Genomic DNA, 55,596 nt, shown 5'->3' with positions numbered 1-55,596 from the left:
GAGACCGCCCATCGACATGTCGATCACGACGCGGCCGCTGCTGGCGGCCGGGAACGTGTACCGGTGCACGGCGACCTTGGCCCCGACCGTGACCTCGCAGCGGATGCCGGTGTCCAGGGTGGCCGCGTAATAACCGGGCGAAGCCTCCTCGTCGGACAGCCCCCACGACTGGCCGAGCTCGTCGAGCGGCTGCACCATCGGGGTGACCCGGACGTAGTTGTAGTACTTGCGGATGGCCCCGGTGCCGGACTGCTGGAAGTGGGTGAACCCGGAGGCCTGCAAACGGTCGAACATCTCCTCCGGCACCCCCTCGGTGTTCTTGCTGTAGAGGCCGTACCCGGTCGGGTACGCGCCGGAGTAGGCGCACGCGGACACCATGCCCAGCGGCGAGGTGGCACCCGGATGGGTGTTGCCCACCTGAGGTTTGGGCCACCACCAGGTGGCGGCCAGGCCGTGCGGCTGCGCGAGGTCGGTCGCCGCGGTTCCGATGAAGGGGTCGACGTTGTCAAGAATGGCGGGACTCTACCCATCGCTAGGTTCGGGGGAGGTTTCCATCATGTGAACTCCGCCCGAGAAGTTGATCAAGAGATTTCCTGAGATCATTCTGTCGTAAATCCGCCTACTCGAATCGTGCCGTTACCCATTCGGGCAAGGGTGCGGATGGCGCGATTCTGGAAACATCGGGGCGTGGCTTCGGAGTACTCCCTCGGCGTTGACCTGGGCACGACACAGACCGCGGCGGCGGTGCGCGAGAGCGATGGGCGCATTGATGTCGTACGCCTCGGGACGCGCCGGGCCGAGATCCCCTCCCTGGTCTTCGTCACCGCCTCCGGTGAGCTGCTGATCGGCGAGGCGGCCGAGCGGCGGGGACAGGCCGAACCGGACCGGCTGGCCCGCGAGTTCAAGCGGCGCGTCGGCGACCCGGTGCCGATCCTGGCCGGCGGGGTGCCGTTCTCGGCCCACGCGCTCACCGGCAAGCTGCTGCGGCACGTGCTCGACACGGTGGTGCGGTTGCGCGGCGGGCCACCCACCACGATCACCCTGACCCATCCGGCGAACTGGGGACCGTACAAGAGGGACCAGTTCGACCAGGCGGTCCGGCTGGCCGACGTGGGGCCGGTTCTGTTCCGCACGGAGCCGGAGGCCGCGGCCCTGCGGCACGCGACGGCGCGCCGGGTCGGGCCGGGCGAGACGGTGGCCGTCTACGACCTGGGCGGCGGCACGTTCGACGTGGCGGTGCTGCGGCGCGAGGGCGACGATTTCGTGCTGCTGGGCGAGGCCGAGGGCATCGAGCAACTGGGCGGGGCCGACTTCGACGAGGCGGTGTTCGGGCACGTCCTGGAGGTGCTGGGCGACGCGGCCGGCGACCTCGACGGCGACGACCCCGAGGTGGTGACGGCCCTGGCCCGGCTGCGGCGCGACTGCGTCGAGGCCAAGGAGGCCCTGTCGTTCGACACCGAGACGATGATCCCGGTCGCCCTGCCCGGCCTGCACCGGCAGGTGCGCCTCAACCGCTCCGAGCTGGAGTCGATGATCGCCCCGGCCCTGGCCGACACGATCGACGCGACCCGCCGGGCCCTGCGCGGCGCCGGCGTGACCCCGGACGATCTGAGCGCCATCCTGCTGGCCGGCGGCTCGTCCCGGATCCCCTTGGTGGCCCAGATCCTGACCGACGAGCTGTCCCGCCCGGTCGCCGCCGACCCCCACCCGGAGCACAGCGTCGCCCTGGGCGCCGCCCTGGCCGGCGCCACCACCCCGATCCCCGCCCGATTCAGCGGCCGAGGCGGCGCTGCCCCGATTCCCACGCCCTCCACCGGCCGAGGCGGCGCTGCCCCGATTCCCACGCCCTCCACCGGCCGAGGCGGCGCTGCCCCGATTTCCGCCCCCTCAGCGCGTCGGGGCTCCGCGACGCCGGCCTCCGCGCGACCGGCCTCCGAACCATCAACCCTCGCGTCGCCGGCCCCCACGTCGTCGCCCGCCTCCTCTTCGTCGGCCGCACCCCGGCAGGCCGCCACGGCCGCAGCCGGCGTGCAGTACGCGCGGGGCGCCGCCTCTGTTCCCGGCAGCTCCGATTTACCGGACACTTCGGAAATGTCGGTAACGTCAGGACGGTCGGAGACCGCAACGTCGCCGAGCGTCGCACCCGCGCCCCCGGCTCGCACACAGATCTTCAGCCCACCCACGCCGAGCCCGCAAACCGGATATTCGCCCGGGCCGGAGTCACCGGGCACCTACCCCGCCGGCTCGCCAGTCGGGTACTCGGCCGTGGCGGACCCGCACGCCGCCTATCCGGCGCCGCCGGTTCAGACTCCGGCCGGTCCCCGCGCGCCGGGCGAACCTGAGCCCGGGCGGCGGCGGAACGGCCGGATTCTCGCGATCACCGGGGCTTTCGTGGCCGTGCTCGTCGCGGCGGGGACCGCCGCCTACATCGCGCTCAACCGGGACGACGAACCCGAGAAGCCCGACGACGCTCTTCCCGCCAACTCGGCGGCCGCCGTGCCGTACCCGACCGACAAGAAGATCCTGGTTCGTGTCGACACCGGGGCCGACTCCGGGCCGGAGCGGATCTCCAAGATCTACGCGTTCCAGCCGGGCACCGACACACCCCGTACACCTCTGGCCGGCACCGAGCCCGGCGATGTTCTTCCCAAGTGGTCGCACGACCGCAAGCAGATCGCCCTCACCCACAACACCGGCACCGCCAGCGAGATCTACGTGATGAACGCCGACGGCTCCGAGCGCCGGAAGATCATCGACGATGCGCCGGGGCGGGTCGCCTGGTCGTCCGACGACAGCAAGCTCGCCTTCGTCAAGAAGGTCGACGGCGTCACCCAGCTCTTCACCATGCCGGTCGCCGGCGGCCCGCACAAACAGCTGACCTTCTCCAAGGACCCGAAGGACGACCCGTTCTGGTCGGCCGACGGCAAGGCCATCGCGTACTGGGTGCAGCGCGGCGGCATCAAGCAGATCTACGAGCTCGACATGGCCGACATCAAGGAGCCCGGCCGCCAGATCACCACCGCCGCCATGGGCCAGGCCAACGATCCCGCGCTCTCCCCCGACGGCTCGCAGGTGCTGTTCACCCGCGAGGGCGACAACGGCGACTCCGACATCTGGATCGTCGGCCGCGACGGCGAGAACCCGCGGCAGTTGACCGACGACCCGTCCCGCGAGCAGGATCCGAGCTGGTCACCGGACGGCACGTGGTTCGCCTTCGCCCGCGGCCCCTACGAGCGCCCCCGCATCGTCCTGCTCAAGCCGGACGGCACCGGCGAGGCCGTCGTCACCAAGTCGGGTCAGCGCGAGGCCCATCCCTGCTGGTTCTGAGGGCCAACAAGCCTTCGCATGTACGGGTCACCGCCCGCGCCGCCGTTTTCAGGTCGCGGGCGGAGAGCGGGTGCTCGGCGATCCGCTGCCACTTCGACAGGGCCGCCCGCGCCTGCTCGGCCACCTCGCCGTCGGCCGCGGTGGGGTCCAGACCCAATCGGCTGTACGTGTCGATGCCGCTCCCGCCGATCAACCGGTCCATCTCGGCCAGTTGATCGTCCTTTCCCGGTACGCGCCCGGCCCGCACCAGGCGCAGCAGCCGCAGCTCCGTGAGCTCGTGCGCCCCGGCCCGGATCCGCTCCGCCTCCACGGCCGCCCCCGACCCCGGCGCCACACATTCGTCGAGCACGGCCAGGGCCGAGCGCGCCTTGAGCACTTCCGCGCGTCCCGCGAACTGCGCGGTCAGCACCTCCCGCAGCCGCCCGATGCCGCTCTCCTCGGTCAGGGCCGCGGCCAGCCCCGGCGCGTCGCCGATCGCCCCGTCCTTGATGAGGCGCACGGACACCCGTACCCCAAAAAGCCCCAATCGCCCCAGTAGCCGCCGCCGGGCCTCGCCGGAATCGGCGAACCGGTCGGCCGTGAGCAGCAGCTCGATGACGTCGTCCATGGGCAGCGCGGCGACCTGGCCCAGCACCCGGAACTCGTCCTCGCGCAGCGTCGCCCCGGCCGCACCGAGCAGCCCCGCCACCGGAACGATCACCGGGCAGAGCCGCCGCAGCCGCTCGTCGGCCGCATAGCGGTCGGCGATCCGGCCCGCCGCCGTCATCGCGTCGAGCCGGCACCCGCCGATCTCGTCGGCCCGCGACAGCACCCCGACCGCGTTGACGGGCGTGCCCTCACTGACCCCGTCCGCGTGGAACGACTCCAGGAAGCGCACATCACTCCCGTGCATGTGCCGCAGCAGATAGAGCACGGCATCGGTCTGCGCCGCCCGCTCCCCTTCGGCATCGAGAAACGCCATGGTCCGCAACGACACGTCAGCCGACAGCGAGGCGATCCCGGGCGTGTCGATCAGCGTGTGCCGGCGCAGCCGCCCACTGGGAAGCCGCACTTCCAGCTTCTCGACCTCTTCCGCGGGCCGCCCCAGCGAGATCTCGATGGCCCCATGACGCCGCGTGAAGGGCCGAGACTCAACAGACCCGTCACTCCCGTACGCGGTCACGGCATACCCGGGCCCATCGGCGTACCAGGTAACGATCTTCGTGCACTCCCCCGCGTCGGTGGGAGCCAGTTCCTCCCCCACGAGCGCGTTCAGAAGCGTCGACTTCCCGGCCTTGACCCGCCCCGCGATAGCCACCCGAAGCGGCTCATCCACACGAGCCCGAGCCGCCACCAGCCGCGGATTCCCGGTCTCGTTCACGGCCCGCTCGAGAAGCCCCCGCACCTGATCGAGCAGGGTTCCCTGGTGGCCGCTCATCCGCTCACTCCCACGCCGTCCCACCCAAGCCCGCCCCCGCCACCCGCGCGCCCACACCCAGCCCCGCCGCGCCCGCCGCCCGCACCCCTCACCCCGCGCCCGCCGTCCGCCCGCCACAACCGGCGCCCGCCGTCCGCGCGCCACAACCCGCGGCCGCCGTCCGCCCGCCACAACCCGCGGCCGCCGTCCGCCCGCCACAACCCGCGGCCGCCGTCCGCCCGCCACAACCCGCGGCCGCCGTCCGCCCGCCACAACCCGCGGCCGCCGTCCGCCCGCCACAACCCGCGCCCGCCGTCCGCCCGCCACAACCCGCGCCCGCCGCGCGTGCGCCCGGGGCTCGTGTCCTTCACGCGGCCAGCCCGTCCAATTTGCGGCGCTGTTCGGCCAGCGCTTCCATCCGCGCCTTCTTGTCCGAGTCCGACATTTCGGATGCGCGATGGGCGGCGGCCCGCGAGGCGGTCGCCGAGCGCTCGATCGAACGTGCCCGGCCGGTGAACTCGTCGCGGAGCAGGCGCTGGGTCCGGCGTACGGCCTCGCGGCAATCGCGACCCAGATGGAAGCCGACGTCGTCGATGTATTTGCGCAGCTCCGACAGCGCCAGCTGGCGGCGCTGGCGCACCTGGCGCTCCTTCTCCATCTTCATCATCCGCCGGCCCAGGGTCAGGCCCGCGATCAGCCCGAGCGGCGCCGCCCAGGCCACACTGAACAGGGCGCCCACCGCCCCGAGCAGGTAGAAACCGCCGTACGAGACGCGGGCGGCGGTGAACGCCCCGAGGAACTGCTGCATGCGCGTCTGCTGGAAGCTCACGTCGAGCACGGCCGCCTTCGACAAGGCCAGCTCCGGCGCCGGCAGGTCGATCTCCAGCTGGTCGCACTCCAGCCCGAACCGCTGCGCTACCTCGGCCGCCAGCTGTTCGGTCCGGCTGACCAGCATCATCAGGTTGTCGGCGGCCGCCGCCGCGGCCTCCCGCGCCGCCCAGGCCTGGAAGTCCTGCCACGTGTCGCGCGGATCCGAGCCTTCCAGCACCTCCGCGCCGTCGCGGATGATCCGCCGCAGCCGCTCGCGCAGGTCGTGGTCGACGTCCGCCGCCAGGTCCTGGATGCCGTCGCCGAGCACCGTCTGCCACGAGCCGTTGGCCAGGCCGGCGCTGCGGCGCGCCCGTTCCTCGTACCGCTGAACCGCCTGCGGCACGCCCCGGATCGCCGCCCCTTCGGCGTCGACCCGCTCGCGCAGCCGCTCGACCACGAAGGACAGCTCGGCCCGGGCCGCCGCGACCTTGTCCTGCATCGCCGCCTCGAGCACGTCACGGCGCAGCAGGTCGACCAGCCGGGGGTAACCGGACTCCTGGTTGAGGGCGGTGTCGTCGCGGGCCTGAGCCCGGGCCCGCAGGAACGACGACACCGGCACGATCGGCACGTCGAGCCCGGCCCGTTTCAGGTGCCCCTCGTTGATCTGGGCGATCCGCCGCCACTCCACGTGGAGGTCGGTCTTGGTGAGCACGCAGAAGGTGCGGGGGCAGCGTTCGACCGTACGCCGGAGGAAGTCGACCTCCGGCGCCGTGAGCTCCTGGGCCGCGTCGGTGACGAACAGGGCGGCACCGGCCGACGGCAGCAGCGCCAGCGTGACGTTCCCCTGGGCCGAGTCGAGCCCGCCCACCCCCGGCGTGTCGACGATGGCGAGCCCGGCCCCGAGCAGCCGCCGGTCGAGCCGGACCTCGATCGGCTCGTCCAGATGGTCCTTGATCGCGGCCATCTCAATCGGCGTGTCACCGGCCCACGCCGCGGGCTCCGGCCCGAAGCGCAGGGTCATCGGCGCCGCGGTCACGATGTCGGCGTCGACCGGGCAGACGTCGGTGCGCAGAAGGGCATTGACCAGCGTGCTCTTGCCCTGCTTGAACTCACCGACCACGGCCACCGTCACATCGGCCGCACGAAGCTGCGCGGTGGCCCGGTCGATCCGCTCGACCAGATCGACTTCCCCGCTCCCGGCCGCGAGCGCCCGCGCGCCGGCCAGCTCGCCGAGCACGGTCAACGGCTCTCCCCTGCCTCACTCACAGCGACCGACCGCACGACCCTACACAGTGAAGCCCCATGGTCGACCCCTCCACTCGGACGGATTTCCGACATGCGCCCACCCCACCCCATGTGCGATGTTGTGCGCCGTACCACCTCGATCCCTCCGCACGCGCCGCCGGAACGGCACCCCGAGCGGCGCGTGCGGAGCCCGCCTTCCCGCTTCGCCCCCTGTCCGCTTTCAGGACCACGAGGCAGCCCACGATGTCGCCGGTTCAGCCGGTGTCGACAGGCCCTGTCAGCGCCTCATTCTGATTGGCGGTCGCCACCGGCACCACGCCGCGGTCGGCCACCCAGCTGTCCGTCCGCGGCGAACGGCACGCAAGGCCTACCACAGTTGACGAAGTATGCATGCATATCCCGCCGGCCGGGAATCGCGTTGCCCTGTCCGCCCTTCCGAGGTTGGTAATTTCGATTGGCATGATCGTTCGTTTGATCTCGATCTTCGATGTGCGGGACAATTACTCATGGCACAGATGGGTTTCTTTTCCAGGTCCGAAATTGCTGCGATGAGAGATTGGACGGGCGTCCCGCGCCATTCGCCGGACATGGTGGAAATTCGCCGCGATCATGCGGAACGGCGACGATGGGGCCTCAAGCGGCGCCACGCTGCGAAGTTATGCCAGTTGCACGGCTGTTCGCGGGCGTGCGGCGAAGTGGGCCTGCACGATTCGTTCGAGCGGATACCCCCGCTCATCTGGGATGACGACGTCACGCGTGCGCGGCCGGACCCGGAAGTCGCCCGGCAGGCCGCTCCGGCCTGCCGGGCGGAACAGCCAGTTGAGGCTGTGGCTGCACCGCAGCCCGAGCCGCCGTTCCAGGCCGAGCCGGCGATCCAAGCCCAGCCGGCGTTCCAGGCCGAGCCAGCAGTCCGGACTGAGCCAGCAGTCCAAGCCCAGCCGGCGTTCCAGGCCGAACAGGCAGTCCAGACCGGACCAGCGGCCCAAGCCCGACCGGCAATCCAGGTCGAACAGGCAGTCCAGGCCGAACCAGCAGCCCAAGCCCAGCCCACAGTCCAGGCCGAACCAGCAGCCCAAGCCCAGCCGACAGTCCCGACCGAGCCAGCGGCCCAAGCCCAGCCCACAGTCCAGGCCGAACCAGCGGCCCAAGCCCAGCCCACAGTCCAGGCCGAACCAGCAGCCCAAGCCCAGCCGGCGTTCCAGACCGAGCCGGCAGTTCGGGCCGAGCCGGCGGCTTTTGCTGGGCCGGCGGCTCCGGCGAAGGGCGCCGCGCGGGCCGGGCGCACCGAGCGGTGTGGATTTCCGGGCGCTGCGGTGAATGACGGCCGCGGGTCGCGGCCGCCCCATTCGGTATCGAACAGACAGGGTGCGCGGCGCGAGCTTTCACGCGCAACGGTCACATTACGCCATCATTGCCCGCGCCGGAGGTGCGATCCGGCAATTTTGTGGCCATCCGGAACGTCATTGGTGCGTGCGCTGCGGAAAGCTTGCCGGATCAGGGCTATTCAATTTACCCGGGGGACGTCATCCGCGCTATTGGGTGACGAATTGCGTGTAGTAGATGTCGAGCACGGCGCCCTGATAAGCCGTTCTCACCTGGTCGATCAGTTGCTGCTTGAGCGTTTCGCGACTGTTCTCGGTGGAGAGTTCGCCGGTGGTGCGGCCGGTGCACTGGTCAGACCTGTCGCCTTGCTCAGGTCCAGCTGCTCCGGGGCTCCGGCCGCCGGCTGGAGCGACATCGCCAGCTTCAAGTAGTGGTCGTCGGCGAGGTTGATGGTCAGCGGGTCGCCCACGGCGACCACCTCGCCCTTGCCCTGTGGTGCCGAAGTCGCGGAGGTGTCGTCGGACAAGCGGGATGACACGGACGACACCGGTGCCAGGAGGGCACCGATGCCGCCCAGGATCAGGATCAGGGCGATGACCGCGGTGGGGATCAGGCCCAGTACGAGGCCGGCTATCGCCATGCCGCGGCCGCTTCGGGCGCCGCCGCGGGTCTGGCCCAGGCCCACGTAGCCGAAGACGATGGCCAGGATGCACGGAACGGCGAAGGTGCACCAGCCGCCCAGCACACCGACGATGCCCAGCAAGAGTGACGCCACCGCCATGCCGGGCGTCGGCGGGCCCGGATGTGGCGGGCCGGGAAAGTAGGCCGGCTGAGGAGCCAGGGCCGGCCGCCGGGGGTCACCTTCGTACTTCACGCTGCGCGCCGCTGAAGGTCAGACGGCCGCTCGAAGGGAGGACAGCGCTGTGCTCCAGGCGACCACCTGGTCCAGGGTTCGGTCGAGGGTCGTGGCTGCTCTGTCGGTGGGGTTGAAGGTGGTCAGGTTCTCCCACTCGGTGAAGAGGGAGAGCGTCACCTGATGGGCCACGTCGGCCATTTGCAGGGCGCCTGCGGCCAGGCGGAGCTGTTCGGCGGCTCGGGCGCCGCCGTCCACGCCGTACGAGACCAGGGCCACCGCCTTGTTCGACCACTCGTGGTAGAGGAAGTCCAAGGCGTTCTTCAACGGTGACGGGACGCCGTGGTTGTACTCGGCGGTCACCAGGACGTAGCCGTCGTAGGCGGCGATCGTCGAGGACCAGGCCCGCGTGTGGGCGTGCTCGTAAGAACTGGAGAACAAGGCCGGGTTCGGCTCGTCCAAGTGCGGCAGCGGATGGTCGCGGAGGTCGATGAGGTCGAATTCGGCGTCGGTACGGGGTGCAGCCCGGCCCAAGACCCAGTGGGCGACCGCCTCGCCGCGTCGTTGGGGGCGGGTGCTGCCGAGGATGATGCCGATGCGGGTCATCGTGGGGTGCCTTTCAGCGGGGTGGTGTCCTGGTAGCGGACCTCGTAGACACGTTCGGTGAACTTCCAGCCGTCCCCCGTGCGGCGGTAACGGTCGTGGTAGATGGCCCAGTTCAGTTCGGACCGGCCGTCGGAGGACCGGCCTATCTCCTGCATGTACGTGCGGCCCACCGCCGTGTCGCCGTCCAGGCTCAGGTGGCCGGGGTGGCTGTTCTGCACCAGGAAGTCGACGAGCGTGGGGACCCGGCGGCCGAAGGCGCGCATCTGCTCGCGGCCGATCAGCTCGGCCGGGATGTTCGGCATGCGCAGCGCACCGTCCTCGGTGAACAGGGAGGCCAGGCGGTCGTAGTCGCGGGTCATGGCACAGTCGGTGAACTCGCCGCGCAAGGCCTCGATCTCGACGCGATCGGCGATCAACTGAAAATCGGTCATGGCCGTACGACGAAACGCGCCCCCGGATTGTCAGGACCTCACAACTCGGGTGGCTGCCTCGTCGTACTGGCCGAGGGGGAAAAGATGATCGAGAACGAGCGGCGCCGGTTGACGAATCTGGCCTACCGGATGCTGGGGTCGGTGGCCGAGGCCGAGGACGCCGTGCAGGAGACGTACGTCCGCTGGTATGCCATGTCCGAGAAGCAGCGCGGGCTGATCGAGTCGCCGGGCGCGTGGCTGACCCGGGTCGCCGGGCGGATCTGCCTCGACCAGCTCGGCTCGGCCCGGGTGCGGCGCGAACGCTACGTGGGCGAGTGGATCCCGGAGCCGCTGCCCGAGCCGGGCGACGGGATGCCGGCCGACCCGGCCGAGCGGATCACCCTGGACGAGTCGGTGAGCATGGCGTTCCTGGTCGTGCTGGAGTCGATGACACCGGCCGAGCGGGTGGCGTTCATCCTGCACGACGTCTTCCGCTACCCGTTCGCGGAGGTCGCCGACATCGTCGGGCGCACACCGGCCGCCTGCCGGCAGCTGGCCTCCTCGGCCCGGCGGCGGATGGAGACCTCACGGGCCCCGGTCGCCCCGGCCGCGCGGCAGGCCGCCGTCGTCCGCGACTTCAAACGGGCCTGGGAGGCCAGGGACATCGGCGCCCTGATCGGGCTGCTCGACCCGGGCGCCACCGCGGTCACCGACGGCGGCGGCCGCGCACCCGCGCTGCTCGAGCCCCTCGCCGGGGGCGAGCGCATCGCACACACGTGGGTCGAGCTGGCGTCCAAGGCCGGGGATTTCACCATTGTGGAGCGTTCCGTCAGCGGACGCCCCGGCCTGGTCGTCGAGATCGGCGGCGAGGTGGTCACGGTGTACTCGTTCGAGGTCGCCGCCGATCGGATCACACACATCTGGGCCGTGCGAAATCCCGAAAAGCTCAGCCCGTGGAACCGCTAAGGTGCGCCCATGGCCGAGACCCAGCGCAAGCCCGTACCCCGCAATGACGACGGCGACCTCGACACCGCGCTCGCCTTCCTCGACTTCGCGCGGGAGTCCGTGCTGAAGAAGGCCGACGGGCTGAGCGACGAGCAGCTCCGCACGGTGCTGGTGCCCACCGGCACCAACCTGCTCGGGCTGATCGCGCATCTCACCGACGGCGAGCGCTACTGGTTCGCACACACGATGGCCGGCGAGAAGATCGACGAGCCCGACTTCAGCATGGCTGTGCCGGCCGATGCGAGCACGGCCGAGGTGATCGCCGCCTACCGGGCCGCGATCGAGCACAGCAACGCCGTCATCCGGGCCGCCGACGGTCTCACCGCGCCGGTGCACCACCCGGTGGACGGGCAGTTCCTCAGCCTGCGGTGGGTGCTGGCCCACATGACCAGTGAGACGGCGCGGCACGCCGGTCACGCCGACATCCTGCGCGAGCTGATCGACGGGACCACCGGGCGATAGCGCCGCAAGTTACCAGCGAGTTACATTGCCGGGGTGACGCACGAGGTCTTCAACCAGGCGCCGCCGCTCGTCGACTACGACGTGTCGGCCGACGCGGCCCTGCTCGCGGCCGTCGCCCGGGAGGGCGCGCCATGGGCGGTCGGCGATCTGCACCGGCTCGGCAAGCTGGCCGGTACGGCCGAGCCGCAGCGCTGGGCCGACGAGGCCAACCGGTACGAGCCGCGGCTGCTCACCCACGACCGCTACGGGCACCGGGTCGACGAGGTCGAATTCCACCCGTCGTGGCACCGGCTCATGGAGGTCGCGGTGGCCGAGGGCCTGGCCGGCGCGCCGTGGGCCGACACCCGGCCCGGCGCCCACGTCGCCCGCGCCGCCGGCGTCTTCGTCTGGTCGCAGGTGGAGGCCGGGCACATCTGCCCGATCTCCATGACGTACGCCGTGGTCCCCGCCCTACGTCATAATTCCGATTTGTCCGGAGTATATGAGCCGCTCCTCACGGCGAAGACGTACGACTTCGGCCTCCGCACCCCCACAGCGAAGCGTGGCCTGATCGCCGGCATGGGCATGACCGAGAAGCAGGGTGGATCCGACGTCCGAGCTAACACCACAAAGGCCGAAAAATCGGGCGACGGGACCTACCGCTTGACCGGCCACAAATGGTTCACAAGTGCGCCTATGTCGGATTTGTTCCTGGTGCTGGCCCAAGCGGAAAGCGGGCTGTCCTGCTTCCTCGTCCCACGGGTCCTCCCCGACGGGACCAGGAACGTCTTCAGAATTCAACGGCTCAAGGACAAATTAGGCAACCGCAGCAACGCCTCCTCGGAACCCGAGTTCGACGGCACCACGGCCTGGCTCGTCGGCCCCGAGGGCCAGGGCGTGCGCACGATCATCGAGATGGTCGCGATGACCCGCCTCGACTGCGTGATCGGCTCCGCCTCCGGCATGCGGGCCGCCCTCAGCCAGGCGATCCACCACACCCGGCACCGCAGCGCGTTCGGTGGCCTGCTCGCCGACAAGCCGGTCATGCGCAACGTCCTGGCCGACATGGCCGTCGAGTCCGAGGCCGCCACCCTGCTGGCGATGCGCCTGGCCGGCGCCGTCGACCGCGGGGAGCAGGCGTTCCAGCGGCTCGCCGTCGCCGTCGGCAAGTTCTGGGTGTGCAAGCGCCAGCCCGTGCTCGTCGGCGAGGCCCTCGAATGCCTCGGCGGCAACGGCTACGTCGAAGACTCTCAGATGCCCCGCCTCTACCGCGACGCCCCGCTCAACTCGATCTGGGAGGGCTCCGGCAACGTCCAGGCCCTCGACGTGCTGCGCACCCTGCGCAAGGAGCCCGACGCCCTCGCCGCATTCCTGGCCGAGGCCGAGACCGCCGCCGGCGCCGACCGCCGGCTCGACGCCGCCGTCACCGCCCTGAAGAACGAACGGCCGGACGAGGTGGACGCGCGCCGGGTCGCCGAGCGGCTCGCCCTCGTACTCCAAGGGTCTCTGCTCGTGCGGCACTCCCCGCCGGAGGTCGCCGACGCCTTCTGCGCCACCCGCCTCGGCGGCGACTGGGGCCACACCTTCGGCACCCTCCCCCGCGGCGCCGACACGACCGCCATCGTCGACCGCGCCGCGCCCGCCTGATGATCGCCGGCCGGTAGGGTGCCCCGGTGGCGCTCGGCTCGGACTTTCGCAGACTCTGGACGGCGTACGGGATCAGCGAGCTCGGCACGGGCATCGGCTTCGGCGCCCTCCCCCTGGTGGCGGTGCTGGTCCTCGAGGTCAGCGAGTTGCAGGTGTCGCTGCTGGCCGCCCTGGCCGGGGTGGCCGCGGCCGCGCTCGCGCTGCCGGCCGGTCCGTGGATCGAGTTCCGCCACAAGCGGCCCGTGATGATCGGCGCCGACCTGGCCCGCTTCGCCGCGCTGATCACCGTCCCGCTGGCCATCGCGGCCGGCATGCTCACGTACGCGCAGCTCTGCGCCGTGGCGATCGTCCAGTCGGTGGCCGCGATCGTCTTCGCCTCGGCCAGCGGCTCCCATCTGAAGGCCCTCGTGGGGCCGGCCGACCGGGCCACGGCCAACAGCCGTTTCGAGGCCACCTTCTGGACCGCCTACAGCGCCGGCCCGGCCCTGGGCGGCGCGCTCACCTCGTGGTTCGGCGCCGCCGTCACCATCGCGGTGGACGCGGTGAGCTTTCTGCTCTCGGCTTTGGGTGTACGGTCTCTGCGCAGCCCCGAGCCCGACCCTCCCCAGCGCGTGGCCGCCACGGGCCGGTGGCGGGAGATCGCCGACGGCTGGCGCTACATCGCCGGCCACCGCGGCCTGCGCGCCCTGTTCCTCAACCAGCAGATCTTCGCCGGCGCCATGATGGCCGCCTCACCCCTGCTGGCCGTCCTGATGCTGCGCGATCTCGGCTTCCCGCCCTGGCAGTACGGGATCGGCTGGGGCGCGTCGTGCCTCGGCGGCATCCTGGGCGCGCTCGCCATGCGCCCGCTGACCGACCGCTTCGGCGCCCACCGGGTGCTGGTGTGGTCGGGCCTGTTCCGCGCCCTGTGGCTGGCCCCGCTGGCCTTCATCCCGGCCGGCACCCCGGGACTCGTACTCATGATCGCTCTCGAGGTCTTCGCCTTGTTCGGTTCCGGGGTGTCGAACCCGTCGGTCGCCACCTATCGGATGACCGAGACCGACGACCGCCACCTGTCGCGGGTGATCGCCTGCTGGCAGATCAGCTCTCGTACCACCCAACCGGTCTTCATCGCCCTCGGCGGCGCGCTGGCCGCCGCCACGAGCGTGCGGACGGCGCTGCTCGTCTGCGGTCTCGGCGTGCTGGCCAGCTCGGCCCTACTCCCCTGGCGTGAATCCGTCACGGCCTCGCGGATCTGATTCCCGACATGGTGTTTCCCCAGCTCGGCCCGCGGCTCATCCTGATCGGACGAGACGTACGGACCCGGGAGGTCACCGTGGACACCACCAGCGCTAAGGCGGTCTTCTCGGCCGCCACCAGTGGCATCATCGCATTCCTGTCGTCCCTGCTCACCGCCTTGCAGGGCGAGAACACCGGCTTCGACACGATCACCGACGGGCAGTGGGTCACCGCCGTGCTCGCGGCCGTCGTGGCGATCGCCGGCACCGGCGCCGTCACCTATCAGGTCCGCAACAAGGAGAAGACGCCCGTCTAACGCCCGGCCAGGTCGCGGACGCTCGCGAGCAGCTCCTCCTGGGAGATCGGGTCGACGCGGCCGCCGGACCGGGCGTCCTGCATCGCCTTGGCCAGCTGCACCCGGCGCAGCACCTCCTTGATGTCGGCGCCGGTCATCCCGTGGCTGGCCGCGGCCAGCGCGGTCAGGTCGAGGTCGTCGGCGAACATCTGGAAGCCGGGCGCCTCGTGCGCGGCGATCAACTGCCGGATCATCTTGCGGAAGATCTCGGCCCGGCTCGCCTCGTCCGGTTTCGGGATGCTCAGCTTGACGTCGAATCGGCCCGAGCGGATCAGCGAGTCGTCCACCCGGTGCGGGAAGTTCGTGGTGGCCACGACGATGACGTTCGGGTTGGCCTCGATGAGGTCGTTCATCTCCTGCTTGAAGATGCCGGCCACGGCGTTGATGGCCTGGCTGGCCGCGTCGCCGCCCGACCCGGCGTAGCTGATGATCGAGTCGAACTCGTCGAACAGCATCAGGGTCGGCACCCGGTAGCGCCGGGCGTCGCGGAAGATCTGCTTGATGTTGCGCTCGGAGCCGCCGAGCCACTTGTCGAGGATCTCCGGCGTACGGATCTCGCGGAAGTCGGCGCCGATCTCGTTGGCCAGGGCCCGGGACAGCATCGTCTTGCCGGTGCCGGGAGGCCCGTACATCAAAATGCCCTGCGGCCTTTGCGCACCCCACCGCGCCATGGAGTCGGGGTGCCGGAAGGACACGGCGATCTCGCGCAGCTCGTTGACCTCTTTGGTGAGGCCGCCGACCATGTCGAGGGTGACCGTCTTGGTGGTGGCCGGCGTGGTGGAGATGTTCTCGCGGCTCACCACGTACCGCCGGCCGGTCAGCGCGTCCGGGCCGGTCAGCTCGAGCACCGCCTGCAAGGTCAGCCCGACGAAGGCCTGCAGGTGGGCCGGGGTGACCTCGTCCCGCGCCACCTCGGCGCTCAGGCGGACGACGGTGCCGCTCTCGTCGTACGTCACCGTCGCCTGAAGACCCACGACGGCGTCGGCGATGGTCCCGGCCTGGCGGCTCGCCGCCGGCTTGTCCGGGCGGTCGAGACCCAATCGGCGGTACGCGGCCGCAGCCGCGGCACCCACACCGTCGACGATCCGCGTCGCGATCGGGTCACCCGCCTCGATCCGCTTGGCCAGCAGCAGCCCCACGGGATCGTTGCCCAGCACCAGCTTGCGGATGCGCTCCTTGGACAGCGGCTCGTCGGCCGTGCTGATCGAGGCCGCGAACGTGTGCACCGGCCCGCCGTCGCGGTCCGCGCTCGACACGGTCAGATCGACCCGCTGCACCGGCGACGGCCAGCTCGCCCGCCGCAGGAGCTCGACCGGATTGACCCGCGCCGCGGCCAGCACCGTGGTGGCGTCGACGAGCTCCACGGTGGCACCCGCGTACTCGAAAGTCTCTCCCCGCGCCCGTGCGTCGGACATGCTCAGCTCCCTTGGGGTGGACGGCAGTCTGCCTCCAAGAGTGACACGCCTGTACGACAAACCGCTTGGCGCTCGCCCGGACGCTGTAGGTTGCAGGGATGATGCTCCGCACGCTCATCGGACAGGTGCTCCGGCGCACGCGCATGGCTCAGGGCAAGACCCTGCGCGAGGTCTCCGAGCTGGCCGGGGTGTCCATCGGGCACCTGTCCGAGGTCGAGCGGGGGCGCAAGGAGCCCTCGTCGGAGCTGCTCGACGCGATCTGCCGTGCGCTCGGGCTGACCCTGTTCGACCTGCTGCTGGCCGTCCTGCGCGAGGCTCAGCAGCAGCCGCAGCGCATCGACCTGCGCCAGGGCCGCTTCGAGCTCGCCGACCGCACGCTGCGCGCCCAACTCCCCACCCGCCGCGGCGACTTCCGGCTGGCCGCCTGACCCGGCCGTCCTCCAGGCGGCGCCGCCGGCCGCGCGTCGGGCGCGCCGCCGGGCTCATTCGTCCAGGCGAGCGACGGCCTCGGCGGCCGGCTCAGTCGTCCAGGCGGGCGGCGGCTCGGCTGCCGGCCACTCCGCCGGCGACGACCAGGACGACCATCGCCGCGACGCCGGCGAGCACCCAGCCCAGGCTGTCCAGGACGAGGGCGAGCACGCCGCCGGCCACGGCGGCGAGGCCGCCCGCGACGACCGCCGGGCCGGCCACCCGGTTGCCGACGGTGAAAGCACGCTCGCTGCGCATGGTGGACGCCGTGCGGACTCCGGCCACGCTGTTGCGCGGCAGTTTCCCGAGCCATCCCAGCAGCCCGGCCGCCGCCACCAGCACGCCCGCCACCATGACGATGATCGGCCCGGCCATCGGCGACTCCTCTCGATGCCGGCAGCGTACCGCCGTCAGGGCAGCGTGAAGACGTCAGCGCCGCCGAGCTGGTCGTGCCGGCGCGGGACGATCTCGTCGGCGGTGGCGGCGCGACCGCGTCCAGATAGGCCCGGAAAACAGCCCAGCCGTTGCCGGTGTCGACCGGGGCCGCTGATCAGGCGCCTATCCAGTCGAACAGGCGCAGGGCCGCGTCGCGGGCCAGCAGGAAACCGACGATGCCGACGATCCAGGCCAGGGCGTTGCTGCGGGCCAGCCGGTCACCGGCGCGGGTCAGCAGTGGGGTGAGGCGATCCCCGGCGGCCAGGCGCGCGCCGAGCAGCACCAGGGCGGGCAAAATCATGATCAGGCAGTACGCGGCCATGACCACCGCGATGGCACCGGCGCCCAGGCCGGCCCCGGTGAGCAGGCCGATCGCGGCCAGGTAGGGCAGCATCGTGGTGACCTCGGCGGCGGCCGCGGCCAGGGCGAGCCCGGCCAGCCCGGCGGCGCCGCCGTCGGTCATGGCGCGTTCCCGCCAGCGGGCCAGCCGCCCGCCGGTGGCGCCGGCCCCGCGCCGGCGGTCGAGCCGGAAGCTCCAGAAGAACAGCCCGACCCCCAGGATCAGCTGGATCCACGACACCGGCCGGGTGTCGAGCAGCCGGCTGATCTGCGGCAGGAACGCGTCGGCGCCGAGCGCCACGGCCAGGCCGACCGCGAAGTAGAAGACCGCCACCGTGCCGAGGAAGACCAGGATGCGCCCGGCCCGGACCGGCCCCGGGTGCATGAGCAGCCAGATGGGGATCAGCAGCGTGCCGAAGCTGGTGGAATCGATCAGGGCGAGAACGGCCAGCGAGCCGGCGAGCGCGAGGTCCATGAGGGGAACCCTCGCGCGGCCCGCCCGTACGCGCGTCGGCCGAAGGATGTCCCCCCGCCTACAACTTTGGTCGGACGCGACGGTTCGCCGGGACATGATGGGATGGCCCGGTGAGGGCGGCGATCGTGCGACGGTGGCGGAGCAGCCCGTCGTTCCAGGACAGGGTGACCGCGGCGTCGACGTTCGCCGGCGGCTTGGGGCTCAACCTGGTCGGCCTGACCGACGTGTGGATCGATCCGGGCATCGACCGCCTGGACGGCACCCCGGCCTGGTGGCACACGGTCCCGCTGGTCGTCGGCTGCGCGGCCATGCTGGTCAAGCGCCGTCACCCGCTGCCGGCGCTGGCCGTCGGCGTGGTCGCCACCCTGGCCGACCTGGCCCTGGGCGGCAGCATCGCGATGGTCCTGGTCCTGTTCGATCTGATCTTCTCGGTGGGCCAGTTCGCCTCCGCAAGCGCCCGCCGCGCCGTGACCACGGGCGTCTTCGTCGTGATCGGCACCGCCGGCGTGGTGGGCGGCCTGGCCGCCGGCGAGTTCCGCATGGCGGTCTTCATCGCCCTGCAACTGACGACGCTGCTGTTCGTCCCGTTGTGGTGGTCGGCCAACGTCCGCCAGCAGCGCCGCCTGGGCGAGCTGGCCGCCCAGGAGGCCGTTCTGGCCGAACGGGCCGCCATGGCCCGCGACCTGCACGACGTCATCGCCGCCCACTTGTCGACCACGGCCCTGCACTCCGGCGCCGCCCTGGCCGCGCCGCCGGACACCGCCCGCGACCGTGCGGCCCTGCAGGCCGTGCGCACCAGCAGCCTGGCCGCCCTGGAGGAGATGCGCTCCATGATCATGCTGCTGCGCGACACCCACCCCACCGACGCCACGGTCCCCGGCGGCTTCGACCGCCTGCCCGCCCTGGTCGAGGCGGCCGAAGCCGACGGCTTGCGCGTGACGGCCACCCTGCCCGAGATCACCGGCGTTCCGGTGATCGTCGCCCACACGGTCTACCGCATAGTCCACGAGGCGTTGACAAATGCCAAAAAACACGCCCCTTCTTCCGAGGTACGCCTGGACGTCCACCGCACTCACACCGAGGTCACCGTGACGGTCACGAACACCCTGACCCAGCCACCCCCGTTGACTCACGAGGCCCTCAGCGCCGGCACCGGCCTCCCGTCCATGCGCGAGCGCGCGGCCTTGCTGGGCGGTTCGGTCGAGGCGGGGCCACAGGCAGCCTCCTGGCGAGTCCACGCCAGCATTCCCGTGACGGCCGGCGGATGATCCGCGTGCTGCTCGCCGACGACCATGCGGCGATCCGGGCCGGGCTGCGGCTCATGCTGGAACAGGCGCCTGACATCGCGGTGGTCGGCGAGGCCGCCGACGGCGCGGTCGCCCTGCGCCAGGCGAGCGCGCTGCGCCCCGACGTGGTGCTGATGGACATCCGCATGCCCGGCACCGACGGCATCAGCGCCACCCGCTCCATCACCGCGGCCGGCCTGGCCGACGTGCTGATCCTGACCACGTTCGACCTCGACGAGTACGTCTTCGGCGCCCTGCGCGCCGGCGCCGCCGGCTTCCTGCTGAAGTCGGTCGAGCCGGCCGACCTGATCGCCGCCGTCCGCCACGTGGCCGCCGGCGACGGCGTGATCGCCCCGTCCCTGACCCGCCGCCTGCTGGCCACGTTCGCCACCGGCGACCCTTCCCCGCCACCGGCCGCCGCCGCGCTCGACACCCTCACCGCCCGCGAACGCGAGATCCTGGCCGCCCTCGGCCGGGGCCTGTCCAACGCCGACCTGGCCGCCGAGCTGTCCATCACCGAGGCCACCGCCAAGACCCACGTCTCCCGCGTCCTGACCAAGCTCGGCTGCACCTCCCGCGTCCAGGCCGCCATCCTGGCCAAGGAGACCGGATTGGCCTAGTGGCATCCGCACGGCCACACCGATTACCTTCCTGGCGCCGGCAGGACAGCCAGATCAGGAACGTAGGCGTCGCCGCGCATGTCCAAAACGGTCATCACCAATGAGGCCAACGTCTCAGGCTGGACGCATTGCTCAGGGTCGAAGGGGCGGCCGAATGCGGTACGGACTTCGCGAAGCAGCTCCGTCGCGGTCCCGCCCGGGTAGATGGTCGTGACGCGTACCCCGTTGCCGGCCTCTTCCAGCCGGAGCGCATCAGCCAGCTCTCGCAGGGCCGACTTGCTTGCCGTGTAGGCAGACCATCGGGGCACGGCATGCGATCCGGGTGCCGCGTTGACGAAGACGACATGGCCTGCCGCCGCACGCAGCGGTGGCAGGAGTGCTCGGGTTACCTCCGCAGCAGCTGCCACATTGATGGTCAATGTCTCCAACCACAGCGCGTACGGGGTCGCCTCCACGGTGGCGACCTCGGCGATTCCGGCGCAGTGAATGACGGCGTCCAGGCGGTGGAGCGCGCGTAGCGGAGCCGGTAAACCGGTGGGATCTCGGAGGTCGAGCACGAGAGGTCTGGTCCCGGGGACACGGTCGCATAGTGCGCTGAGCCGCACAGCATCCCGGGCGGCGGCGATGACGTTGTAGCCGCGTTCGGCGGCCACCTGTACCAATGCGGCGCCGATGCCACCGGTCGAGCCAGTGATGACGATCGTCCTTTTCATCGATCGATCCTGGCATGATGACGGGACCGGCTGGATCGGGGCGAGGAGCTTCCACTCGGCGTCGGTGGTCGGACGGGTACCGCCGGGGCCGGGGCCACCGTGATCGTGGCGCTCATTCGGCACGTGCCTGATACGCGCTGAACTCGGTCGCGGTGACCAGCTGCCGCAAACGCGCCCTTCGCACCGCTCATCCCACGAGCGTGGAACCGGAGTAGCGAGACAGGCACTTCAGCTCAGCTCGCGGACGCCGACGGTCTGGTCCCCGCTGCGCTCGCCGGTCGGGCGGAAGCCCAGCTTCAGGTAGAAGTCCTCGGGTCCTCCCTCTCGCGGTTCCCAGGTGACGTACGCCTGGGTGCCGCCGCGGGCGCGGATCTCACGGCAGACCTCCTCGACCCCGTACGTGCCGAAGCCTTTGCCCTGCTCGCCGGCGGCGATGTTCAGGCGCCAGAGCCCCGAGCGCCGGTCGGCCGGATCGCGCTCGGGATCCCACGGGATGTCGAGGAAAGCCATGAGGAAACCGACGACCCGATCGCCGTCGTACATCAGCCGCGGCCACGCGAACTCCCGGAACACGTACGCCTCGGCGAGCGACGTGACAACCGGCTCGACCAGGTCGTCCTGATCGGCCCGAACCCGTACGGCCAGCGCGGCCTCGTAGTTCTCCGGGGTGATCGCCTCCAAACGCATGCCGCGCACCTTAACCCCGGAAAATGGGATGCCGCGAGACCCGCGCGGGGGCACACTTCCGGCGTGCACTCGGCGATCACGGTCACCCCCGGTCAGCTGCCCGGCCTGCTGCTTCACGTGGCGGTCGTGCGGCCCGTCTTCGTGTGGGGCGCGCCCGGGATCGGGAAGAGCTCGCTGGTCCGCGACTTCGCGGCCTCGCTCGGGCTCGACTGCGTGACGCTGGTCGGCACCCAGCTCGCCGCCGAGGACCTCATCGGGGTGCCGGAGCTGCGCGAGGGGCGCAGCCGGTTCGCGCCGCCCGAGATGATCGCCCGCGACGAGCCGTACTGCCTGTTCCTCGACGAGCTCAACGCGTCCGGCCCCGATGTGCAGAAGGCGTTCTACTCGCTGATCCTCGACCGGCGCATCGGCGACTACGAGCTGCCGCCCGGGTCGATCGTGATCGGGGCCGGCAACCGGTCGAGCGACAACGCGCTCGCCCGGCCGATGGCCTCGGCCCTGGTCAACCGGCTCGTCCACGTGCACCTGCGGGCCTCGCACGCGGATTGGAGCGCCTGGGCCCAGGAGGCCGGCATCCACCCGTGGGTGATCGCCTATCTGGCCGAGCGCCCCGACCACCTGTGGTCGGCGCCGCCCAAGACCGAGGAGACGTTCTCGACGCCGCGCAGCTGGCACATGCTCTCCGACGCCCTGCGGTCCTACGGCGACGACGTCGGCGAGGAGGTCGTACGGCTGCTGGCCGCCGGCACGCTGAGCCCGGTGCACGCGAGCGCGTTCGGTGGGTACGTGAAGATTGTGCGGCACCGGTACGGGCTGGACGCGATCCTGCGCGGCGACGCCGGCTGGCCGGCCCACCCCAACGACCGCGACCTGCTGTACTTCCTGGCCGAGACGTTCCGGGCGCGCCTGGTCAAGGAGCTGCCGGCCGACAAGGACCGGGCACCGGCGAGCGTGCGGCAGTTCGCGCACCGGGCCAAGGCGATGCTGGTCGAGCTGGCCGAGCTGTCGCTCGAGTGCGGGCGCCTGGTCATCGCGGCCGGCGAGGACGGCGCGCCCGTGCTGCCGGCCTGGTTCCTGGTCGAGGTGAGCCGCGACCTGCCGCGCCTGGTCGCCGCGCGGGCATGAGCCGCAAGAAGGCCGTCGAGCCCGATCCGAACACCGTCGCGTTCCTCGCGGCGTGGAAGAAACTGGCCGCACATCCGATGTTCGCGCCCCTCGTGGACTGGCGACCGCTGGCCGGCGCCTCGGCCCGGCTGGTCGACGAGCCCGGCATCGGCTACGCCGTAGTCGGCCCGGGCGGCCTGATCCGCGCCAACCGCGGCCGCCGGCTCGGCGAGGACGAGTGGACCTGGGTGCTCGCCCACTGCCTGCTGCATCTGGGCTTCGGCCATCACGCCCGGGCCGAGTGGGACGACGTCGCCTGCCTGGTGGTGACCCGCTTCCAGCGGTCGGTCAAGCTCGGCCGCGAGCCCTTCGCCCTGCCCGACGCCCTGCCGTCGGCCGACGAGGATCAGCTGCGCCGCAACGGGCTGGCGCCCGAGTTCACCGGCTGCGGCGCCGGGTCGCCCGACCTGTCGTACGAGCCGCTGGGCCGTCACCAGGCCGACCCGCAGTGGACCGCGCGGTTCGCGGCCGGCCTGTCCGCCGCCGCCACCGCCGCCGTCGACGAAGCCGGCGGCGCCCCGCCCGGATCCCGTCGCACGCCGTGGCAGCGGGCGCTGAGCTGGTTCGTCGGCTCCTACCCGCTGCTCGGCGCCATCGCGGCCCGGTACAAGCTGGTCGCCGACGCGTCACTGGCCCGCGACTGGGACATCTCGGTGGCCGCTGTGTCGCCCGCCGCCGGCGAGATCTATGTGAACCCGCTGCGGCAGCTCGGCGAGGACGAGTGGCGTTTCGTGCTCGCCCACGAGATGCTGCACGCCGCCCTGCGCCACGGCGACCGCGCGGGCTGGCGCGACGCGTACCTCTGGAACGTCGCCTGCGACTACGTGATCAACGGCTGGCTGGTCGAGATGGCCGTCGGGACACTTCCGGACGGCACTTTGTACGATCCCCGGTTCGCCGGCCTGTCCGCCGAAGACGTCTACGACCGGATCGCCGGCGACCTGCGCCGCATGCGCAAACTCGCCACCCTGCGCGGCACCGGCCGGGGCGACATCCTCGGCGACGCCGGCCCGCGCCCGCGGGCGGTCGACCTCGACGAGTACTGCCGGCGGGCCCTGCTCAGCGGATACGCCTATCACCTGAGCAGCGGCCGGGGTGTGCTCCCGTCCGGCCTGGTCGCCGAGATCCGCGTCCTGGAGCAGCCGCCCCTGCCGTGGGACGTGCGCCTGGCCCGGTGGTTCGACGAGCACGTTCCGGTCCCCGAGTGGCAGCGCACCTACAGCCGGCCCTCGCGCCGCCAGGCCTCCACACCGGACATTCCCCGGCCCGGCCGCCACCTGCCCGACGAGGTCGTCCGCAAGTGCACGTTCGGCGTCGTCGTCGACACGTCGGGCTCGATGAACCATGAGCTGATGGGCAAGGCGCTGGGCGCGATCGCCTCGTACGCCACCGCCCGTGACGTGCCCGCCGCGCGGGTGGTGTTCTGCGACGCCGCCGCGTACGACGCCGGCTATCTGCCGGTCGAGGAGATCGCCGGGCGCGTACGGGTGCGCGGGCGTGGCGGCACCGCACTGCAGCCCGCCATCGACCTGCTGGAGCGGGCCGAGGACTTCCCGGCGGCCGGGCCGATCCTCGTCATCACCGACGGCTGGTGCGACGTGCTGCGCGTGCGCCGCCCGCACGCGTACCTCATGCCGGTCGGCGCCCGCCTGCCCTTCACCCCGAAGGGCGAGGTGTTCCGTCTTACTCCCTGAGGTTGGTCGGGTCGATCGTGGTCTCCTCGTGGCGCACGTTGCGGTTGTAGAGGTACGTCGCCAGCCACAGCACGACGCCGATGATCAGCAGGATGCCGGCCACCCGGTAGTCGGCGCCGGCCCGGCCCGACAGCGGGCTGGCCAGATAGGCGCAGGTGATGGCGCCGATCACCGGGATGACCGTGGGCGCCTTGAAGTGCTCGTGGTCGACCCGGTCGCGGCGCAGCACCAGCACGGCGATGTTGACGACGGTGAACACGCAGAGCAGCAGCAGCGACGTCGTGCCGCCCAGGGCGGCCAGGTCGGCGAACCAGATCAGGCCGAAGGCGATCGCGGTGGTGAAGACGATCCCGACCCAGGGGGTACGCCTCGTGCGGTGCACCCGGCCGAGGACCCGGGGAAGCACGCGCTCGTTGGCCATCCCGTACAGAAGCCGGCTTGCCATCAGCATGTTGATCAGCGCCGAGTTGGCCACCGCGAACATCGTGATGAACGCGAAGATCCACAGCGGGAAGCCGGCCGCGCCCGCCTGCACGACCTTCAGCAGCGGCGCGTCGCCCTCGCCGAGCTCCTCCGGCGCGACCAGGGCCACCGACGAGATGGAGACCAGGATGTAGATGACGCCGGTGATGCACAGGCCGGTGAGCATGACCTTGGGGAAGATGCGGACGGGATCCTTGGTCTCCTCGGCCATGTTGACCGAGTCCTCGAAGCCCACCATCGCGAAGAACGCGAGCGCCGTGGCCGCGGTGACCGAGAAGAAGGCGCTCTCCCCCTCGGCCGCGGTGAAGTCGGTCAGCCGGGACAGGTCACCCTCGCCACCGCCCAGGGCCCACGCGCCGATCCCGATGACGATCAGCAGGCCGGAGAGCTCGACGCAGGTCAGCAGCACGTTGAGCTTGACGCTCTCGCCGACGCCGCGGAAGTTGATGAGGCCGACCAGCACGATGAAGCCGAGCGCGATCGCGGTCAGCGCCGCGCCCTCGGACCACGACAGGTCGAACGCCTCGACGAAGTTCGACGCGAACGCCTTGGAGGCGCTGGACGCGCTGGTGAGCCCCGAGCACATCACGGTGAAGGTGACGATGAACGTCAGGAAGTGGATGCCGAACGCCTTGTGCGTGTACAGCGCGGCGCCGGCCGCCCGCGGATATTTCGTCACCAGCTCGAGATAGCTGAACGCGGTGAGCACCGCGACGATGAAGGCGATGAGGAACGGCAGCCACACCGCCCCGCCGACCTCGGACGCGACACGCCCGGTGAGCGCGTAGACCCCCGTGCCGAGAATGTCGCCGACCACGAAGAGCAGGAGAAGGCCGGGCCCCATGACCCGCTTGAGGGAGGGCTGTTCCGTCGTTACCGCATCCGCCATGCACCGAGCGTCATACATCTCGAACGTTCTGTCGAGTCATGACTATCGACGCGTCGCGATCGCCGGGTAGCGTCGCCCTCATGCGCATCGTGGTAGCCGCGAAACCCGAAGCCGACACCCCCTGGGTCGCCGACGCCGTGATCGGCCTGGCCAAGCAGACCGGCGCGACGGTGGCCGTCGTGGCCGCCGACGAGGTCGAGCTGGAACGCCTGGCCGCCGTGCCCCGAAGCGTCTTCGCCGACAAGGCCTACCAGTCCGCCTCCGCGATGGCCGCCCGCCTGGCCGAGGCCGGCATCGAGGCCAGCGTGACAGTGGTGCCGGGCCGCCCGGTGCCGGCCCTCATCGAGTTCGCCGACCAGCAACAGGCCGACCTGATCGTCGCCGGCTCCAGCAGCCGCCCCACGGTCGCCGAGCGCCTGATGGGCAGCGTCCCCCTCGACCTGATCAAACGCTCCTCCCGCCCGGTCCTGCTGGTCACTCACCCGCAGCACCACCCCTGACGGCTTCATCCCGCCCGTAGGATCCGTTGATGATCGAACCGTCGCCGGTCACCCGCTCGTCGTTGCGGCAGGTGTCCCCGATCGTGGCCCCGATGCCGATGACCGAGCTGCCGTCCCGCACCTGGTCCGGCGAGCAGTGGAATCGGATCAAGCTCGGTCACGAGGCTCGCGACATGGACGAGAAGTGGAACGTGTTCGTCGAGGACCAGGTCGCGTTCCTGCATCGCAGCTGGACCGGCCACGGGGTCTTCGAAGCGTCGTTCTCCCCCGTCGACGTCGGTGGTTGGCGCATCTCAGCGGCGACGGTGGAGTCCGACCCGTCGCGATACCGTCGCGGCTCCGAACGATACGACCGAGTGATGGCCGAGCTGGTGATCAGCGCGATCGTGCTGGGTGAGCCTGCTCCGGATCTGCGCGCCGAGCTCATCGCCCTGACAACGCAGGAGTCCGGACGCACCGACCTGCCCGCGGACCTCATCGAACACAGTGTGCTCGGGTTGAGGTCAGCCTCGTAGCGTAGGCAAAATAGTCGGGTCGCGCACGAAGGCGAGGCTGCCGAGCCTGACCCAGGATAGTGGTCTGGTGGTTGGCCGTGGTGCGGTTCAGATCGGTGGCGCTGCGGCAAGGAGCATGCCGACGCTGATCGCCGGCCGCGCTTGCGGCGATCTTTTAAGGGCGTCGGCCGCGCGACGGGTATTTCGAACGATCTCGCGGAGACATTCAGTTGGATCTGTCGGCACCGAAGCCTCAGCCCGCCGCGGAGTAATACCGGTGGATCGCTTCGGCAGCACGGTCCCAGAGATCACATCATTGGCCGACGCCGGCGCCACCTTCGAAGGTCGCTGCGGGGCGGGCTGCACCGCAGACCGCTGCGGGGCAGTCCTGGGCCGGCCCTGCGACAAGCCGGGGAAATTGAGCAGGCCGGACAGATCGTCGTCGGCGATCATGCTTCTTCCTCAGTCAGAGCCTCGGATGAATCGAGGCATGTCGAACAGCGTTCGGCACCGCGCTCACTCCGGAGAGGGACGAGGTACCCGAGCGATTCACAGCTCAGCGATCTTGAGTGAGGACCGTCCTGGCAACGTAGGAGTCGTAACCGCAGACGTAACGGCCATCTTCGTCCCGCCGCGCTGGCTGGACTCGACTACGGTCTCATGGGTGGCGACGGTGCGGGTGGAGGCGGTCATCGACCTGCCGGCGGACGAGGTGTGGGACGCCGTGGCGGATGTGGGGGCGGTCCACCGGCGACTGTTGCCGGGGCGGGTGCTTGATGCCCGGGTCGAAGGGGACTCGCGGATTCTGACCATGCCGGACGGGTGGCAGGTGCGGGAGGTCATCGTCGCGGTCGAGGACGATCAAAGGCGTTTGGCGTACGCCGTGGTCGAAGGCCAGCGGATGCCGCTGACCTATCACCACGCGTCGTTTCAGGTGTTCGGCGAGGGCGGGTCCGCGCGGCTCGTCTGGGTGACTGATGTGCTGCCGCACGCCATGGCCGGGGTCGTGCGCGGGGTCGCCGAGCGGGGCATCGCCGAGATCAAACAGACCCTGGAGTCGGGAACCCGACAGGCCTGACGAGGGCCTCCGGAGGGCCCGGAAGTGGGGCGGGGCAGTCTTCCGGGATAGATGCTTGAAGGCAATAGTAAGTGGCGGAATTACCCGTCTGGACGGTGTGGTTGCGACCGATCGCGGTCGATGCGGGTGGATCAGTCCGGTGACCTATCCATAACAGACGATATGCAGAACGTCACCGGCGCGATTGAGTGATCTCGCTCGACGGGTGTGGGGGACACGAAGGGGTCGGTCAGTGGTGAACGCGGTGATTTACATGCGGCCGGAGAACTACGGCGTGAGCGCGAGCCGTTGTCTCGAGCACTGTGCGGCCCGCCGGTACAACGTGGTCGGCCTGATCCAGGGTGACTGGGAGGCCGCGGCCCGCATGCTCGCCGAAGGGCTGGCCGGCGTGGTCGTTGTGTCGTCGGCCGACCAGCTCGACCCGCATCTGGAGCCGCGCATCGAGGTGGTGCCCAAGCCGCGCCGCCACCGCCGCTCCTCGTCGTCGGCGGCTCAGCCGGGCCGGCGGTGGACTTCGGACAATCCGGGCTCGTCCCTGCACGGGAGCAGCCGCACGCCGGACAGCGCTCCCCGCAGCGGGGTGCCGGCCCGCCCGGTACCCCGCAATCTTTTCCGCTCCTGAGGGTTCGAGATCGTTCGGGCGGCCCGCAGGCGACAGCCGGTAGCAATATGATCTCCGTCCATGTCCAGGATCTCCCGGGCGCTTGTCGCGCCGATCGGTCTTCTGCTGCTGCTCGCCGGGGCCGCGTGCGGCGCGGATGACGAAGACCTGGGAACGGGCAAGTGCCGGTTCGTCAGCGCGACGGAGATGGCCGAGGCCACCGGCCTGCCGGAGGTGAAGCCGGTGGAGACCCACGGCGGCTGCTCGTACCTGTACGACCCGGACGCCGTCGTGCCGGCCATGTACACCGATCTGAAGGCCATCGGTAAGGACTACGAGCCGATGCCGCCCGCGATCAGCTTCCAGTTCGACGGCCCGGGTGCGGCCGACTGGCCGGCCGGCGGCGGGACCCCGGTCGAGAACGTCGGCGACAGCGCGTTCTGGACGGAGAGCGAACACGCGCTGGTCGTGCGGTCGGCCGAGGGCACCGCCCGGATCAGCGTGGAGCAGGCCGGCCTGCCGCGCACGGACGACCTGACCCGCATCGCCGTCAAGGCGTACGGCTTCGGGGCCGGCCGCCTCAAAGACGCTGCGGGTGGGTGACCGACCACCAGCGGGGCGGGTCGAGGACGGGCAGGTCTGGGCTGGCGAAGAAGAATGGCACGCTGAAGTGGGCGGCGATGGCCTGCCCCTGGGCGGTCGCGGACTGTTCATCGGACCAAGGTGGGGCCTGGTCGTTGAAGAGGCGGATGTCGCCGCCGCCGTCCACGATCGTCAGCCGCACCTCGTCGAAGGTGGGGTGGCGGGAGCTGGGCCGGCGGACGACGGCCACCAGGACGACGTGCCAGCCCTGCGTGTCTCCGTCCCAGTAGGCCTCGATGGCGGCGATCGGGGCGGGGATGGCGGCGGCCTCCGCGATCAGCTGCTCGGTGGTCGGCGGGGGCGGCTCCGGCTGTACGCGGCCCAGGCGGTCCAGTTCCCGCTGCCTCGCGTGCAGGAAGTCCTGGGTCTCGTGGATGCTGGGTGGCGGCTGGAGGCCGGCGTCGCGGCAGAGCAGGACGAGGGCGCCTAAGACGTTGCGCTCGCACAGCAGCTCGTCGACTCGGGCCTGCAACTCCGGCGTCAGGGTCGTGGGCAGAGGCATCAGGTGAAGGTGTAGCGGGTCTGGGTGTAGGGCTCGCCCTTGCCGAAAGCGAGAATCTTGGCGGGGGTCACGGCGAAGACCAGTGCCTCGTTGCCCTCGTCGCCGACGAACAGGCCGTTGGCGGGGTGGAAGTCCCAGCCGTGGCGAGACTTCCACAGGGCGGCCAGGGCCGCGAGGCGGTCGGGGTCGGTCACCCGGGTGGCGGCGCCCTCGACGACCACGTCGAGGCCCTCGTCGGCCTGCGGGGTGCCTGTCGTGATGGCGCACTGAGGGTTGCGGGACAGATTCCGGGCCTTCTGCTCGGTGGCTCCGGTGCAGAAGTGCAGGGCGCCGAAGGACCAGACCGTGGGCAGGGGTGTCACGTGTGGACGGCCGTCGGGGCGTACGGACGAAAGCCAGGAGATCTTCGCCTTTGTCAGCGCCTCGTCGACGTCGGGCCATGGGCGGGGTGTGGCGCCGGGAGAGCTGAACTGGGGGTGGAGCTCGGCGATCGGCTGCTGGCTCATCCACCGGATGGTAGTCGCCGGTGCTGCGGGAGGGCGGGGGCCTCGGCAACGACCCGCCCGTCCACCCGCAGCACGCTCAGGGGTCCGGCGGAGGGATGGGTCAAATCTACGCGCCCCGTGTTACAAACAGCGCCATGACCTTCTCGATCGTTGCCCGCTCGGCCGACGGCACCGCCCTCGGTGTGGCGGTGGCCAGCAAGTTCCTCGGAGTCGGGGCCGCTGTCCCGGCCGCGCTGGCCGATGTCGGGGCGGTGGCCACACAGTCGTACGCCAACCTCGCCTATCGGCCGCAGGCCCTCGCTCTGCTGGGCACGGGTGTGGCCGCCACCGACACCGTCAAAGCCCTGATCGCGGGCGACGCCGGGCCGGTCGCGCACCGGCAGGTCGGTGTGGTCGGGCCGGACGGGCCGGGCGCGACCTTCACCGGTGACCAGTGCCATCCGTGGGCGGGCGGTGCGGCCGGGGACGGCTACGCGATCCAGGGCAACATGCTCGCCGGGCCGGAGGTCGTCGCGGCCATGGAAGAGAAGTGGATCAAGGGCGAGGCCAAGTTCCAGTACCGGCTCCTCGATGCTCTGCAGGCGGGCGACGACGCCGGCGGCGACCGGCGTGGGCGGCAGAGCGCCGCCCTCTACGTGGTGGCCAAGGGCATGGGCTACGGCGGTACCAGCGACGTCCTGGTCGATCTGCGCGTCGACGACCACCCGGATCCGGTCGGCGAGCTGGCCCGGCTGCTCGACCTGCACACGCTCTACTTCGAGCGGCCCGACCCGGCGACGCTGATCCCGCTGACCGGGGAGATCGCGGTGGAGGTGCGGGCGCTTCTCGAGGAGAAGGGCTACGACGACCTCGACAGCTGGGCCGGCGTCGAGAACCTCGAGGAGCGCCTCGTCGAGGGCACCATCGACCCGCTCGTTCTCGAGATTCTACGAAAAGGATAGGGCGGGCACGGTACAGAGCGCCGCCAGCGACGACACGAGAACGCCCGGGTCGGCGTTGGCGGCCAGACCTCGTACGGCCGAAGGGTCCAGCGGCGGCACCGAGACGTGGGAGATCAGCGGGTGGTAGGGCCGCCGGTCCTCCTCCCCCGCGCCGAAGAGCACCTCGCCCATCTTCTCCCCCGGCCGCAGCCCGGTGTAGACGATGTCGACCGGTGCCGGGGCCAGCTCGACCATCTGCCGGGCCACGTCGGCGATGCGCACCGGATCGCCCATCTGCAGCACCAGGGCCTCGCCGCCGTGCCCGATCGCGGCGGCCTGGATGACCAGGTGGACCGCCTCCTGGATGGTCATGAAGTAGCGGGTCACGTCGGGGTGGGTGACGGTGATCGGGCCGCCGTCGGCGATCTGCGCGGTGAAGCGGTCGAACACCGAGCCGCGGCTGCCGAGCACGTTGCCGAACCGTACGCTCAGGAAGGTCCCTGACCTCCGCGCCGCGGCGTGCGCGGTGAGCCGTTCGGTGATCCTCTTGCAGTAGCCGAGGACGCTGGCCGGGTCGGCCGCCTTGTCGGTGGAGATGTTGACGAACCGCTCGACCGACGCGGACGCCTCCAGCACGGCCAGAGTGCCCCAGATGTTGGTCTTGACCGCCTCGCCCGGGTAGCGCTCCAGCAGCGGCAGATGCTTGAGCGCGGCCGCGTGGAAGACCACCTCCGGCTTGCGCTCGGCGAAGATGGCCCGGATCCGGTCGACGTCACGCAGCGAGGCCAGGATGACCGACGGGTCGCTGAGCGTGGCCCGCGGGTCGAGGGAGAGCTGCACCGCCTGCAGGGCGCTCTCGTCGCGGTCGAGCATCATCAGCTCGGCCGGGGAGAACCGGTTGATCTGCCGGCACAGCTCGGAGCCGATCGACCCGCCGGCGCCGGTCACCAGCACCCGCTTGCCGGTCAGATAGCCGGCGATGGCGTCCAGGTCGGTCTCGATCTGCACCCGGCCGAGCAGGTCGGTCACCCGCACCTCGCGCAGGTCGCGCACGCCGATCTCGTGGTCGAGCAGCTCGCTCATGGCCGGCACGACCAGGAAGCGGACGCCGGCCGCGTCGGCGAGCGCGCGGATCTCCCGTACGAGCTGGGCATCGGCATTGGAGACCGCGAAGACGACCGTCGTGGCCCCGGTACGCGCGACCGTGGAGGCCAGCGCGGTGCGGTCGCCCAGCACGGGCACGCCCGCCACCCGGGTCTTGCGCTTACGGGGGTCGTCGTCGAGGACGCCGACCGGCACGTAGCGGCTGCGCGGGTCGAAGTGCATGCTGTGCAGCAGGTCGCGGGCCGCGGCGCCGCCGCCGAAGAGCAGGGCACGCGTCTTGAGGCCGGCCGACGGCCGGGAACGCCACCGCTCGTACCGCGTGGCGAGCATGTAGAGCAAATTCTCCCCGCCGGTCACAGAAGCACCCTAAGGCGGCATGAGGGGACGCCGCGCAAGTTCCGAATAATGCTTCGCGTTAACGAACGGCGACTTAGATTCACAAGAGTGGAACTGCGTGACTACCTCCGGGTAGCGAGACGGCAGTGGTGGGTGGTCGCCCTCACCGTCGTCGCCGCGATGGGTGTCGCCACCGCGTACAGCAAGAGCACCACGCCCCTGTACGCGTCGACCGTGCAGTTCTTCATCGCGACCGGAAATGTCGAGGGGTCGAGCGCGCTGGAAGGGTCGATGTTCGCGACGAACCGGCTGAAGACGTACGAGGCGGTTCTCACCGGGGAACGGCTCGCGAAGCTGATCGCGGTGAACGACGACACCGATCTGACTCCGGCCGAGATCCAGGAGCGCATAAAAGTTGTCACCGACTCGGCCACGGTATTGATCGACGTCACGGTCGAGGATGTCGTTCCGGAGCGGGCGCAGCTGATCGCGGAGGAATTGACGGTGCAGTTCCCGGCACTGGTGAAGAAGCTCGAGATGCCCGACACCGGCGCCACGAAAACCCCGGCCGCGATGATCGAGATCATGGTGCCGCCGAAGCTCGGCGACAACCCGGTGGTGCCCCGCCCGATGCACAATCTCGCCTTGAGCGTGGCCATGGGCCTGCTGCTCGGCACCGCCCTCGGCGTCGTCCGCGAGATCGCCGACACCTCCGTCCGCACCCCCGCGAAGCTGCGCCAGGTCGCCGCGGCCCCGGTGCTCGCCTGCATCCCGGTCGACCGCAAGGCGGCCCGGCGGCGCGGCGGCGGCCCGTTCCTCTCCGACCGCGACTCGAAACGGGCCGAGGCGCTGCGCCAGCTGCGGACGAATGTTCAATACGCGAATCCCGACCGGCCGGTGAAGACGCTGGCCGTCACCAGCGCGGTGCACGGTGAGGGCCGCTCGGCCACCGCGTGCGGGCTGGCCATCCTGTTCGCCGAGGCCGGCCAGCAGGTGCTGATCGTCGACGCCGAGCTGCGCCGGCCGCGGCTGGCCGCCTTCCTGGGCCGCGAGGGCTCGGCCGGGCTGACCACCGTGCTGGTCGGTGCCGCCTCGCTCGACCAGGTGCTCCAGCCGTGGGGCGCCGGTCTGTGGCTGCTCTCCAGCGGCCATCCCCCGCCCAACCCGAGCGAGCTGCTCGGCTCGCAGCGCATGGGTGACCTGCTGGACGAGCTGCGCGCCCGCTTCGACCTGGTCATCCTGGACTCGCCGCCGCTGCTGCCGGTGGCCGACGGGGCGGTGGTCGCGGCCCGGGTCGACGGAGCCCTTCTCCTCGTACGCTCCCGCAAGACCACGAGCGCACAGGTCACCGGCGCCGTGCGCGCGCTGAAGCAGGTCGACGCCCGTCTGCTCGGCTGCGTCTTCACCATGGTCAAGTCACGGCAGGCCTGCTATGCAGCCTAGGCCGACGGAGCAACCCGGCAGTCTGCAGACCGAGGCCGAGAGGCAGGTCCCGCAGAGGATCGCCGACGTCTTCGCCACCAGCCCGGACGACCTGCCGACCCGGCTCGCCACCATGGCCCGCTACGCGCGCCGGTCTCAGGTGACCCGTTTCGCGGCGCTCTACGAGCTGTTCAAGCTGACCCTGCCGGTCAAGGGCTCGATCGTCGAGTGCGGCGTCTTCCGCGGCGCCAGCTTCATGACGTTCGCCCAGCTCAGCGCGGCCCTGGAACCCACCAATCTGACCAGGCGGCTGTACGGGTTCGACTCGTTCGGCGGTTTCCCGTCGGTCTCGGCCGGCGACCGCCCCGACCGGACCGGCGCCCGCACCGGCGACCTGGCCGCCGACAGCTACGAGGAACTGTCGAAGCTGCTGGAGATCTACGACACCGACCGCTTCCTCGGCCATCTGCCCAAGGCGCGGCTGATCCGCGGCGACGTCACCGAGACGATCCCCGCCTTCGTCGCCGACAACCAGCATCTCGTGGTCAGCCTGCTCTTCCTCGACCTCGACCTGTACGAGCCCACCCGCGTCGCCCTGCAGCACTTCCTGCCGCGGATGCCCAAGGGCGCGGTCCTCGCCTTCGACGAGCTGGACAACCCGATCTGGCCCGGCGAGACGAAGGCCGCCCTGGACGAGGTCGGCCTCAACCGCCTGGAGCTGCGGCGGTTCGACTTCGACCCGTACATCGGATACGCGGTCCTATGACGAGCGACGACCTCGCGCGCGCCGTCCGCCGGCACGTGCTGCGGATGACCAACTCGGGCCGCAGCTCGCATGTCGGCTCGGCGCTGTCCTGCGCCGACCTGCTGGCCGTGCTCTACGCGGAGATCCTCGACATCGACCCGGCGCACCCGGACAAGCCCGACCGCGACCGCTTCATCATGAGCAAGGGTCACGCCGGCGCCGCCCTCTACGCGGTCCTCGCCGAGACCGGCTTCTTCGACACGCGGCTGCTGGCCCAGCACTACCGCAACGGCTCGTTCCTGTCCGGGCACGTCAGCCACGTCGGCATCCCCGGCGTCGAGTTCTCCACCGGTTCGCTCGGTCACGGCCTCCCGGTCGGCGCCGGCCTCGCCTGGCAGGCCCGGCGCATGCGGAAGACCTGGTTGACGTACGTCCTGTTGGGCGACGGCGAGTGCGACGAGGGCAGTGTCTGGGAGTCGGCCATGTTCGCCGCCCACCATCGCCTCACCAACCTGGTCGCCCTCGTCGACTGGAACGGCCTGCAGTCGATGGCCACCACTGAGGAGACCCTGGCCCTGGAGCCGTTCGCCGACAAGTGGCGCTCGTTCGGCTGGGAGGTCGACGAGATCGACGGCCACGACCACGCTCAGATCCGCAAGGCCGTCCAGCCCGGGCAGGAGCGGCCCAAGGTGGTGCTGGCCCGCACCGTCAAGGGCAAGGGCGTCTCCTTCATGGAGAACCAGGTGCTCTGGCACTACCGGCCCCCGGACGATCTGGAGCTGGCCGGGGCGATGAGCGAGGTGGCGCCGTGAGGAGCCGCTTCTTCGACGACCTGCTGGGCGCGGCCGAGGCCGACCCGAACATCGTCTTCGTCACCGGCGACATCGGCTTCGGGGTGGTCGACGAGCTTCAGCGCAAGTGCCCGGGCCAGTTCGTCAACGCCGGGGTGGCCGAGCAGAACATGACCGGTCTGGCCGCCGGCATCGCGCTGGCCGGTGCGCGCGTGTTCACGTACTCGATCGCGAATTTCCCGACCCTGAGATGCCTGGAGCAGATCCGCAACGACGTGGCGTACCACCACGCGGACGTCATCGTGGTGGCCGTCGGCGGCGGGCTGTCCTACGGGGCGCTCGGCATGTCGCACCACGCCACCGAGGATCTGGCCATCATGCGGGCGATCCCGGGGCTGGCGGTGGCCGCGCCGGGCGACGCGGCCGAGACCAGCGCGGTGATGGCCGACCTGGTCGCGAACGGCGGCCCGGCGTATCTGCGGCTGGGAAAGGCGGGCGAGCCGATCGTGCACCGCGCGCCGATCCAGCTCTGCCGGGGCGAGTCGATCGCGCTGCGTACCGGCGGTGACATCGTCCTGTTCAGCACGGGCGCGATCCTCGAATCGGCCCTGCGGGCCGCGGACCTTCTGGCCCAGGCGGGCGTACGGGCCGACGTGCGCTCGTTCCCGTGGCTCGACCCGCTCGACCTGGTGGCGATCAACGACGCCGCCCACCGCTACCCGACGATCGTCACGGTCGAGGAGCACTCGGTCATCGGCGGGCTGGGCAGCGCGGTCGCCGAGATCCTGGCCGAGATGCCGCACTCGGCCTCGCTGATCCGGGTGGCGCTGCCGCCGCGGTTCTCCTCCCTCGTCGGCGACCAGGAATATCTGCGCGGGGCGCACGGCCTCGACCCCGCCTCGATCACCCACCGGGTGCTGGAACAGATGGAGGTCAACCGTGGACTGGCGAGTCAGGTTCGTTGACTATCCCGAGCAGTGGCGACGGCAGCGCGAAGGACTGCTGCCGGTCATCGAGGGCACGATCGCCCACGGCGACCTCATGCTGCGGCAGCAGTTGCACGACTTCGAGGAGCACCTGGCGTCGTTCAACGGCTCGGCGCGGGCGGTCGGGGTCAGCAACTGCACCGACGGGCTGCGGCTGCTGGCGCACGCGCTCGACATCGGGCCGGGCGACGAGATCGTCACCGTGGCGCACACGTTCGTGGCCACGATGTCGCCGTTCGTGCTGCGCGGGGCGAAGCCGGTGCTGGTCGACATCGGCGACGACCATCTGATGGACACGTCGCAGCTCGCTTCGGCGGTCACGGGGCGCACCCGCGTGATCATCCCGGTGCACCTCAACGGCCGTACGGCCGACATGGCCGAAGTGCGGCAGGCCGCGGACAGGGTCGGCGCGGTGGTGATCGAGGACGCGGCGCAGGCGCTCGGCGCGAAACTGGACGGGCGCACGTCGGGCACGTTCGGGTGGGCCAGCACGTATTCGTTCTATCCGGCCAAGATGCTGGGGGCGATGGGCGACGCGGGCGCGGTGCTGACCGGCGACGCGGCCCTGGCCGACCGGCTGCTCGCGCTGCGCGACCACGGGCGGGTGGCCAAGGCGGAGCTCGACGGGTGGGGCTACAACTGCCGCCTCGACAACCTCCAGGCGGCGATCCTGGACTGGCGACTGGCCCGCCTGCCGGGCTGGATCGAGCGGCGGCGGGAGCTCGCGCGTCTCTACACGGCCGCCCTCGAAGACGTCGCGGAGATCCAGATCCCGGTGGGGCCGGACGACGACCCGCGCCGCTACGACGTCTACCAGAACTACCCGATCACCTGCGTGCCGAGGGACCGGCTCGTGGAGCATCTGCGCGGCGACGGGATCGAGACGCTGATCTCGTGGCCGATCCCGCTGCACAGGCAGAAAGGGCTCGGCCTCGACCACTGGAGCCTTCCCCGCACCGAGAGACTGTGCGACGAGGTGCTGTCCCTGCCGATGCAGGTCGAGCTCACCGACGATCAGGTCTCGTACGTCGCGGAGAGCGTTCGAAGGTTCTTCGGCCGATGAGCGCGCCCCTGGTCAGCGTCGTCGTCCCGTGCTGGAATGAGCGGGATTTCATCGAGCGTTTCCTCTCCTCCGTCGCCGAGTTCGACTACCCCGCCTTCGAGGTACTGGTGGTCGACGGCATGAGCAGCGACGGCACCCGCGATATCCTAAAAGATACGGACATAGTGACCCTGGTTGACAATCCAGGGCACAGCAAACCGGTGGCGCTCAATCTCGGCATCCGGCAAGCGCGCGGTGACATCATCGTCCGCCTCGACGTCCACGCCGACTACCCACCGGACTACCTGTCGAAATGCGTCCAGGGGCTGCTGGACCATCCGGACGCCGACAACGTGGGCGGCGTACGGCGCTCCGAGGCCCGCGACGACAGCCTGATCGGCCGGGCCATCGCCCTGTCCACGACGAACGCGTTCGGCGCCGGCAACACGAAATACCGCATCGGCGCCGCCGAGCCGCAATGGGTCGACACTGTCTTCGGCGGCTGCTACCGCCGCGAGGTCTTCGACCACATCGGCTACTTCGACGAGGCCCTCACCCGCGCCCAGGACCGCGAGTTCAACCAGCGCCTGCGCGCCTCCGGCGGCAAGATCCTGCTGCTGCCCGACATCACCTGCACGTACTACGCCCGCAGCGACTACCGCGAGTTCTGCTCGTGGATGTTCGAGGGCGGCTACTGGCCCTTCCGCGCCAGCCGCGCCGTCGGCCGCTGGATCGGCGCCTGGCGCAACGTGGTCCCGCTCGGTTTCGTGCTCGCCGCCTCCGGCGGCCTCGCCCTCTCCCCCGTCTCCCGCACGGTCCGCCGTCTCACTGCCGCCTTGTTGAGTACGTACGGGGCGGCCGCCCTCTACTCGGCGGCTCGCGTGGCGCGCCGGCACCAGGACCCGCGCCTGCTGGTCGTCATGCCGATCGTCTTCGCCACGACCCACGTCGCCTACGGCGCCGGCTCCGTGTGGGGCATTCTCGACCCGGCCGGCCGCCGATGACCGAGCTGCTCTACTACCGCGGGCGGGTGGCGCTGCACGCGATCCTGCGCGGCCTCGGCGTCTCGGCCGGCGACGAGGTGATCGTGCAGGCCTACACCTGCGCCGCCGTCATCGAGCCGCTGCAAAGGCTTCAGGCGGTTCCGGTGTACGTCGACATCGACCGCGCCACGTACACGATGGACCTCGGCCGGCTGGCCGCCGCCATCACCGGCCGTACCCGGGCCATCGTCGTGCAGCACACCTTCGGCACCCCGGTCGACCTGGACCGGGTCCTGGCGATCGCCGGGGACGTGCCGGTGGTCGAGGACTGCGCGCACATCACCGAGCCGGCCGAGCGCGGCCCGGTCGGCACGAGCGGGGTGGCCGCCTTCTACTCCTACGAGTGGGGCAAGCCCGTCATCGCCGGGGTCGGCGGCAAGGCGGTGGTGAACGACGAACGGCTGGCCGCCACGATGCGCGAGCAGTACGCCGCGTACACCTCGCCGCCCGCACGCCGCGAAGCGGTGATGACCGCGCAGTTCCTGGCCCATCAGGTGGCGAGCGAACTGGGCGTGACGTGGCGTCTGCGGGCCCTGTACCGGCGGTTGTCGAAGCTCGGCCTGGTCGTCGGCTCCTACGCCGCCGACGTGGCGGCCAGCCCCGAGTACCAGTGGCGGATGACCCGTTCGGTCCGGCGGCGCCTGCCCCGGCGTACGGCGAAAGCGCGCAACGGAATCACCCGCCGGACCACCGTCGCCGCCCGGTACCGGGCGGGCGTGACCCGGCTCGGCTTCGGCGTGCCCACGCCGCTGATGCCACCACTGCGAGTGCCCGTGGCCGTGGCCGACAAACAGGGCCTGCTGCAAGCCGCGGCCGGGCTGCGCCTCGAGGTGGGCGACTGGTTCGCCACGCCGGTCCACCCGCTGACCGGCGAGGCCCTGGAGGCCGCCGGCTACCGGCCCGGATCCTGCCCGAACGCCGAATGGGCGGCCAAGCACGTGGTGAGTTTCCCGGTGCGCGCCGACGTCGACCCGCACGACGTCGAGCGCGGCATCGACCTGCTCGGCTTGCCCGACTCCGGTGACGGCCTGCGCATCCTGTCCGGCCCGTTCAGCGACGCCCAGATACGCGCCGTGGCCGAGATGCACGCCACGGAAGTGGCCCACGGCTTCCTGTCGTCACTGGGTGTTCCGGCCCTCGAGGTGCTCTATCGTCACGTCGCCGCCAGCCGTCATTGCGCACTGTTGCTGGCCGTCGACGGCGGCCGCCCGGTCGGCTACATCTGCGGCAGCCTCGACACCTCAGCCCTGGTGCGCGAGTTCATCCGCCGCCGCTGGTGGGTCGCCGCGCCCGCGCTGCTGCCCCGGCTGCTCAGCCCCGGCCGCGTCTTCCGGGCCATCGAGACCCTGCGCTACGCCCAGTCCGACAACGACTTCCCCAAAGCCGAAGTGATCAACTTCGTGGTCCTCCCGCCCGCGCGCGGCGCCGGCCTGGCCACGCAGCTGTTCGACCGCCTGATGGACTGGTTCTCCGAGCGCGGCGAGACGGCCGTCAAGATGGTCACCGGCGAGCAGCAGCGCCGCGCGCACGGCTTCTACCGCAAGGTCGGCGCCGAGCTGCGCGGCCACACCTCGATCCACAGCGGCACGGCCTCGCGCGTCTACCTGTACCGCACGGCCCTACGGGAACAAAAACCGCAAACTACTCCTTAGGGGTACGCCTCGCCGCTACGCTGACGTCGAGGGGGAGCCACATGGAGCTGGCCAAACGCGCCATCGACATCGCCGGGGCCACCGGGATCCTGCTGGCCACCGCGCCGCTGACCGCCTACGCCGCCTGGCGCATCAAGCGCGAGGACGGCGGCCCGCTGCTCTACCGCGGCGAGCGGATCGGCCGGCACGGCAAGCCGTTCGCCATGCTCAAGTTCCGCAGCATGGTGCTGGACGCCGAACGGCTGGGCGGCCCGTCGACCGCCGACGACGACCCGCGGCTGACCGCGACCGGCCGCATGCTGCGCCGCTACAAGCTCGACGAGCTGCCGCAGTTCCTCAACGTGCTCCGGGGCGAGATGAGCCTGGTCGGCCCGCGCCCGCAGGTCGCCTCCGACGTGCGCCGCTACACCGACCGCGAGCGCCTGCTGCTCAGCGTCCGCCCCGGCATCACCGACTGGGCGTCGATCGTCTTCCGCGACGAGGGCGCCATCCTGGCCGGAAGACCGGATCCCGACGCCGCGTACGACGAACTGATCCGCCCTCGCAAGATCGCACTGGGGCTCGCCTACGTCGAGAACCGCTGTTTGCGTACGGACCTCAAGATCCTGGTCTTGACCGCCCTGGCCGTCGCGGGCGTCGCCAAGGTCGACGAGATGATCCCCGCGGTTGAAGTCCCGGGCCTTCCGGTTGCCTGAGGCCCTGCGCTCCCTGTTCCGAAGCGTCCCCGCAGTCGTCCGGCGGGACTACGTCTCGTCCACCGCCATCCACTGGCTGACCCTGGCCTCGGGCCTGCTCCTGTTCCACCTGGTGGCCCGCCGCGCCGGCCCCGCCGGCTTCGCCTACTACCAGGTCGCCCGCAGCGTGGTCGCCACCCTGCAACCCTTCGCCCTGCTGGGCCTGGTCCCCGCTCTGCACCGCTACCTGCCCCGGGCCGGCGACGGCGCCCGCATGCTGGCCCGGCAGTCGTTCCTGACCCAGCTGGTCCTGATGGACCTGATCGGCCTGCTGGGCCTGGTGCTGGCCGACGACCTGGGCCGGCTGCTCGGCATCCCCGGCGGCGCCACCTCGGTCCGGGCCGTCATCATCCTGCTCGCCGGCAACTGCCTGTGCGTGGTCGCGGTGGCCGCGCTCCGAGGCTGCGGCCAGGTGACCGCGGCCAACCTGGCCTGGCTCCTGGGCCTGGGCATCCTGCCGGTCGTGGCCTTCGCCCTGACCGACCGCATGGAGGTCTTCCTGGCCCTCCAGGGCCTAGCCATGATCATCATTGCCGTGGCCGGCATAGCCGTGGCCCGCACTCCCCCGTCCCAGCAGACCCGGCCCCCGTCGTTCCGCACGGTGGTGACCTTCGGCCTGCGCCGCGCCCCCGGCGACATAGCCCTGCCGGCGCTGTTCTCGTTCCCGACCTTCTACGCCGCCGCAGCCGCCGGCCCCGGCGACCCGGACGCCGGCTACGTAGGCTTCGTGACGTCGGCCATCACGCTGATCTGCTCGTTGTTCGGCATGCTCACCCCGGTCCTGCTCCCCCGCCTGAGCGGCGCCTTCCACACCACAGGCGTGGGGGCCGAGCTGGGCCGCGGCTTGAAGACGCTCCCGGTGGTGGCGGCCGCCTTGACCACGCCGGTGACGGGCCTGCTGTTCCTGGCCGCCCCCACCATCGTCCACAACTTCCTGGGCCTGGACTTCACCGAGGCCATCGACGCCCTGCGCCTGGGCCTGCCCGCCGCCATCCCGTTCGCCGTCTTCTACGCGGCCCGCCCCACGCTGGACGCCTTGGCCGACTCCCCCATCGTGAGCCGCCTCCTGCTGGGTTGCCTCGCCCTGCAGATCGTGGGAACCCTGGCCCTGGGAACACTTCTGTCACCGTCAACCGCCGCCCTGGCCGGCCTGACCATCGGCGCCGTCGCCCTGGGGGCGGCGTCCTACCTGGCTCTGCTGCACACCATCCCGGCCCCGAAGCTCAGCCGTCGAATGGGCTGAGGGCCTGCGCCATCCAGGCCGTACGCCATCTTCCCCGCCCGCCACGCCGAAGCCTGCGAGCGAGGCGCCGGGATTCCCCTCCGCGGCCAGCGGCGTCCCGTCGCCGTTGGTGCCGTCCTCACCGGGAGTGCTGACTCTGGCGTCAGCGGCGGCGCCAGGCCTCGATCAGGTCGGCCAGGCGCTGGGCGGCCCGGGCGTCGCGGCCGAACAGGGCGGCCGCCACCAGGGCCAGCAGCCCGGCGCCACCGGCGGCCAGCGCCCACTCCGGTACCACGTCGGCGCCGATGACGGCGGCGCCACCACCGAGCGCGGCCGCCGCCTCCAGGGCGCCCCGCGAGTCCCAGCTGCGCATCCCGCCCGCCGCGCGGCTCAGACCTTCGCGGACGCGACGGCGGTCGAGGGACGCCAGCGCCGCGCAGGCGAGATCCGTCATCTCGGCCGCGAGCACCGGGGCGTCGACCTGACGAGCCAGCGGCACGTGGAACACCAGCGCGTCCAGTGACGTCCTTTGCCGGCCCTGCGCGGACACCCGGCGCAGGGTCCTAAGGTTGTGCAACCGGTCCGCGATGGTGACGAGGGCCAGGTCACGCTCCTCCGCGCCGCCGACACGGATGGCCCGCGAGGTCAGGTCATCGACCAGGGTGGCGATCTCACTGCCGAACTCGGCGTGCAGGCGCCCGGACGCGACGGCCGCGTCCTCGATGACGTCGTGCAACAGGGCCGCGCAGACCGCATGCACCGATCCGCCTTGAGCGGCGACGATCGTCGCGACCTCGACGGGATGCGTGATGTAGCGATCGCCGTTCGTGCGCCGCTGTCCCCGGTGTGCGACCTCGGCTACCTCGTAGGCATTCCAGACCAGGGGGATGTCGCGATTACGGTCGCTGTCGCTCAACATGCGGGCCAGCCCGCTCATGCCGGATCCCATAAACGAGTGTAAAAGGATTCGCATATGAGCCGGCGCGAATGAATGGCCGCTCACGTAGGCTGCCCCGGTGCGGATTGATCTCGTTGCGCTGGTCGTCGAGGAGTACGACCCGGCGATCGCGTTCTTCACCGGCGTGCTCGGGTTCGAGCTTGTGGAGGACTCGCCGTCCCTGACCAATGACGGGCGGGCCAAGCGGTGGGTCGTGGTGCGGCCTCCAGGAGCCCAGACCGGTCTGCTTCTCGCTCAGGCGGACGGTGAGCGGCAGAGCGCGGCCGTCGGTCAGCAAGTGGCGGGGCGGGTCGGGTTCTTTCTTCGGGTTGATGACTTCGACGCTTCTTACCAGCGGATGCGGGAAGCCGGTGTGGTCTTCGTCGGGGAGCCGCGCCGCGAGGCGTACGGGCGCGTTGTGGTTTTCGAGGATATTGCCGGGAATCGGTGGGATCTGCTCGGCGAGTAGGGTCGGCGGGCATGGCGGCCCGGATCGAACTGACCTTCGACACTCGCAATGCCGTGCGGCTGGCCGAGTTCTGGAAGCTGGCGCTCGGCTATGAGGACGAGCCTCCGCCGGCGCCTTTCGCGACCCGCGATGAGTGGGTGGCCTCGTTCGGGGCGGACGAGGACGACGGCGGTGGGGCCTGGCTGCGCGACCCGGACGGGGTGGGGCCCCGGCTCGTGCTGCTCGATGTTCCCGAGCCGAAAGTGGCCAAGAACCGGCTGCACATCGATGTGCGGGTCGACGGCTGGGCGGGTGTGCTGGCCAAGGTCGACGAGCTGAAGAAGGCCGGTGGCGCCGTGCTGGCAACCTTCGACGGGCATCATGTGGTGATGGCCGATCCGGAGGGCAACGAGTTCTGTGTCGCCGGCTGACGTGCAGACCCTGGTCCTGCCGAAGTCCGGGTGGGTTCTGCAGTGGCGCGCGGACGGCTTCTGGCGTGACCTCAGCGGCCTTCAGTATCGCGACGAGCTCGACGGGCGGCACCGGGCGGCGGAGGACGAGTGGGTTCGCTGGAGCGGGACCTACCACCAGCAGGCCAGGGGCGGGCGTGGGCCGGAGCCGGCGTGGTGGGTGACCTACGGCGAGCTGACCGGGGACGCCGCGCCGAGCGTCGTGCTCGCCGATGGGCGGCGGCCCGCGGTCTGCGTACTGGGGAAGGTCTGGGCTTGCGAGTGGTGGTCCGGACCGCAGGAGTTCGCGATTTCCCCCTCCGTCACGTGATGGCGGCCTAGCCTCGAAGTGATGAGCGCGGTGCGGCCCAGCGTGGTGCTCGTGGGCGCCGCGTTCGTGGCTACGCTGGCGGGGCACTTCACGCTGGAACGAATCGGGCTCAGCATCCCCGTGCTCAACGACGTGCGGGTGCTGCTGTTCACCGCTGTCGTGCTCAGCTTCCTGCTCGAACAGCACCACGGCGGTGAGACAGCGCGCTGGCACGATAAAAAAGCGGCGCGGGCGCTCTACCCGATTCTGCTTCTGCTCGCCTATCAGATGCTGTCGGCGTCGTGGTCGCCGCGCGGGGCGATCATCAACGACGTCCTCAGCGATCTGGTCTCGATGAGCGTGCTGCTGATCGTCTACGCCAATCTGGCCGTCTGGGACCGCGATCGGGTCATCAAGATTACGTTCGCTCTCCTCTACATCGCGGGATGGCTTTATTTCCTGTACGCGGCGTCGGGGCGCGGCCACACGGCGAGCGGGCGGTGGGCGGCGTTCGGTGGCGGCCCCAACGTCTTCGTGCGCGTCATGGTGCTGGGGATCTTCGCGGCGGCGTACTTCTACTTCCGCTACAACGGCAAGCTCGTCTGGCTGATCGGGGTGCCGCCGTTCCTGGTCGGGGCGCTCGCCTCCGGGTCCCGGGGTGGCCTGGCCGCGCTCGGCATCGCCACCGTCGTGGCCCTGCCGTCGCTGTGGCCGACGATCCGGTCCATGCGATTCGTCAAGGCCGTCACCGCGCTGGCCATCCTGCTCGGGGTGCTGTGGAGCATCATCGGGGCGATGGTGACCGACCTGCTCAACAACCGGCTGGTCGCCACCACCCTGCAGAACCGCTACACCTCCGACCGGGACGTGCTTTACGAGAAGGGTGTGGAGGTCTTCACCGAGCGGCCCGTCCTGGGCTCGGGGGTGCACGGCTTCTACGCCATCACCAACCTGGGGCCGGGTGAGCGCTACGTGCACAACCTGCCCCTGGCCGTGGCGGCCGAAGGCGGCGCGGTCGGGCTGATCCTGCTGCTGTTCGCGTTCTGGTCACTGCGCACGGAATACGCGCGGGTGCCGGTGCGCCAGCGTTCCCTGGAGAGTCGCGCCGCCGTCTACGCGGGCATCTTCGTGCTGGGCGCCAGCCTGTTCTCCGGCGACTACTACGACGCCCGCCTGATGTGGATCCTGTGGCTGCTGGCCGCGATCCACCCGACGGGCGCGGCTGGGGACAAGGTTTCTGACCGGGCGTGTAACAAGACCGGAACGGAGGGTTTCTCAGGTTCGCGAGGGATGGTGGGATGAGACCGCCGCCACACCAGAAGGGACCGGCCCCCATGCTCAACCTCTCGATCCTTCTCGAGGACAGCGCCCGCACCTTTCCCGATCGGGCCGCGGTCGTCCTCGGCGAGCGGCGCCTGACATATGCGCAGGTCAACGCCGCCGCCAACCAGGTGGCCAACCTGCTCGTGAGCCGCGGCGTGCGGCCCGGCGACAAGGTCGCGCTCTCCTGCCCCAACCTGCCGTACTTCCCGGTCGTCTACTACGGCATCCTCAAGGCGGGCGCGGTGGTGGTGCCGCTCAACGTGCTCCTGAAGGGCCGCGAGATCGCGTACCACCTCAAAGACTCTGAAGCCAAGGCCTACCTCTGCTTCGAGGGCACGCCGGAGCTGCCGATGGGCGCCGCCGGCTTCGAGGGCTTCGGGCAGACCGAGGGCTGCGAGACCTTCTTGCTGATCACCGCCGACCCGGCCGCGCCGTCGCCGATCGAGGGGGCCGAAACGCTGGGTGAGGCGACGAAGACCCAGCCGCCGGTCTTCGAGGCGGTGCTGCTGCCCGAGACCGACCCCGCGGTCATCCTCTACACCAGCGGCACGACCGGGCAGGCCAAGGGCGCCGAGCTGTCGCATTCCAACCTGTTGCTCAACGCGCTGACCTGTAACCGGCTGTTCGGCAGCCCGGTCGGCACCGACACCCACCTGCTGGTGCTGCCGCTGTTCCACTCGTTCGGCTCCAGCGTCAACATGAACGCCGGCTTCGCCACCGCGTCCACGCTCGTGCTGCTGCCCCGCTTCGACGCCGCGGCCGCGGTCAAGCTGCTCGAGAAGGAGAACGTCACCTTCTTCGCCGGCGTGCCGACGATGTACTGGGGCCTGCTGAACGCGCTCACCGACGACGTCGACGTCGCGCGCATCGCCGGCAACATGCGGGTCGCGGTCTCCGGCGGCTCCAGCCTGCCCGTCGAGATCATCAAAGAGGTCAAGGAGCGGCTCGGGGTCACCATTCTCGAGGGGTACGGATTGAGCGAGACCTCGCCGGTGGCCACGTTCAGCGATCCGCACAGCGACCCGCGCCCGGGCTCGATCGGCATCCCGATCTGGGGCGTCGAGGTCAAGCTCATCGACCCCGAGTGGAACACGGTCGAGGGCGCCGACGAGATCGGCGAGATCGCCATCCGCGGCCACAACATCATGCGCGGCTACTACAACCGCCCCGAGGCGACCGCCGAGGTCGTCCGTGACGGCTGGTTCCGCAGCGGCGACCTGGGCCGGCGCGACAAGGACGGCTTCTACTACATCGTCGACCGGGCGAAGGACATGATCATCCGCGGTGGCTTCAACGTGTACCCGCGCGAGATCGAGGAAGTCCTGATCACCCACGAGGCGGTGTCGCTGGCCGCGGTCATCGGCGTGCCCCACCCCAGCCACGGCGAGGAGATCAAGGCGTTCGTGATCCTCAAGCCGGGCGCCACCGTCACCGAGGACGAGCTGGTCGCGTGGGGCAAGGAGCAGATGGCGGCGTACAAATACCCGCGCGTGGTCAGCATCGTCGAGTCGCTCCCGATGACGGCCACCGGCAAGCTGCTCAAACGCGAGCTGCACTAGAGGTTGCGCCCATGCACCACAGTGGGGGCGCACAACAGCATCCGGGACGGGGGGAAGCTTGAGCACTGCGTTGGTCACCCGGCCCGAGTCAGCGGGCCTGTTCACACGCGTCGGGGGTCTGCGGCACACGTCACCCGGCCGTCTCAAGCTGCTCCTCGCCACGCTGCTCACGCTCGGCCTGCTGGCCGGGCTGGTGGCGGCGGTGGCGGGCCAGTCGGCCCGGTCCGGCACCGACGACCTGGGCGGCCGGGCCCAGCCGCTGCTCATCGAGGCCGAGACGATCTACTCGGCGCTGGCCGACGCCGACACCACGGCGGCGCAGGCGTTCCTCGCGGGCGGGCTCGAGCCGGCCGCGCTGACCCAGCGCTACGACGACGATCTCCAGCGGGCCACGACCGCGCTGACCGCGGCCGCCCGCCGCACCCCCGCCGAGGGCGTGGCGGCCGACGCGGTGAGCACGCTCAGCTCCGGCGTCGCCGAGTATGCGGCGCTGGTCGCGACCGCGCGGGCGAACAACCGCCAGGGCCTGCCGGTCGGGGCGTCGTACCTGTCGGAGGCCTCGAAACTCAACCGGGAGACGCTGCAACCGCAGGCGCGGGTGCTGTTCCGCTCGGCGCAGACCGAGGTCAACGACGGGTACGGCGCGGCCGGCGCCGCCGGCTGGATGACCCTGCTGCTGCTCCTGCTGACCGGGCTGCTGATCGCCCTGCTGCTGGTCCAGCGTTACCTGAGCCGCCACACGCATCGCACGTTCAACCTGCCGCTGGTCGCGGCCACGGTGCTGACCGCGGTGCTGGGCGTCGGCGCGCTCACCCTGGTCGTCAACCAGCAGAGCCACCTCGACCTGGCCGAGGACGAGGGCTCGGGGCCGGTGGCGTCGATCGCCGAGAGCCGCATCCTGGCGTTGCAGGCGCGCGGCGACGAGGCGCTGACGCTGGCCGCGCGGGGCAGCGGCGCCGCCTACGAGAGCGACTTCGACGCGGTCACCCAGCGGCTCACCGTGCGCGGCGGCCCGCTGATCAACGAGTACGCCCGGCTCGACCCGGAGCTCGGCCACCTGATGGACCGGGCCGCCGACTCGTACCGCTCCTACGTCAAGGCCCACGACGAGGTGCGGGCGATGGACGACAACGGCAACTACGACGGCGCGGTCAAGCTGGCCATCGGCAATCTGACCACGCAGACGTTCGAGAGCCTGCGCAGCGATCTCGACTTCGCCCTCGAGGACCGCAAGGCGTTCTTCACGCGGGAGATCGGTGAGGCGTCGGGCGGGCTCGGCCTGCTCACCGTCCTCGGGCCGCTGCTGGCGCTGCTGATCGCCGGCCTCGCCTACGTGGGCCTGCGGGCGCGACTGGAGGAGTACCGCTGATGCGCCGGACCATCGCCGCCGCCACCGCCGCCGTGCTCGCCCTCGGGCTGGCCGCGTGCTCGGCCGACTCGTCGCCGCTGTCCGGCGACATGGCCACGCAGCCGCTCGTCGAGGCGCCCGCGCCGGCGCCGGCTCAGGGCGCCGCCGAGGCGCCGAAATGCGACGCCCGGGCCAGCCTGAAACCCGCGGCGACTCTGCCCCCGGCGGGCAAGATGCCCGCCGGCACCTACATGGAGACGATCCAGAAGCGCGACCGGCTGATCCTCGGCACCAGCCAGGACACGCTCCTGTTCAGCTCGCGCAACCCGTTCACCGGCCAGATCGAGGGCTTCGACGTCGACATGGGCCGGCAGATCGCCGCCGCCATCTTCGGCGACCCGAACAAAATTCAGATCAAAGTCATCGGGTACGACCAGCGCGTCTCCTCCGTCGTCAACGGTGACGTGGATATCGTCGCGGACACCATGACGGCCAACTGCGAACGCTGGCAGGACGTGAACTTCTCCAGCATCTACTACGAGGCCGGGCAGAAAGTGCTCGTCTCCACCAGCTCCGGCGCGAAGAGGATCGAGGACCTCGGCGGCAAGAAGGTCTGCTCCGTGCAGGGCTCCACGTCGTTCGACAACATCTCCAAGGTGAAGACGAACCCGAAGCCGGTCCCGGTCGCCCGTTCGGCGTTCGGCGACTGCCTGGTCGCGTTCCAGCGCAACCAGGTCGACGCGGTCACCACCGACGACACCATCCTGGCCGGAATGGCCGCACAGGACCCCTACGCCAAGGTCGTCGGCGGCACGTTCACCGAGGAGCCGTACGGTATGGCGATGCCCCGCCAGCATCCGGAGTTCACCCGGTTCGTCAACGGGGTGCTGGCCAAGAACCGCGCGAACGGCACCTGGGCGAAGACGTACGAGAAATGGCTCGGCGCGTTCGGCGCCGCACCCACGCCCCCGGTGGCCAAGTATCGATGACCGTGCCGACCTATGCCGCGGCCGAGGCCGAGCTGCTCCGCCTGGAGACGGCGGTCGCGGCGATCTCCACCAACCTGGTCGACCTCGACGACAACCCGGCCCGTAAGGAGCTCGACAAGACCCGGCTCACCGGGCGCACGGCCACGGCCTGGAACGACGCGTCGGACGCGCTGACCCGGCTGTGGGACGGCTATCGGCTGCTCACCGAGCTGATCGGCCGGGCCCGGGCGATCAGCTCCCAGCGCCGCGTCTCCGACGCCGAGCGGGCCGAGTTCGTGCATGAGGTGCTCGGCGAGTCGATCACGTTGTCAACCGAGGTCGTGCCGCTCGCTCAGCGCGGCCTGCTCGGTCCCGGGCACGTCACCACTGTGTGCACGCCGGCCGAGCTGCTCTCGGCCATGGAGCGGGCGTTCACCACCGCGGTCGCCGTCGCCACCAGGGCCGGCGAGGTGTGGGACAAGATGTTGCCCGCGGCCGCCGACGCCGCGGCCGCCCTCGACCACGTGCGGCGCCTCGGCGGTGACGCGATGGCTCTCGCCGAGGCGGACCGGCTGCTCGGCGCCTTCACGGCGACGCTGGCCGGGGATCCGCTGGGGATCGACGAGCGGGACCTTTCGGCCGTGCGGGCCCTGATCGAGCGCGCCGACGCGGAGCGCACCTCGGCCGCCGAGCTGCGGTCGGCCCTCGAACAGCGCCTGGCCGACGCCCGTCACCTGCTCGCTTCCGTCGGCGAGGCGCAGGCCGCGGCGGCGAAGGCGCACGACGCGGCGGCCGACCGGTTCCGGCCCCGCGACCTGTTCGTGGTCGGCGGCGGCGACCTGCGGCCCGACCTGGCCGCGATCGAGGCCCTGGCCGCGGCCGGGCACTGGTCACTGATCAGCCCGCGGCTGGCCGAGTGGAGCCGCCGGGCCCGCGAGCGCCTGGCCGCCCTGCGCGAGGCGGCCGCACACAACGCCGGCCTGCTGGCCACCCGCAACGAGCTGCGCGGGCGCCTCGACGCCTATCAGGCCAAGGCGCTGAGCCGCGGCCTCGGCGAGCATCCGTCGCTGGTGCTGCTGCACGACGCCGCCCGCACGGTGCTCTACACCGCGCCGTGCGACCTCACCACGGCCCGCGCGGCCGTCAACGCCTACCAGGATGCGCTCACCGCCACGATCGCGAGGAACGGCCGATGAAGTGCCAGCGGAACTGCCCCGGAACCATCGAGGACGGCTACTGCGACACCTGCGGGATGGCGCCTCAGACCACGCCGGCCACGGCGCCGTCAGCGGTCTCCTACAAGCCCACGCCGGTGCCGACCTCGGTGCCGGTGCAGCGCACGGCGACGGCGCCGACCGGGCCCTCGGCCCGCACGGGGGCGCTCTCCACGCGTACCTCCGGAAGCGGAAGGGCCGGCAGCTCCCGCACCGCCTCCCGGCGCCGCTTCGGCGGCGGCCTCGTCGAGGTCGAGCCGATCGTGCAGGCGGATCCGTCGACCGCGGTGATGGCCAGGGCCGAGGTGCCCGAGGACAAGCGGTACTGCGCGAAGTGCGGCCAGCCGGTCGGCCGGGCCCGCGGCGACCGCGACGGGCGGACGGCCGGTTTCTGCCCGCACTGCGGTGAGCAGTTCAACTTCACCCCCAAGCTGGTCAACGGCGATCTGGTCGCCGGGCAGTACGAGGTGGTGGGCCCGCTCGCGCACGGCGGCCTGGGCTGGATCTACCTGGCCGTCGACAAGAACGTCTCGGACCGCTGGGTGGTGCTCAAGGGCCTGCTCAACTCGGGCGACGACGACGCGCTGGCGGCGGCCGTAGCCGAGCGGCGGTTCCTGGCCGAGGTCGAGCACCCGAACATCGTCAAGATCTACAACTTCGTCGAGCACGACGGCGCCGGCTACATCGTCATGGAGTACGTGGGCGGCGAGTCGCTCAAGGGCATCCTCAAGGACCGCCTGCGCGCCAACGCCGGCCACCCCGACCCGCTGCCGGTCGACCGGGCCCTGGCGTACATCCTGGAGATCATGCCGGCCTTCGGCTACCTGCACGACCGGGGCCTGATCTTCTGCGACTTCAAGCCGGACAACGTGATCCAGTCCGGCGACCAGATGCGGCTCATCGACCTCGGCGGCGTCGTGCGCTTCGACGACATGGACGCCGCCATCTACGGCACGGCCGGCTATCAGGCGCCCGAGATGGCGACCGCGGGCCCGTCGATCGCCTCGGACCTTTACACCATCGGCCGTACGCTGGCCGTCCTGACCACCGATTTCCGGGGCTACCAGAGCACGTTCAAGGACAGCCTGCCCGACCGCGGCGAGTTCGAGGTCTACCGCCGCCACGAGTCGTTCTACCGGCTGCTGCAGCGGGCCACCCGCACCGACCCGGCCGAGCGGTTCGTCGACTCGGGCGAGATGACCGAGCAGATGCTCGGCGTGCTCCGGCAGGTGCTGGCGGCCGACGGCACGCCCCGGCCGGCCACGTCGCGGCTGTTCACCGGCGAGCTGCGGACCGACCTCAAGTCGGATCTGCCCCGCTGGCAGGACCTGCCGACCCCGCTGATCGACCTGACCGACCCGTCGGCCGCGTTCCTGGCCTCGGTCACGGTCACCGACCCGGCCGAGGTGCTGGCCCTGCTCAAGGGCGCGCCGCTGGAGACGCTGGAGGTGCGGCTGCGGGCGCTGCGGGCGGAGATCGATCTGGGTGTACGCCACGGGTACTTCGACGATGCCCGGGCCGCCCGCGACGCGCTGATCCGCACGGAAGGCGCCGACTGGCGGATCGCCTGGTACGACGGGCTGCTCGCGCTGGCCGTGCAGAACTACGCGTACGCGCGGGAGCGGTTCGACGCGGTGTACTCGGCGCTGCCGGGCGAGCTGGCCCCGCAGCTGGCGCTCGGGCTGGCACTGGAGCTGGCCGGCGACCACCAGGCCGCGGCCGGTTACTACGACGTGGTCAGCCGCACCGACCCGGCCTACACGGCGGCGGCCGCCGGTCTGGCCCGGTGCCGGCTGAAGACGGGCGACCGGGCGGGGGCCGTCGAGGCGTACAACCGGGTCCCCGGCACCTCCGCCGCCTATCGCAGCTCCCAGGTCGGCGCGGTGCTGGCCCTCGTGCAGTCGCACCCGAGCGCGGCGGCCGACGTCGACTCCCTCGCGGCGGCGGCCGCGCTCATCGACAACCTCGAAGTGGAGGCGGCCCAGCTGGCGGCGCTGCGGGTCGAACTGCTGGAACAAGCGCTGGAGACGATCAAGGGCGGCGCCAAGCTGCCGCCCGCGGTTCTCGGCGCGAGCCACACCGGTGACGTCCGCGAGCGGGAGGTCCGGTTCGCGCTCGAGGCCGGCTATCGGGAGATGGCGCGGGCGGCACACGGACCCGACAAGATCGCGCTGGTCGACCTGGCCAACGCGGCCCGTCCCCGGACCCGCACATGAACGGCGTACTCTCTGAAAATTTGCACCACTACGACGGCGAGGCACGATGACGATGACCGAGTGCGCCTCGTGCGCCGATGAGCGCGCTGCCGGGGCGGCCTTCTGCGAGAGCTGCGGGCGGTCGCTGGCCGCCGGCCCGGCCTGCCCCCACTGCGGGGCCGCCGGCGCCGTCGGCGAGGACGGCTACTGCGAGCAGTGCGGCATGCTCGCCGTCCGGCCCCGCGACCACCTCGAGGTCGACGGCGGCGAGGTCGCGGCGGCGGCCACCGACCGCGGGCAGCGCCACCACCGCAACGAGGACGCCATGTGGCTGGCCGTGCGCGGCGGCGACGTCGACGTGGTCGTCTGCGACGGCGTCTCCTCGTCGTTCGACCCGGACGTGGCCTCGGCGACGGCCGCGGGCGCGGCCGGTGAGATGCTGGCCTCCACGGGCGACGTGGGCGAGGCCATCCTGACCGCGAAACAGGCGGTGGCCGAGCTGGCCACCGACGGCGATCCCCGGCGCGCGGTCTCCAACCCGGCCTGCACGATCGTCGCGGCCGTCGTGCGCGGGCCCGAGGTGACCTACGGTTGGATCGGCGACAGCCGGGCCTACTGGATTCCCGGCGAGGGCCCGGCCGAGCAGCTCACCGAGGACGACTCGTGGGCGACACACGTGATCGCCCTCGGCGTCGACCCCGAGGTGGCCATGCGCGACCCCAAGGCGCACGCCATCACCGGCTGGCTCGGCGCCGACGCCGGCTCGGTGCAGCCGCGCGCGGCCTCGTTCACCGTCACCGAGCCCGGCCACCTGGTGCTCTGCAGCGACGGGCTGTGGAACTACCTGACCGACCCGGCCGCCTTCGCCGCCGCCGTCCGGACCGGGTTGCACGAGCACGGCACTCTGATCAATGCCGCCCGGTACCTGACCGACTACGCCAACAACGCCGGCGGCGCCGACAACATCACCGTCGCCCTGATCCCCGTCCAGCCTTCCGCCGCTGAGGAGTAGGCATGTCGTACACCGCCGAGGCCTTCCAGAACGAGTACCTCGCGCTCGGCGCGGCCGAGGTCAACGCGATCGTCACCGTCACCTCGTCCGGCTCCGAGGGCGGCCGCCGCACCTCCGGCGCCACCGAGATCATCATCGTCGACGCGTCCGGCTCCATGCAGGCCGAGGGCCGCATCAACGCCGCCCGCCAGGCGGCCAAGGCGGCCGTGGCCTGCATCGACGACGGCGTGCACTTCGCCATCATCGCGGGCGTCGGCACGGCCCAGCAGCTGTTCCCGGCCCCGGGCCAGCTCGCGGTGGCCTCGCCGCAGACCCGGTCCGAGGCGTCCTGGTCGATCGACCGCCTCCAGGCCAGCGGCGGCACGGCCATGGGCGCGTGGCTGCTGCTGGCCGCGCAGCTGCTCGCACAGCGCCCCGGCGACATCTCGCACGCGATCCTGCTGACCGACGGCGACAACGGCGAACGCCAGGGATATCTGGAAAGCGTCCTCGACTCGATCGCCGGCCGCTTCACAGTCGACTCCCGCGGCGTCGGCACCAATTGGAAGGTCTCCGAACTCCGCAAGATCGCGGACGCGATGCTCGGCACTGTCGACATCGTGGCCCAGCCGGCCGACCTGACCGCGTCGTTCGAGCAGATGATGACGAACGCGATGGGCAAGACCAGCGCCGACGTCCAGCTGAAGATCTGGACCCCGGTCAACTCGTCGGTCCGCTTCGTCAAGCAGGTCGAGCCGCAGGTGGCCGACCTGACCGGCAAGCGCGTCCCGGACGGCCCGCGGGCGGCCCGCTACCCGCTGGGCGCGTGGGGCAAGGAGAGCCGCGACTACCACATCTGCGTCGACGTGGCCCCCGGCAGCGCGGGCGACGAGATGCTGGCCGCGCGCGTCTCGGTCGTCGAGGGCGACACGGTGCACGCGCAGTCGCTGGTGCGGGCGGTGTGGACGGACGACACGGCCCTGTCGACCAGGATCAACCGGCAGGTGGCCCACTACACGGGCCAGGCCGAGCTGGCCGACGCCATCCAGGCCGGCATCGAGGCCCGCAAGTCCGGCGACGACCGGACGGCCACGCTGAAGTTCGGCCGGGCGGCGCAGCTGGCCCACGCCAGCGGCAACACGGCCACGGAGGAGCTGCTGGCCACGGTCGTCGAGATCGAGGACGCGGCCACCGGCACGGTCCGGCTGCGCCGCAAGGTGGCGGCGGCCGACGAGATGGCGCTCGACACCCGCTCGACGAAGACCGTGCGGGTCGGGCGCGGCCAGTGACCACGTACGCCTGCCCCAAGGGCCACGCCTCCGAGACCGACGACTTCTGCGACACCTGCGGAGCCAAGATCGGCGGCGCTCCCGCTCCTGTTCCCTCTGTCGAGGCCGCCGCCGCTCCTTCCGGCACCATCGACCTCGCCTCGGCCTCCGCCCCGCCTACCGGCGGCACCCCGTGCCCCAACTGCGGCACTCCCCGCGCCGGCACGAGCCGCTTCTGCGAGGACTGCGGCTACGACCACTCGACCGGCCGCGTGCCCACCCTGACCGAGCCGGCCGCGGAGGCCGCGCCCGCGCAAGGATGGACGGCGACCATCGAAGCCGACCGCAAATACTTCGAAGAGAACGCCATCGACGGCATCGAGTTCCCCACGACCACGGCCTCGCGCAGCATCGCGCTGCCACCCCCGCAGGTCCGCATCGGCCGCAAGTCCGCCTCGAAGGGCACCCACCCCGAGGTGGACCTCTCCGACGACGACCCCGGCGTCTCCCACAGCCACGCCCTGCTGACCCTCAGCGTCGACGGCGTCTGGCTGGTCTCCGACCTGGGCTCCACCAACGGCACGTACATCAACGACGAGCAGTCCCCCCTGACCGCCGGCGATTCCCGAGCCTTGAAAGACGGCGACCGCGTCCACGTGGGCGCCTGGACCACCCTGACCCTGCACGCCCCCACCACCTGACCGGCAGCGCCCCTCTTAGCAGCTCTGATCACGCTCCTCCCTCCCCTCGTGGCAATGGGCGTGCCCCTTCCCCCTCCCGGTAGCGGGTGCGTCCCCGCCCTCCCCTCGCGGTGGTGGGTGCGCCCGCTCTATCCCCGCGCGTTTCTCGGCGCGTCCTTCCTTCCCGTCGCAGGGCTCGGCGCGCCCCTCTTCCCGCCGCGGCACTCGGCACGCCCCCTTCCCGCCGCAGCCCTCGGCACGCCCCCCTTCCCGCCGCAGCCC

General features: G+C 71.1%; 55 protein-coding genes and 2 pseudogenes (1 of these 57 only partly in view). 38 read left to right on the top strand and 19 right to left on the bottom strand.

Going from position 1 to position 55,596, the window contains the following annotated elements; genetic code table 11:
• A protein-coding gene (locus CRP55_RS18035; protein ID WP_281260799.1) for a GH92 family glycosyl hydrolase crosses the window boundary here: on the bottom strand, positions 1-489 show its 5' portion. Its footprint begins 1,722 nt before the window's first position; the window shows 489 of its 2,211 coding nt (coding positions 1-489); its start codon is at positions 487-489; its stop codon lies off the left edge, out of view.
• 198 nt (positions 490-687) lie between these two features.
• Between CRP55_RS18035 and CRP55_RS18030 the strand changes: the two genes are divergently transcribed.
• Complete coding sequence (locus CRP55_RS18030) at positions 688-3,327, top strand: Hsp70 family protein (RefSeq protein WP_179855237.1); 2,640 nt, start codon at positions 688-690, stop codon at positions 3,325-3,327.
• Here CRP55_RS18030 and CRP55_RS18025 read toward each other — a convergent pair.
• From CRP55_RS18025 to CRP55_RS17995, 7 genes and pseudogenes are all read right to left on the bottom strand, one after another.
• Entirely contained in the window at positions 3,284-4,744 is a 1,461-nt protein-coding gene (locus CRP55_RS18025) for a dynamin family protein (protein WP_097321253.1), read from the bottom strand. The genes CRP55_RS18030 and CRP55_RS18025 overlap by 44 nt on opposite strands.
• A gap of 135 nt (positions 4,745-4,879) precedes the next feature.
• A pseudogene (locus CRP55_RS56625) lies at positions 4,880-5,050 on the bottom strand (hypothetical protein); the annotation flags it as partial.
• Between the two features lie 40 nt (positions 5,051-5,090).
• Positions 5,091-6,770, bottom strand: coding sequence for a dynamin family protein (locus tag CRP55_RS18015; RefSeq protein WP_245923177.1), 1,680 nt, complete (start codon positions 6,768-6,770; stop codon positions 5,091-5,093).
• 664 nt (positions 6,771-7,434) lie between these two features.
• Positions 7,435-8,124 (bottom strand): hypothetical protein, encoded by a 690-nt coding sequence (locus tag CRP55_RS18010; protein ID WP_097321250.1) that lies wholly within the window; start codon positions 8,122-8,124, stop codon positions 7,435-7,437.
• A 257-nt stretch (positions 8,125-8,381) separates the two neighbouring features.
• A complete protein-coding gene (locus CRP55_RS18005) occupies positions 8,382-8,975 on the bottom strand; it encodes a DUF4190 domain-containing protein (RefSeq protein WP_143234703.1) in 594 nt (197 codons plus the stop codon).
• An 18-nt stretch (positions 8,976-8,993) separates the two neighbouring features.
• Positions 8,994-9,560, bottom strand: a complete 567-nt coding sequence (locus tag CRP55_RS18000; protein ID WP_097321248.1) for an NADPH-dependent FMN reductase — start codon at positions 9,558-9,560, stop codon at positions 8,994-8,996.
• Complete coding sequence (locus CRP55_RS17995) at positions 9,557-9,991, bottom strand: nuclear transport factor 2 family protein (RefSeq protein WP_097321247.1); 435 nt, start codon at positions 9,989-9,991, stop codon at positions 9,557-9,559. The genes CRP55_RS18000 and CRP55_RS17995 overlap by 4 nt, the downstream gene beginning before the upstream one ends.
• Positions 9,992-10,075: 84 nt before the next feature.
• On the opposite strand from CRP55_RS17995, the gene sigJ reads away from it, so the two are divergent.
• The 5 genes from sigJ to CRP55_RS17970 are packed head-to-tail and all read left to right on the top strand — an operon-like array spanning position 10,076 to position 14,597.
• The gene (gene sigJ, locus CRP55_RS17990) at positions 10,076-10,936 is read left to right on the top strand and encodes an RNA polymerase sigma factor SigJ (protein WP_097321246.1); all 861 of its coding nucleotides are present in this window, start codon (positions 10,076-10,078) and stop codon (positions 10,934-10,936) included.
• 9 nt (positions 10,937-10,945) lie between these two features.
• Entirely contained in the window at positions 10,946-11,437 is a 492-nt protein-coding gene (locus CRP55_RS17985) for a DinB family protein (protein WP_097321245.1), read from the top strand.
• A gap of 33 nt (positions 11,438-11,470) precedes the next feature.
• A complete protein-coding gene (locus CRP55_RS17980) occupies positions 11,471-13,063 on the top strand; it encodes an acyl-CoA dehydrogenase family protein (RefSeq protein WP_097321244.1) in 1,593 nt (530 codons plus the stop codon).
• 26 nt (positions 13,064-13,089) lie between these two features.
• A complete protein-coding gene (locus CRP55_RS17975; protein WP_097321243.1) occupies positions 13,090-14,301 on the top strand; it encodes an MFS transporter in 1,212 nt (403 codons plus the stop codon).
• Between the two features lie 8 nt (positions 14,302-14,309).
• The gene (locus CRP55_RS17970; RefSeq protein WP_097321242.1) at positions 14,310-14,597 is read left to right on the top strand and encodes a hypothetical protein; all 288 of its coding nucleotides are present in this window, start codon (positions 14,310-14,312) and stop codon (positions 14,595-14,597) included.
• Here CRP55_RS17970 and CRP55_RS17965 read toward each other — a convergent pair.
• Positions 14,594-16,051 carry an ATP-binding protein gene (locus CRP55_RS17965; RefSeq protein ID WP_097321241.1) on the bottom strand — a complete coding sequence of 486 codons (1,458 nt, stop codon included), beginning with the start codon at positions 16,049-16,051 and terminating at the stop codon, positions 14,594-14,596. The genes CRP55_RS17970 and CRP55_RS17965 overlap by 4 nt on opposite strands.
• Before the next feature lie 98 nt (positions 16,052-16,149).
• Between CRP55_RS17965 and CRP55_RS54645 the strand changes: the two are divergent.
• Positions 16,150-16,351, top strand: a pseudogene (locus CRP55_RS54645) (helix-turn-helix domain-containing protein); the annotation flags it as partial.
• Between the two features lie 219 nt (positions 16,352-16,570).
• Here the strand turns inward: CRP55_RS54645 and CRP55_RS17955 are convergent.
• The gene (locus CRP55_RS17955) at positions 16,571-16,894 is read right to left on the bottom strand and encodes an SdpI family protein (RefSeq protein WP_097321239.1); all 324 of its coding nucleotides are present in this window, start codon (positions 16,892-16,894) and stop codon (positions 16,571-16,573) included.
• A 175-nt stretch (positions 16,895-17,069) separates the two neighbouring features.
• Complete coding sequence (locus tag CRP55_RS17950) at positions 17,070-17,768, bottom strand: GAP family protein (RefSeq protein ID WP_097321238.1); 699 nt, start codon at positions 17,766-17,768, stop codon at positions 17,070-17,072.
• 110 nt (positions 17,769-17,878) lie between these two features.
• On the opposite strand from CRP55_RS17950, the gene CRP55_RS17945 reads away from it, so the two are divergent.
• Positions 17,879-19,036 (top strand): sensor histidine kinase, encoded by a 1,158-nt coding sequence (locus tag CRP55_RS17945; RefSeq protein ID WP_179855236.1) that lies wholly within the window; start codon positions 17,879-17,881, stop codon positions 19,034-19,036.
• A complete protein-coding gene (locus CRP55_RS17940) occupies positions 19,033-19,674 on the top strand; it encodes a response regulator (protein WP_097321236.1) in 642 nt (213 codons plus the stop codon). The genes CRP55_RS17945 and CRP55_RS17940 overlap by 4 nt, the downstream gene beginning before the upstream one ends.
• 23 nt (positions 19,675-19,697) lie before the next feature.
• Here CRP55_RS17940 and CRP55_RS17935 read toward each other — a convergent pair whose 3' ends face one another.
• Together CRP55_RS17935 and CRP55_RS17930 are read right to left on the bottom strand one after the other, a co-directional pair.
• Positions 19,698-20,387: an SDR family oxidoreductase gene (locus CRP55_RS17935; RefSeq protein ID WP_097321235.1), complete on the bottom strand. Its 690-nt coding sequence runs from the start codon at positions 20,385-20,387 to the stop codon at positions 19,698-19,700.
• Between the two features lie 228 nt (positions 20,388-20,615).
• Complete coding sequence (locus CRP55_RS17930; protein WP_097321234.1) at positions 20,616-21,074, bottom strand: GNAT family N-acetyltransferase; 459 nt, start codon at positions 21,072-21,074, stop codon at positions 20,616-20,618.
• A gap of 63 nt (positions 21,075-21,137) precedes the next feature.
• Here CRP55_RS17930 and CRP55_RS17925 point away from each other — a divergent pair, with 63 nt between their 5' ends.
• Together CRP55_RS17925 and CRP55_RS17920 are read left to right on the top strand one after the other, a co-directional pair.
• Positions 21,138-22,199: an ATP-binding protein gene (locus CRP55_RS17925; protein WP_097321233.1), complete on the top strand. Its 1,062-nt coding sequence runs from the start codon at positions 21,138-21,140 to the stop codon at positions 22,197-22,199.
• Positions 22,196-23,932, top strand: coding sequence for a vWA domain-containing protein (locus CRP55_RS17920; RefSeq protein WP_097321232.1), 1,737 nt, complete (start codon positions 22,196-22,198; stop codon positions 23,930-23,932). Before CRP55_RS17925 ends, CRP55_RS17920 begins: the two co-directional genes overlap by 4 nt.
• On the opposite strand, the gene CRP55_RS17915 is transcribed toward CRP55_RS17920, so the two are convergent.
• Entirely contained in the window at positions 23,922-25,304 is a 1,383-nt protein-coding gene (locus CRP55_RS17915; protein WP_097321231.1) for an APC family permease, read from the bottom strand. The genes CRP55_RS17920 and CRP55_RS17915 overlap by 11 nt on opposite strands.
• An 80-nt stretch (positions 25,305-25,384) precedes the next feature.
• On the opposite strand from CRP55_RS17915, the gene CRP55_RS17910 reads away from it, so the two are divergent.
• Both CRP55_RS17910 and CRP55_RS17905 read left to right on the top strand, forming a co-directional pair.
• Entirely contained in the window at positions 25,385-25,804 is a 420-nt protein-coding gene (locus CRP55_RS17910) for a universal stress protein (protein WP_179855235.1), read from the top strand.
• A 29-nt stretch (positions 25,805-25,833) separates the two neighbouring features.
• A complete protein-coding gene (locus tag CRP55_RS17905; protein ID WP_097321229.1) occupies positions 25,834-26,319 on the top strand; it encodes a hypothetical protein in 486 nt (161 codons plus the stop codon).
• A gap of 87 nt (positions 26,320-26,406) precedes the next feature.
• On the opposite strand, the gene CRP55_RS52160 is transcribed toward CRP55_RS17905, so the two are convergent.
• Complete coding sequence (locus CRP55_RS52160; protein ID WP_143234699.1) at positions 26,407-26,751, bottom strand: hypothetical protein; 345 nt, start codon at positions 26,749-26,751, stop codon at positions 26,407-26,409.
• A 211-nt stretch (positions 26,752-26,962) separates the two neighbouring features.
• On the opposite strand from CRP55_RS52160, the gene CRP55_RS17900 reads away from it, so the two are divergent.
• The 3 genes from CRP55_RS17900 to CRP55_RS17890 all read left to right on the top strand — a co-directional run bounded on the left by CRP55_RS17900 (position 26,963) and on the right by CRP55_RS17890 (position 28,580).
• Positions 26,963-27,376: an SRPBCC family protein gene (locus CRP55_RS17900; protein WP_097321228.1), complete on the top strand. Its 414-nt coding sequence runs from the start codon at positions 26,963-26,965 to the stop codon at positions 27,374-27,376.
• 244 nt (positions 27,377-27,620) lie between these two features.
• Positions 27,621-27,998, top strand: a complete 378-nt coding sequence (locus tag CRP55_RS17895) for a hypothetical protein (RefSeq protein WP_143234697.1) — start codon at positions 27,621-27,623, stop codon at positions 27,996-27,998.
• Positions 27,999-28,058: 60 nt separating this feature from the next.
• Positions 28,059-28,580 carry a hypothetical protein gene (locus CRP55_RS17890; protein ID WP_097321226.1) on the top strand — a complete coding sequence of 174 codons (522 nt, stop codon included), beginning with the start codon at positions 28,059-28,061 and terminating at the stop codon, positions 28,578-28,580.
• Here the strand turns inward: CRP55_RS17890 and CRP55_RS17885 are convergent.
• Positions 28,558-29,121 carry a hypothetical protein gene (locus CRP55_RS17885; protein WP_097321225.1) on the bottom strand — a complete coding sequence of 188 codons (564 nt, stop codon included), beginning with the start codon at positions 29,119-29,121 and terminating at the stop codon, positions 28,558-28,560. The genes CRP55_RS17890 and CRP55_RS17885 overlap by 23 nt on opposite strands.
• Positions 29,121-29,627: a pyridoxamine 5'-phosphate oxidase family protein gene (locus CRP55_RS17880; protein ID WP_097321224.1), complete on the bottom strand. Its 507-nt coding sequence runs from the start codon at positions 29,625-29,627 to the stop codon at positions 29,121-29,123. The genes CRP55_RS17885 and CRP55_RS17880 overlap by 1 nt, the downstream gene beginning before the upstream one ends.
• Positions 29,628-29,761: 134 nt before the next feature.
• On the opposite strand from CRP55_RS17880, the gene CRP55_RS17875 reads away from it, so the two are divergent.
• Entirely contained in the window at positions 29,762-30,568 is an 807-nt protein-coding gene (locus CRP55_RS17875) for a DUF1028 domain-containing protein (RefSeq protein ID WP_097321223.1), read from the top strand.
• Here CRP55_RS17875 and CRP55_RS17870 read toward each other — a convergent pair.
• Positions 30,554-32,008, bottom strand: coding sequence for a nucleoside-diphosphate sugar epimerase/dehydratase (locus CRP55_RS17870; protein ID WP_438865800.1), 1,455 nt, complete (start codon positions 32,006-32,008; stop codon positions 30,554-30,556). The genes CRP55_RS17875 and CRP55_RS17870 overlap by 15 nt on opposite strands.
• 87 nt (positions 32,009-32,095) lie before the next feature.
• Between CRP55_RS17870 and CRP55_RS17865 the strand changes: the two genes are divergently transcribed.
• The 9 genes from CRP55_RS17865 to CRP55_RS17825 are packed head-to-tail and all read left to right on the top strand — an operon-like array spanning position 32,096 to position 41,645.
• Complete coding sequence (locus tag CRP55_RS17865; protein WP_245923118.1) at positions 32,096-33,430, top strand: tyrosine-protein kinase domain-containing protein; 1,335 nt, start codon at positions 32,096-32,098, stop codon at positions 33,428-33,430.
• Positions 33,420-34,175, top strand: coding sequence for a TylF/MycF/NovP-related O-methyltransferase (locus CRP55_RS17860; protein WP_097321220.1), 756 nt, complete (start codon positions 33,420-33,422; stop codon positions 34,173-34,175). The genes CRP55_RS17865 and CRP55_RS17860 overlap by 11 nt, the downstream gene beginning before the upstream one ends.
• A complete protein-coding gene (locus CRP55_RS17855) occupies positions 34,172-34,966 on the top strand; it encodes a transketolase (RefSeq protein ID WP_097321219.1) in 795 nt (264 codons plus the stop codon). Before CRP55_RS17860 ends, CRP55_RS17855 begins: the two co-directional genes overlap by 4 nt.
• Complete coding sequence (locus tag CRP55_RS17850; protein WP_097321218.1) at positions 34,963-35,910, top strand: transketolase family protein; 948 nt, start codon at positions 34,963-34,965, stop codon at positions 35,908-35,910. The genes CRP55_RS17855 and CRP55_RS17850 overlap by 4 nt, the downstream gene beginning before the upstream one ends.
• Positions 35,885-36,994 carry a DegT/DnrJ/EryC1/StrS family aminotransferase gene (locus CRP55_RS17845; RefSeq protein WP_097321217.1) on the top strand — a complete coding sequence of 370 codons (1,110 nt, stop codon included), beginning with the start codon at positions 35,885-35,887 and terminating at the stop codon, positions 36,992-36,994. The genes CRP55_RS17850 and CRP55_RS17845 overlap by 26 nt, the downstream gene beginning before the upstream one ends.
• Entirely contained in the window at positions 36,991-37,977 is a 987-nt protein-coding gene (locus CRP55_RS17840) for a glycosyltransferase family 2 protein (protein WP_097321216.1), read from the top strand. The genes CRP55_RS17845 and CRP55_RS17840 overlap by 4 nt, the downstream gene beginning before the upstream one ends.
• Positions 37,974-39,668, top strand: coding sequence for a bifunctional aminotransferase class I/II-fold pyridoxal phosphate-dependent enzyme/GNAT family N-acetyltransferase (locus tag CRP55_RS17835; RefSeq protein ID WP_097321215.1), 1,695 nt, complete (start codon positions 37,974-37,976; stop codon positions 39,666-39,668). The genes CRP55_RS17840 and CRP55_RS17835 overlap by 4 nt, the downstream gene beginning before the upstream one ends.
• Positions 39,669-39,709: 41 nt before the next feature.
• Positions 39,710-40,363: a sugar transferase gene (locus CRP55_RS17830; RefSeq protein WP_097321214.1), complete on the top strand. Its 654-nt coding sequence runs from the start codon at positions 39,710-39,712 to the stop codon at positions 40,361-40,363.
• Entirely contained in the window at positions 40,335-41,645 is a 1,311-nt protein-coding gene (locus CRP55_RS17825; RefSeq protein ID WP_097321213.1) for a lipopolysaccharide biosynthesis protein, read from the top strand. Before CRP55_RS17830 ends, CRP55_RS17825 begins: the two co-directional genes overlap by 29 nt.
• Before the next feature lie 142 nt (positions 41,646-41,787).
• On the opposite strand, the gene CRP55_RS17820 is transcribed toward CRP55_RS17825, so the two are convergent.
• The gene (locus CRP55_RS17820; protein ID WP_179855234.1) at positions 41,788-42,561 is read right to left on the bottom strand and encodes an HD domain-containing protein; all 774 of its coding nucleotides are present in this window, start codon (positions 42,559-42,561) and stop codon (positions 41,788-41,790) included.
• Positions 42,562-42,640: 79 nt separating this feature from the next.
• On the opposite strand from CRP55_RS17820, the gene CRP55_RS17815 reads away from it, so the two are divergent.
• From CRP55_RS17815 to CRP55_RS55670, 12 genes are read left to right on the top strand one after another with little or no spacing between them, the layout of a single operon-like run.
• A complete protein-coding gene (locus CRP55_RS17815) occupies positions 42,641-43,030 on the top strand; it encodes a VOC family protein (RefSeq protein ID WP_097321211.1) in 390 nt (129 codons plus the stop codon).
• 11 nt (positions 43,031-43,041) lie between these two features.
• The gene (locus tag CRP55_RS17810) at positions 43,042-43,440 is read left to right on the top strand and encodes a VOC family protein (RefSeq protein WP_097321210.1); all 399 of its coding nucleotides are present in this window, start codon (positions 43,042-43,044) and stop codon (positions 43,438-43,440) included.
• A complete protein-coding gene (locus tag CRP55_RS17805) occupies positions 43,427-43,789 on the top strand; it encodes a hypothetical protein (RefSeq protein WP_097321209.1) in 363 nt (120 codons plus the stop codon). The genes CRP55_RS17810 and CRP55_RS17805 overlap by 14 nt, the downstream gene beginning before the upstream one ends.
• Positions 43,790-43,810: 21 nt before the next feature.
• Positions 43,811-45,070, top strand: coding sequence for an O-antigen ligase family protein (locus CRP55_RS17800; RefSeq protein WP_097321208.1), 1,260 nt, complete (start codon positions 43,811-43,813; stop codon positions 45,068-45,070).
• A gap of 32 nt (positions 45,071-45,102) precedes the next feature.
• Positions 45,103-46,650 (top strand): long-chain-fatty-acid--CoA ligase, encoded by a 1,548-nt coding sequence (locus CRP55_RS17795; protein WP_097321207.1) that lies wholly within the window; start codon positions 45,103-45,105, stop codon positions 46,648-46,650.
• A 58-nt stretch (positions 46,651-46,708) separates the two neighbouring features.
• A complete protein-coding gene (locus tag CRP55_RS17790) occupies positions 46,709-48,019 on the top strand; it encodes a GlnX family signal transduction membrane protein (protein ID WP_097321206.1) in 1,311 nt (436 codons plus the stop codon).
• The gene (locus tag CRP55_RS17785) at positions 48,019-48,987 is read left to right on the top strand and encodes a glutamate ABC transporter substrate-binding protein (protein WP_097321205.1); all 969 of its coding nucleotides are present in this window, start codon (positions 48,019-48,021) and stop codon (positions 48,985-48,987) included. Before CRP55_RS17790 ends, CRP55_RS17785 begins: the two co-directional genes overlap by 1 nt.
• On the top strand, positions 48,984-50,162 hold the full coding sequence (locus CRP55_RS17780; RefSeq protein ID WP_097321204.1) for a hypothetical protein: 1,179 nt from the start codon (positions 48,984-48,986) through the stop codon (positions 50,160-50,162). The genes CRP55_RS17785 and CRP55_RS17780 overlap by 4 nt, the downstream gene beginning before the upstream one ends.
• Positions 50,159-52,396 (top strand): serine/threonine-protein kinase, encoded by a 2,238-nt coding sequence (locus CRP55_RS17775; protein ID WP_097321203.1) that lies wholly within the window; start codon positions 50,159-50,161, stop codon positions 52,394-52,396. The genes CRP55_RS17780 and CRP55_RS17775 overlap by 4 nt, the downstream gene beginning before the upstream one ends.
• A 46-nt stretch (positions 52,397-52,442) precedes the next feature.
• Positions 52,443-53,387, top strand: coding sequence for a protein phosphatase 2C domain-containing protein (locus tag CRP55_RS17770; protein WP_097321202.1), 945 nt, complete (start codon positions 52,443-52,445; stop codon positions 53,385-53,387).
• A 2-nt stretch (positions 53,388-53,389) separates the two neighbouring features.
• The gene (locus CRP55_RS17765) at positions 53,390-54,655 is read left to right on the top strand and encodes a vWA domain-containing protein (protein WP_097321201.1); all 1,266 of its coding nucleotides are present in this window, start codon (positions 53,390-53,392) and stop codon (positions 54,653-54,655) included.
• Positions 54,652-55,335 carry an FHA domain-containing protein gene (locus CRP55_RS55670; protein ID WP_097321200.1) on the top strand — a complete coding sequence of 228 codons (684 nt, stop codon included), beginning with the start codon at positions 54,652-54,654 and terminating at the stop codon, positions 55,333-55,335. The genes CRP55_RS17765 and CRP55_RS55670 overlap by 4 nt, the downstream gene beginning before the upstream one ends.
• Positions 55,336-55,596 lie beyond the last annotated feature (261 nt).

Origin of the sequence: Paractinoplanes atraurantiacus (genome assembly GCF_900215205.1) — a bacterium.
GTDB lineage: Bacteria > Actinomycetota > Actinomycetes > Mycobacteriales > Micromonosporaceae > Actinoplanes > Actinoplanes atraurantiacus.
The sequence above is the reverse complement of the archived record's forward strand: the minus strand, read 5'-3'. Positions and strand labels throughout refer to the sequence as shown.

Excerpts from the sequence above, each read along its gene's own strand:
- CRP55_RS18025 (WP_097321253.1), bottom strand. The coding sequence starts at position 4,744 with ATGAGCGGCCACCAGGGAACCCTGCTCGATCAGGTGCGGGGGCTTCTC.
- CRP55_RS18010 (WP_097321250.1), bottom strand. The coding sequence starts at position 8,124 with ATGGGGCGGCCGCGACCCGCGGCCGTCATTCACCGCAGCGCCCGGAAA.
- CRP55_RS18000 (WP_097321248.1), bottom strand. The coding sequence starts at position 9,560 with ATGACCCGCATCGGCATCATCCTCGGCAGCACCCGCCCCCAACGACGC.
- CRP55_RS17995 (WP_097321247.1), bottom strand. The coding sequence starts at position 9,991 with ATGACCGATTTTCAGTTGATCGCCGATCGCGTCGAGATCGAGGCCTTG.
- sigJ (WP_097321246.1), top strand. The coding sequence starts at position 10,076 with ATGATCGAGAACGAGCGGCGCCGGTTGACGAATCTGGCCTACCGGATG.
- CRP55_RS17985 (WP_097321245.1), top strand. The coding sequence starts at position 10,946 with ATGGCCGAGACCCAGCGCAAGCCCGTACCCCGCAATGACGACGGCGAC.
- CRP55_RS17970 (WP_097321242.1), top strand. The coding sequence starts at position 14,310 with ATGGTGTTTCCCCAGCTCGGCCCGCGGCTCATCCTGATCGGACGAGAC.
- CRP55_RS17965 (WP_097321241.1), bottom strand. The coding sequence starts at position 16,051 with ATGTCCGACGCACGGGCGCGGGGAGAGACTTTCGAGTACGCGGGTGCC.
- CRP55_RS17955 (WP_097321239.1), bottom strand. The coding sequence starts at position 16,894 with ATGGCCGGGCCGATCATCGTCATGGTGGCGGGCGTGCTGGTGGCGGCG.
- CRP55_RS17950 (WP_097321238.1), bottom strand. The coding sequence starts at position 17,768 with ATGGACCTCGCGCTCGCCGGCTCGCTGGCCGTTCTCGCCCTGATCGAT.
- CRP55_RS17940 (WP_097321236.1), top strand. The coding sequence starts at position 19,033 with ATGATCCGCGTGCTGCTCGCCGACGACCATGCGGCGATCCGGGCCGGG.
- CRP55_RS17935 (WP_097321235.1), bottom strand. The coding sequence starts at position 20,387 with ATGAAAAGGACGATCGTCATCACTGGCTCGACCGGTGGCATCGGCGCC.
- CRP55_RS17930 (WP_097321234.1), bottom strand. The coding sequence starts at position 21,074 with ATGCGTTTGGAGGCGATCACCCCGGAGAACTACGAGGCCGCGCTGGCC.
- CRP55_RS17920 (WP_097321232.1), top strand. The coding sequence starts at position 22,196 with ATGAGCCGCAAGAAGGCCGTCGAGCCCGATCCGAACACCGTCGCGTTC.
- CRP55_RS17915 (WP_097321231.1), bottom strand. The coding sequence starts at position 25,304 with ATGGCGGATGCGGTAACGACGGAACAGCCCTCCCTCAAGCGGGTCATG.
- CRP55_RS17910 (WP_179855235.1), top strand. The coding sequence starts at position 25,385 with ATGCGCATCGTGGTAGCCGCGAAACCCGAAGCCGACACCCCCTGGGTC.
- CRP55_RS17905 (WP_097321229.1), top strand. The coding sequence starts at position 25,834 with ATGATCGAACCGTCGCCGGTCACCCGCTCGTCGTTGCGGCAGGTGTCC.
- CRP55_RS52160 (WP_143234699.1), bottom strand. The coding sequence starts at position 26,751 with ATGATCGCCGACGACGATCTGTCCGGCCTGCTCAATTTCCCCGGCTTG.
- CRP55_RS17890 (WP_097321226.1), top strand. The coding sequence starts at position 28,059 with ATGTCCAGGATCTCCCGGGCGCTTGTCGCGCCGATCGGTCTTCTGCTG.
- CRP55_RS17885 (WP_097321225.1), bottom strand. The coding sequence starts at position 29,121 with ATGCCTCTGCCCACGACCCTGACGCCGGAGTTGCAGGCCCGAGTCGAC.
- CRP55_RS17880 (WP_097321224.1), bottom strand. The coding sequence starts at position 29,627 with ATGAGCCAGCAGCCGATCGCCGAGCTCCACCCCCAGTTCAGCTCTCCC.
- CRP55_RS17875 (WP_097321223.1), top strand. The coding sequence starts at position 29,762 with ATGACCTTCTCGATCGTTGCCCGCTCGGCCGACGGCACCGCCCTCGGT.
- CRP55_RS17860 (WP_097321220.1), top strand. The coding sequence starts at position 33,420 with ATGCAGCCTAGGCCGACGGAGCAACCCGGCAGTCTGCAGACCGAGGCC.
- CRP55_RS17855 (WP_097321219.1), top strand. The coding sequence starts at position 34,172 with ATGACGAGCGACGACCTCGCGCGCGCCGTCCGCCGGCACGTGCTGCGG.
- CRP55_RS17840 (WP_097321216.1), top strand. The coding sequence starts at position 36,991 with ATGAGCGCGCCCCTGGTCAGCGTCGTCGTCCCGTGCTGGAATGAGCGG.
- CRP55_RS17835 (WP_097321215.1), top strand. The coding sequence starts at position 37,974 with ATGACCGAGCTGCTCTACTACCGCGGGCGGGTGGCGCTGCACGCGATC.
- CRP55_RS17830 (WP_097321214.1), top strand. The coding sequence starts at position 39,710 with ATGGAGCTGGCCAAACGCGCCATCGACATCGCCGGGGCCACCGGGATC.
- CRP55_RS17820 (WP_179855234.1), bottom strand. The coding sequence starts at position 42,561 with ATGAGCGGGCTGGCCCGCATGTTGAGCGACAGCGACCGTAATCGCGAC.
- CRP55_RS17810 (WP_097321210.1), top strand. The coding sequence starts at position 43,042 with ATGGCGGCCCGGATCGAACTGACCTTCGACACTCGCAATGCCGTGCGG.
- CRP55_RS17800 (WP_097321208.1), top strand. The coding sequence starts at position 43,811 with ATGAGCGCGGTGCGGCCCAGCGTGGTGCTCGTGGGCGCCGCGTTCGTG.
- CRP55_RS17795 (WP_097321207.1), top strand. The coding sequence starts at position 45,103 with ATGCTCAACCTCTCGATCCTTCTCGAGGACAGCGCCCGCACCTTTCCC.
- CRP55_RS17785 (WP_097321205.1), top strand. The coding sequence starts at position 48,019 with ATGCGCCGGACCATCGCCGCCGCCACCGCCGCCGTGCTCGCCCTCGGG.
- CRP55_RS17780 (WP_097321204.1), top strand. The coding sequence starts at position 48,984 with ATGACCGTGCCGACCTATGCCGCGGCCGAGGCCGAGCTGCTCCGCCTG.
- CRP55_RS17775 (WP_097321203.1), top strand. The coding sequence starts at position 50,159 with ATGAAGTGCCAGCGGAACTGCCCCGGAACCATCGAGGACGGCTACTGC.
- CRP55_RS17770 (WP_097321202.1), top strand. The coding sequence starts at position 52,443 with ATGACGATGACCGAGTGCGCCTCGTGCGCCGATGAGCGCGCTGCCGGG.
- CRP55_RS17765 (WP_097321201.1), top strand. The coding sequence starts at position 53,390 with ATGTCGTACACCGCCGAGGCCTTCCAGAACGAGTACCTCGCGCTCGGC.